This is a genomic window from Bradyrhizobium nitroreducens, assembly GCF_002776695.1.
GTDB lineage: Bacteria > Pseudomonadota > Alphaproteobacteria > Rhizobiales > Xanthobacteraceae > Bradyrhizobium > Bradyrhizobium nitroreducens.
Genome location: NZ_LFJC01000003.1, coordinates 4,102,145 through 4,147,144, shown reverse-complemented (window position 1 = coordinate 4,147,144; position 45,000 = coordinate 4,102,145). Strand labels below are relative to the sequence as shown.

At 65.0% G+C, this 45,000-nt stretch carries 44 protein-coding genes and 1 tRNA gene; 23 read left to right on the top strand and 22 right to left on the bottom strand.

Annotation, left to right across the window (positions count from 1 at the left end; translation table 11 throughout):
- Positions 1–147: 147 nt before the first annotated feature.
- The 6 genes from TSA1_RS19930 to TSA1_RS19905 all read right to left on the bottom strand — a co-directional run bounded on the left by TSA1_RS19930 (position 148) and on the right by TSA1_RS19905 (position 6,348).
- Positions 148–1,236 carry a TRAP transporter substrate-binding protein gene (locus TSA1_RS19930; protein ID WP_100177839.1) on the bottom strand — a complete coding sequence of 363 codons (1,089 nt, stop codon included), beginning with the start codon at positions 1,234–1,236 and terminating at the stop codon, positions 148–150.
- A 180-nt stretch (positions 1,237–1,416) separates the two neighbouring features.
- Positions 1,417–2,730 (bottom strand): NAD(P)H-dependent oxidoreductase, encoded by a 1,314-nt coding sequence (locus TSA1_RS19925; RefSeq protein ID WP_100177838.1) that lies wholly within the window; start codon positions 2,728–2,730, stop codon positions 1,417–1,419.
- Positions 2,731–2,892: 162 nt separating this feature from the next.
- On the bottom strand, positions 2,893–3,693 hold the full coding sequence (locus tag TSA1_RS19920; protein WP_100177837.1) for a phytanoyl-CoA dioxygenase family protein: 801 nt from the start codon (positions 3,691–3,693) through the stop codon (positions 2,893–2,895).
- 139 nt (positions 3,694–3,832) lie between these two features.
- Positions 3,833–4,507: a GntR family transcriptional regulator gene (locus TSA1_RS19915; protein WP_100177836.1), complete on the bottom strand. Its 675-nt coding sequence runs from the start codon at positions 4,505–4,507 to the stop codon at positions 3,833–3,835.
- A gap of 206 nt (positions 4,508–4,713) precedes the next feature.
- Positions 4,714–5,526, bottom strand: a complete 813-nt coding sequence (locus TSA1_RS19910) for an alpha/beta fold hydrolase (RefSeq protein WP_100177835.1) — start codon at positions 5,524–5,526, stop codon at positions 4,714–4,716.
- 3 nt (positions 5,527–5,529) lie between these two features.
- The gene (locus tag TSA1_RS19905; protein WP_100177834.1) at positions 5,530–6,348 is read right to left on the bottom strand and encodes an alpha/beta fold hydrolase; all 819 of its coding nucleotides are present in this window, start codon (positions 6,346–6,348) and stop codon (positions 5,530–5,532) included.
- Positions 6,349–6,488: 140 nt separating this feature from the next.
- On the opposite strand from TSA1_RS19905, the gene TSA1_RS19900 reads away from it, so the two are divergent.
- The gene (locus TSA1_RS19900; RefSeq protein WP_100177833.1) at positions 6,489–7,031 is read left to right on the top strand and encodes a methylated-DNA--[protein]-cysteine S-methyltransferase; all 543 of its coding nucleotides are present in this window, start codon (positions 6,489–6,491) and stop codon (positions 7,029–7,031) included.
- 249 nt (positions 7,032–7,280) lie between these two features.
- Positions 7,281–8,384 (top strand): ISAs1 family transposase, encoded by a 1,104-nt coding sequence (locus tag TSA1_RS19895; protein ID WP_100175217.1) that lies wholly within the window; start codon positions 7,281–7,283, stop codon positions 8,382–8,384.
- 49 nt (positions 8,385–8,433) lie between these two features.
- On the opposite strand, the gene nikR is transcribed toward TSA1_RS19895, so the two are convergent.
- Together nikR and TSA1_RS19885 are read right to left on the bottom strand one after the other, a co-directional pair.
- A complete protein-coding gene (gene nikR, locus TSA1_RS19890; RefSeq protein WP_100181229.1) occupies positions 8,434–8,880 on the bottom strand; it encodes a nickel-responsive transcriptional regulator NikR in 447 nt (148 codons plus the stop codon).
- Positions 8,881–8,935: 55 nt separating this feature from the next.
- Positions 8,936–11,398 (bottom strand): heavy metal translocating P-type ATPase, encoded by a 2,463-nt coding sequence (locus TSA1_RS19885; RefSeq protein WP_100177832.1) that lies wholly within the window; start codon positions 11,396–11,398, stop codon positions 8,936–8,938.
- Positions 11,399–11,461: 63 nt separating this feature from the next.
- Between TSA1_RS19885 and TSA1_RS19880 the strand changes: the two genes are divergently transcribed.
- The gene (locus TSA1_RS19880) at positions 11,462–11,737 is read left to right on the top strand and encodes a metal-sensitive transcriptional regulator (protein WP_100177831.1); all 276 of its coding nucleotides are present in this window, start codon (positions 11,462–11,464) and stop codon (positions 11,735–11,737) included.
- A gap of 197 nt (positions 11,738–11,934) precedes the next feature.
- On the opposite strand, the gene TSA1_RS19875 is transcribed toward TSA1_RS19880, so the two are convergent.
- Complete coding sequence (locus TSA1_RS19875) at positions 11,935–12,909, bottom strand: YiiX/YebB-like N1pC/P60 family cysteine hydrolase (RefSeq protein WP_100177830.1); 975 nt, start codon at positions 12,907–12,909, stop codon at positions 11,935–11,937.
- 192 nt (positions 12,910–13,101) lie between these two features.
- Between TSA1_RS19875 and TSA1_RS19870 the strand changes: the two genes are divergently transcribed.
- Positions 13,102–14,487, top strand: a complete 1,386-nt coding sequence (locus TSA1_RS19870) for a flavin monoamine oxidase family protein (protein WP_100177829.1) — start codon at positions 13,102–13,104, stop codon at positions 14,485–14,487.
- Between the two features lie 62 nt (positions 14,488–14,549).
- Here the strand turns inward: TSA1_RS19870 and TSA1_RS19865 are convergent, their stop codons facing one another.
- The 4 genes from TSA1_RS19865 to pheS all read right to left on the bottom strand — a co-directional run bounded on the left by TSA1_RS19865 (position 14,550) and on the right by pheS (position 19,472).
- Complete coding sequence (locus TSA1_RS19865) at positions 14,550–15,320, bottom strand: sulfite exporter TauE/SafE family protein (RefSeq protein ID WP_100177828.1); 771 nt, start codon at positions 15,318–15,320, stop codon at positions 14,550–14,552.
- Complete coding sequence (gene pheT, locus TSA1_RS19860; RefSeq protein WP_100177827.1) at positions 15,317–17,725, bottom strand: phenylalanine--tRNA ligase subunit beta; 2,409 nt, start codon at positions 17,723–17,725, stop codon at positions 15,317–15,319. The genes TSA1_RS19865 and pheT overlap by 4 nt, the downstream gene beginning before the upstream one ends.
- Positions 17,722–18,168 (bottom strand): endonuclease domain-containing protein, encoded by a 447-nt coding sequence (locus tag TSA1_RS19855; RefSeq protein ID WP_100181228.1) that lies wholly within the window; start codon positions 18,166–18,168, stop codon positions 17,722–17,724. Before TSA1_RS19855 ends, pheT begins: the two co-directional genes overlap by 4 nt.
- Before the next feature lie 221 nt (positions 18,169–18,389).
- Positions 18,390–19,472: a phenylalanine--tRNA ligase subunit alpha gene (gene pheS, locus TSA1_RS19850; protein ID WP_100177826.1), complete on the bottom strand. Its 1,083-nt coding sequence runs from the start codon at positions 19,470–19,472 to the stop codon at positions 18,390–18,392.
- 150 nt (positions 19,473–19,622) lie between these two features.
- Between pheS and TSA1_RS19845 the strand changes: the two genes are divergently transcribed.
- Positions 19,623–20,048, top strand: a complete 426-nt coding sequence (locus TSA1_RS19845; protein WP_100177825.1) for a hypothetical protein — start codon at positions 19,623–19,625, stop codon at positions 20,046–20,048.
- Positions 20,049–20,084: 36 nt separating this feature from the next.
- Here TSA1_RS19845 and rplT read toward each other — a convergent pair whose 3' ends face one another.
- Both rplT and rpmI read right to left on the bottom strand, forming a co-directional pair.
- Complete coding sequence (rplT, locus tag TSA1_RS19840) at positions 20,085–20,444, bottom strand: 50S ribosomal protein L20 (protein WP_097663298.1); 360 nt, start codon at positions 20,442–20,444, stop codon at positions 20,085–20,087.
- A gap of 90 nt (positions 20,445–20,534) precedes the next feature.
- Positions 20,535–20,735: a 50S ribosomal protein L35 gene (gene rpmI / locus TSA1_RS19835; protein ID WP_008143958.1), complete on the bottom strand. Its 201-nt coding sequence runs from the start codon at positions 20,733–20,735 to the stop codon at positions 20,535–20,537.
- Positions 20,736–21,007: 272 nt separating this feature from the next.
- Between rpmI and TSA1_RS19830 the strand changes: the two genes are divergently transcribed.
- Positions 21,008–21,412: a hypothetical protein gene (locus TSA1_RS19830; protein WP_100181227.1), complete on the top strand. Its 405-nt coding sequence runs from the start codon at positions 21,008–21,010 to the stop codon at positions 21,410–21,412.
- A 135-nt stretch (positions 21,413–21,547) separates the two neighbouring features.
- Here the strand turns inward: TSA1_RS19830 and infC are convergent, their stop codons facing one another.
- On the bottom strand, positions 21,548–22,087 hold the full coding sequence (infC, locus tag TSA1_RS19825) for a translation initiation factor IF-3 (protein WP_082884999.1): 540 nt from the start codon (positions 22,085–22,087) through the stop codon (positions 21,548–21,550).
- A 251-nt stretch (positions 22,088–22,338) separates the two neighbouring features.
- Here infC and TSA1_RS19820 point away from each other — a divergent pair, with 251 nt between their 5' ends.
- The gene (locus TSA1_RS19820) at positions 22,339–23,127 is read left to right on the top strand and encodes an alpha/beta hydrolase (protein WP_100177824.1); all 789 of its coding nucleotides are present in this window, start codon (positions 22,339–22,341) and stop codon (positions 23,125–23,127) included.
- Between the two features lie 169 nt (positions 23,128–23,296).
- A complete protein-coding gene (locus tag TSA1_RS19815) occupies positions 23,297–23,764 on the top strand; it encodes a nuclear transport factor 2 family protein (RefSeq protein WP_174718985.1) in 468 nt (155 codons plus the stop codon).
- Between the two features lie 131 nt (positions 23,765–23,895).
- On the opposite strand, the gene TSA1_RS19810 is transcribed toward TSA1_RS19815, so the two are convergent.
- The 3 genes from TSA1_RS19810 to TSA1_RS19800 are packed head-to-tail and all read right to left on the bottom strand — an operon-like array spanning position 23,896 to position 26,549.
- Positions 23,896–24,684 carry an acyl-CoA thioesterase domain-containing protein gene (locus TSA1_RS19810; RefSeq protein WP_174718984.1) on the bottom strand — a complete coding sequence of 263 codons (789 nt, stop codon included), beginning with the start codon at positions 24,682–24,684 and terminating at the stop codon, positions 23,896–23,898.
- A 48-nt stretch (positions 24,685–24,732) separates the two neighbouring features.
- The gene (gene queG, locus TSA1_RS19805; protein ID WP_100177821.1) at positions 24,733–25,908 is read right to left on the bottom strand and encodes a tRNA epoxyqueuosine(34) reductase QueG; all 1,176 of its coding nucleotides are present in this window, start codon (positions 25,906–25,908) and stop codon (positions 24,733–24,735) included.
- Positions 25,857–26,549 carry a glutathione S-transferase family protein gene (locus TSA1_RS19800; RefSeq protein ID WP_097663303.1) on the bottom strand — a complete coding sequence of 231 codons (693 nt, stop codon included), beginning with the start codon at positions 26,547–26,549 and terminating at the stop codon, positions 25,857–25,859. The genes queG and TSA1_RS19800 overlap by 52 nt, the downstream gene beginning before the upstream one ends.
- A gap of 169 nt (positions 26,550–26,718) precedes the next feature.
- Here TSA1_RS19800 and TSA1_RS19795 point away from each other — a divergent pair, with 169 nt between their 5' ends.
- The 3 genes from TSA1_RS19795 to TSA1_RS19785 all read left to right on the top strand — a co-directional run bounded on the left by TSA1_RS19795 (position 26,719) and on the right by TSA1_RS19785 (position 29,785).
- The gene (locus TSA1_RS19795; RefSeq protein ID WP_100177820.1) at positions 26,719–27,525 is read left to right on the top strand and encodes an undecaprenyl-diphosphate phosphatase; all 807 of its coding nucleotides are present in this window, start codon (positions 26,719–26,721) and stop codon (positions 27,523–27,525) included.
- Between the two features lie 190 nt (positions 27,526–27,715).
- Positions 27,716–29,041 carry an FAD-binding oxidoreductase gene (locus TSA1_RS19790; protein WP_100177819.1) on the top strand — a complete coding sequence of 442 codons (1,326 nt, stop codon included), beginning with the start codon at positions 27,716–27,718 and terminating at the stop codon, positions 29,039–29,041.
- A 3-nt stretch (positions 29,042–29,044) separates the two neighbouring features.
- A complete protein-coding gene (locus TSA1_RS19785) occupies positions 29,045–29,785 on the top strand; it encodes an SDR family oxidoreductase (RefSeq protein WP_100177818.1) in 741 nt (246 codons plus the stop codon).
- 150 nt (positions 29,786–29,935) lie between these two features.
- On the opposite strand, the gene TSA1_RS19775 is transcribed toward TSA1_RS19785, so the two are convergent.
- Positions 29,936–30,901, bottom strand: coding sequence for a complex I NDUFA9 subunit family protein (locus TSA1_RS19775; protein WP_100181226.1), 966 nt, complete (start codon positions 30,899–30,901; stop codon positions 29,936–29,938).
- Between the two features lie 152 nt (positions 30,902–31,053).
- On the opposite strand from TSA1_RS19775, the gene TSA1_RS19770 reads away from it, so the two are divergent.
- Positions 31,054–31,140, top strand: a tRNA-Leu gene (locus tag TSA1_RS19770).
- Between the two features lie 64 nt (positions 31,141–31,204).
- Here the strand turns inward: TSA1_RS19770 and TSA1_RS19765 are convergent.
- Positions 31,205–32,395: a GAF domain-containing sensor histidine kinase gene (locus TSA1_RS19765; protein WP_100177817.1), complete on the bottom strand. Its 1,191-nt coding sequence runs from the start codon at positions 32,393–32,395 to the stop codon at positions 31,205–31,207.
- Positions 32,396–32,525: 130 nt separating this feature from the next.
- Between TSA1_RS19765 and TSA1_RS19760 the strand changes: the two genes are divergently transcribed.
- Positions 32,526–32,882, top strand: coding sequence for a response regulator (locus TSA1_RS19760; RefSeq protein WP_283814371.1), 357 nt, complete (start codon positions 32,526–32,528; stop codon positions 32,880–32,882).
- Positions 32,883–32,922: 40 nt separating this feature from the next.
- On the opposite strand, the gene TSA1_RS19755 is transcribed toward TSA1_RS19760, so the two are convergent.
- Positions 32,923–34,194 carry an MFS transporter gene (locus TSA1_RS19755; RefSeq protein ID WP_100177815.1) on the bottom strand — a complete coding sequence of 424 codons (1,272 nt, stop codon included), beginning with the start codon at positions 34,192–34,194 and terminating at the stop codon, positions 32,923–32,925.
- A gap of 747 nt (positions 34,195–34,941) precedes the next feature.
- Here TSA1_RS19755 and TSA1_RS19750 point away from each other — a divergent pair.
- From TSA1_RS19750 to ptsN, 10 genes are all read left to right on the top strand, one after another.
- Positions 34,942–36,105 (top strand): YadA-like family protein, encoded by a 1,164-nt coding sequence (locus tag TSA1_RS19750; protein WP_100181225.1) that lies wholly within the window; start codon positions 34,942–34,944, stop codon positions 36,103–36,105.
- A gap of 19 nt (positions 36,106–36,124) precedes the next feature.
- On the top strand, positions 36,125–36,676 hold the full coding sequence (locus tag TSA1_RS19745) for a hypothetical protein (RefSeq protein ID WP_245448361.1): 552 nt from the start codon (positions 36,125–36,127) through the stop codon (positions 36,674–36,676).
- A gap of 198 nt (positions 36,677–36,874) precedes the next feature.
- Positions 36,875–38,191 (top strand): UbiA family prenyltransferase, encoded by a 1,317-nt coding sequence (locus TSA1_RS19740; RefSeq protein ID WP_100177814.1) that lies wholly within the window; start codon positions 36,875–36,877, stop codon positions 38,189–38,191.
- Between the two features lie 105 nt (positions 38,192–38,296).
- Positions 38,297–38,911 (top strand): ribonuclease D, encoded by a 615-nt coding sequence (locus TSA1_RS19735; RefSeq protein WP_100177813.1) that lies wholly within the window; start codon positions 38,297–38,299, stop codon positions 38,909–38,911.
- Between the two features lie 204 nt (positions 38,912–39,115).
- Positions 39,116–39,841, top strand: coding sequence for an LPS export ABC transporter periplasmic protein LptC (gene lptC / locus TSA1_RS19730; RefSeq protein ID WP_100177812.1), 726 nt, complete (start codon positions 39,116–39,118; stop codon positions 39,839–39,841).
- 5 nt (positions 39,842–39,846) lie between these two features.
- Positions 39,847–40,557 (top strand): LptA/OstA family protein, encoded by a 711-nt coding sequence (locus TSA1_RS19725; RefSeq protein ID WP_174718983.1) that lies wholly within the window; start codon positions 39,847–39,849, stop codon positions 40,555–40,557.
- A gap of 222 nt (positions 40,558–40,779) precedes the next feature.
- Entirely contained in the window at positions 40,780–41,787 is a 1,008-nt protein-coding gene (gene lptB / locus TSA1_RS19720) for an LPS export ABC transporter ATP-binding protein (RefSeq protein WP_100177810.1), read from the top strand.
- Positions 41,788–41,878: 91 nt separating this feature from the next.
- The gene (gene rpoN, locus TSA1_RS19715) at positions 41,879–43,501 is read left to right on the top strand and encodes an RNA polymerase factor sigma-54 (protein WP_100177809.1); all 1,623 of its coding nucleotides are present in this window, start codon (positions 41,879–41,881) and stop codon (positions 43,499–43,501) included.
- Between the two features lie 80 nt (positions 43,502–43,581).
- Complete coding sequence (gene hpf, locus TSA1_RS19710; protein WP_097663318.1) at positions 43,582–44,193, top strand: ribosome hibernation-promoting factor, HPF/YfiA family; 612 nt, start codon at positions 43,582–43,584, stop codon at positions 44,191–44,193.
- A gap of 220 nt (positions 44,194–44,413) precedes the next feature.
- Positions 44,414–44,875 carry a PTS IIA-like nitrogen regulatory protein PtsN gene (ptsN, locus tag TSA1_RS19705; RefSeq protein ID WP_100177808.1) on the top strand — a complete coding sequence of 154 codons (462 nt, stop codon included), beginning with the start codon at positions 44,414–44,416 and terminating at the stop codon, positions 44,873–44,875.
- The last annotated feature ends 125 nt before the right edge of the window (positions 44,876–45,000 follow it).

Below are 45,000 nucleotides of genomic sequence, written 5' to 3'. Positions count from 1 at the left end.
GGATTCGGAGCGGCATGGGCCCCGGCTCTGCAGCGCACCGTCGAAGGGACGCTGCGCTGCGTCCGGGGCACGAGCTTCTGGCTCAAGCAAAAGCCCCGGAGACATCTCCGGGGCTTTCGTCGTTCTGCATTGCGCAGCGCGTTGCAGCTACGTCCTTGTCCGCATCCGCATCATGAAGCTGTCGAAGCTGAGCTCGGCGACCTGCATCCAGGCCAGCGAGTCGGCGCGGTAGGCCGTCAGGCTCGCATACATCTTGCCGAAATGCGGATTGCTCTTGGCGAGATCGGCGTAGATCTCGTTGGCCGCGCCGTAACAGGCCTCGAGCACCTCTTGGGGGAAAGGCTTGAGGATCGCGCCGACCGACAGCAGGCGCTTCAGGGCAGGCGGGTTAACCGAATCGTACTTGCCCGTGACCCAGGTGAAGGTGTCCAGCGACGCCGCGCTGATGGCCGCCTGATAGTGCTTAGGCAGCGCGTTCCACTTGTCGAGGTTCATGATGTTGTGGCCTTGGCCGGTGCCTTCCCACCAGCCGGGATAGTAGTAATACTTTGCCACTTTCACGAAGCCGAGCTTCTCGTCGTCATACGGCCCGACCCATTCGGCCGCGTCGATCGTGCCCTTCTCCAGCGCAGGATAAATGTCGCCGGCGGCGATCTGCTGAGGCACCCCGCCGAGTTTTGCGATGATGGTGCCGGCGAAACCGCCGACGCGGAATTTCAGGCCCTTGAGATCGTCAACGGTCTTGATTTCCTTGCGGAACCAGCCACCCATCTGCGCTCCGGTCGAGCCTGTGGGAACGCCGACGGCATTATACTCCTTCAGGAGGTCGTTGATCATGTCCTGACCGCCGTTCCACAACAGCCAGGAAATGTGCTGGCGCGTGTTGAGACCGAACGGGAGCGAGGTGCCGAACGTGAATGCCGGGTTCTTGCCCCAATAGTAATAGAGCGCGGTGTTGCCCATCTCGACGGTGCCGTTGGCGACGGCGTCGAGCACCTGCAGGCCCGGCACGAGCTCCCCGGCAGCAAAGGGCTGGATCTGGAAACGATTGTCGGTGATCTCGGCAACGCGCTTGCAGAAATATTCGCAGCCGCCATAGAGCGTATCGAGTGATTTCGGCCAGCTTGCAGCCAACCGCCATTTCACCTCGGGCATCGATTGTGCAACGGCCGGGGCGGCAACGGCACTCGCGGCGAGGCCCAGCCCGCCCGCCGTCAGGAATTTACGACGTTCCATGTATTCCCTCCCTGTCATGTCCAGTCCTCGACGAGGGATCGCGATCTTGTCGTCGCTTTGTCTTCGCCGGTGGCCGACTTTTCTTGGCGTCCGAAATTCTGTGTTCCCGGATCGGGGGGAAGGATGGACCAAAGGGAGATGGCAAATCAAGCGCACTTTGGTTGCGCTATCGCCGCTCGTTCAATGCTGCGCTGCGAACGTAGCCTCCATGGCTTTCCGCGTCTTCACCGTCTCATTGCCGGCGTCGAACTCGACGTCGCTCCAGCGCACCACCGCGCCGTGCACGACGTCATGCTTCAGCTTCACGCGGTGAGCGAGGCCAATCGGCAGCGCGCCGGCCTTCAGGCTCGCGGCGGCCGGTACCAGCTTGCCCCACACCGTGTAGCCGCCTTCGCCGTCCAGCATCTCGCCCGCGCGCAGATTGCGCTTGGCGACCGCCGCGACGTCGCCGCGGAAGCCGCCGGCCTGGCCGGTGGGTTCGCCCCGCAGTGCGGCCGACAGCACCGAGATGTTCAGCTCCAGCCCGATCAGATGGTAGGGCTTGTACATCGCAGCATAGCGTCCGCTGCCGTCGGTCTTCAGGCCGTATTGTCTGAAGCAGTCGGCGGCGTAATCGTTCGGCGCCTCCAGCACGACATATACACCCCAGCGCAGGTCGCGGAATACGGGCCGTCCGTCGCGTTCGAGCGAGGACACCACCTCGACCACGCCCGGCCGCTCCAGCACGCCCCCATGCGAACGCGGCCGCATGATGTGCGGCAGATCGTCGACGCCGCAAGGCGGGAACAGCAGGCCGTCCGCGGGCACGTCGAGCGCGCAGGCATTGGCGATCGCGGCCATTTCGATCGCCGATTTGGTGCCGTCGAGAAACGAGTTGAACATCTGCGGATTCATGCCGGCCGACTGGGCTTCGCCCGCGGTCAGGCCGTAATGCTGCCAGACGCCGTCGGGCGTCACGTCGTGATAGGCCGGCAGATATTTCGTGCCCTTGCCGGCCGCGACGACGCGGAATCCCGTTGCGCGCGCCCAGTCGACCATCTCGGCGGTCAGCGCCGGCTGGTCGCCATAGGCCAGCGAATAGACCACGCCGGCTTTGCGCGCTTCCTCGGCGAGCAGCGGTCCTGCCAGCACGTCGGCTTCGACATTCACCATCACGATATGCTTGCCCGCGGCGATTGCGGCGCGCGCGTGCCTGATCCCCACGGCGGGATTCCCGGTCGCCTCCACCACCACGTCCATCGCGCCGCCGGCAATGGCGCGCGCGCCGTCATCGGTGAAGACCGTCGCGGCGATGTGCTCGGCGCTCCAGCCGACCGTGCGGCACGCCTCGCGCGCGCGCTCGCGGTCGATGTCGACGATGATGGGCACCTCCAGCCCCGGCGTGTGCGGCACCTGCGCCAGGAACATCGAGCCGAATTTGCCGGCGCCGATCAATGCGACACGGACCGGTCTGCCGGCGGCCGCACGGGCCTGGAGGAGGCGGAAGAGGTTCATGGTGGAATGTCCTGGTCATGATTGTGTCCCGGACGCGGTGCAGCACGTAGTGCTGCTCCGCAGAGCCGGGACCCAAAGAAAAGCTATCCGTGGGACGTGGGTCCCGGCTCTGCAGCGCATCGTCGAAGAGACGCTGCGCTGCGTCCGGGGCACGAGACCTGTTTACTCCGCCGCCTGCCTTGGCGCACGCGCAAGCCGCAGCAGCGCGTCGTCGTCCACGGTCTTGATCGGCGCAAAGTCGCGGTGGGCGATGTACTCCGGCCGCGTGGGGTTGCGAATGTAGTTCGAGACCGCGTTCAGCGTCAGATATACGATCTTGCGCGGGTAGGGCGTGATGTTACCGCTCGAGCCGTGCACCAGATTGCCGTGGAACATCAGCATGCCGCCGGGCTTGCCGGTCGGCGCGACGAGGCCGCCCTGCGCGACGAGGCGCGTCACGGTGGCCTCGTCCAAGGTCCATAGCGGATAGGATGTGGTGGCGAGGTCGTGCGAGGCTTCGAGATCGCCCGCGTTCTGGCTGCGCGGCACCAGCATCAGGGGGCCGTTGATCGGCATCACCTCGTCGAGGAAGATCGCGATGTTCATCGCCCGCGGCTCCGGCATGCCGTCGTCGCGCTTCCAGGTGCCGTAATCCTGGTGCCACTGCCAGACGTCGCCGGTGAAGGCCGATTTCGCGTTGATCTTGAACTGGTGCATGTAGACCGGCTCGCCGAACACCTGCTCGACCGGGTCGATCATGCGCGGATGTGCGCCGAGGATGCCGAACGCCTCGTTGTAGAGATGCGCGGCAAAGGCCGTGCGCGGCGCGCCGCTCTTCTCGCGCCAGACCTCCGGCCGGTTGGCGTCGTAGATGCCGACCGCCTCGCGCGCGAGCAGGTCGACCTCCTCCAGGGTGAACAGCTCGGGCAGGAACAGCCAGCCCTCGCGGTGGAAGAACTCCAATTGCTCCTGGGACAGTTTCATGGGTCGTCCTCCTGTTTGATTTTTGTTGTCATTCCGGGGCGATGCGCAGCATCGAGCCCGGAATCCATTTCTCCGCAGTCTCTGTCGCACGATGGATTCCGGGCTCGCGCGAAGTGGCGCGCCCCGGAATGACGGCGCGTTACGCCGCCGCCTCCGTCGCCCTCAATCTCTCCTCTGTCATCCGTCCCGCCGTCTGCGCGTGCGCCAATGCAGTGCGTTCGGCGGCCTTCGCGTTGCCAGCAAGAATGTGCGCGGCGATATCGGCATGCTCGGCCCAGGCGCTGCTGCGGTAGTCGAGCTCCGACAGCACCGTCGCCATCGAGCGCCGCATATGCGGCCATTGCGGCGCAATGGTCTCCTCGATCGCGGGATTGCCGGCGAGCTGATAGATCGCGCGGTGGAAATCGACATCGAGCGCGATGAGCTCGGCCAGCGTGGTCGTGCGGTCGATGTGGCCGCCGGCGGTCAGCGCCGCGTCGAGCCGCGCGCGTCCTGCGGCGTCGCTTGCGGCGCGCTCCGCGGCAAGCCGTGCGGCCAGCGCATCGATCGCGCCGCGCACCTCGTAGAGCTGGCGGATGCGTGCGGGATCGAGCTGGGTGACCTCGAAGCCGCGCTTGCCGCTCTCGGCGACGAGACCCTGCCGGTGCAACAGATGCAGCGCGTGCGACACCGGCTGGCGCGAGACGCCGAGCCTGTCGGCGAGTTCGTTCTGCCGGATGCGCTGCCCGGGCTGGAGCGTGCGGTCGGAGATCGCTTCCAGGATTCGCGCATAGACCTGGTCGATCAGATTCGGAAGCGGGTCGAGAGGGATCACGCCGGCAGCTCCGAAGAGATAAATGGGAATACGGAATTCCGTATTCGACGCTACGCTTCGGATGCAGGCCGCGTCAAGCGGTATCCGAGGGTGGAGCGAGAGGCCTTTTCAGGTCCGGTAAGTCAATGATTTCGCTGGGCCTTTCTACTGTGCATGGGGTTGTTTTCGCGAAAATTGGTTCAGCCCCCAGCACCACCAGAGGGTGGCTACTTCGCCAGGAACCTGTGCACCACCTCGCCGAACTCAAGCGGGTCCTGCTCGAACATCCAGTGGCCGGCATTCGGGATCACCGCCGTCTTGGCTCCCGCGATATGCTCGGCGAGCACGCGCCACATCACCGACAGGCTGCCCGTGGTGGCTCCGCCGCCGATCAGCAGCGTCGGCGTCCGGATCGCCTGCGCGTCGCTGAGCGTGTAAGGCCTGCGCTGCTCGTTGATCTGGCCGAGGAAGGTCAGCGCGTTGTCGCGCAGTTGCTGCTTGGCCGCCGCGGGCACGCGCCGCCAGGAGCCGTCGCCCTCGATGCCCTCGTAGAAATTCTGCAGCGCGCCTTCGAGGTCGCCGGCGCGGATCATCTCGACCGAGCGCGCCGTGCGCGCGGCGAGCGGCGGATGCGCGGGGGTGCCTTCGGGCACCGGCAGGGATGCGTCGAGATCGCCGCCGGGTTCGGCCAGCACCAGTTTCCGCAACAGCTCGGGCCGCGCCTGCGCCACGCGAAAGGCGATGTGGCCGCCGCGCGAATGACCCATCAGGTCGACGGGCGCGGGCTGGATCTGTTCGAGAAAGGCGATCACATCCGAGACGTGCTGCGCCATCTTGTAGTCGTCGCCGACGGCGTCCCAATGCTCGGGAAAGAAATGCCGCAGGCTGACCGAGATCACGCGATGGCTCTTCGACAGAGGACCGAGCACCGCATACCAGGTGCGGAAATCGCCGAGCGTGCCGTGCACGCAGACCAGCGGATGGCCCTCTCCGACTTCGAGATAGGCCATGTCGTAACCGTTGACGCGAAAGCTTTGCATTGGTCAGCTCGCCAGAAAATCCAGGACGACTTCGGAGTATTTCTGCGGCGCCTGCTCGAACATCGGATGCGTCGCGTTCGGGATCACAGCGGTCTTCGAGTAGGGCACATGCGCAGCGAGCGCATGCAGCACCTTCGGCAAGAGGCCCTTGGTCCGCGCGCCCAGGATGAACAGCGTCGGCATCTTGATCGCCTCCGCATCCGCCTTCGAGAACGGCGGACGGTTATCGCGGACCTGGCCGATCAGCGTCATGGCGTTGTCGCGCAGGTTCTGCTTCACCATCGCCGGCAGCCGCGGCCAGGTGCCGGCGCCTTCCAGCGTGTCGACGAAGACGGCGAGCCCGCCCTCGACGTCGCCGGCCGCGATCTTCTCGGCCGAGGCGGTGAAGCGCGCCAAGAGCGGCGAGGGGCCGCCGACATAATCGGGATCGAGGCTGGCATCGAGCTCGCCGCCGGGCTCGGCCAGGACCAGCCGGCGCAGCAGATCGGGGCGCGCTTGCGCGACGCGAAAACAGACGTGCCCGCCGCGGGAATGGCCCATCAGGTCGACGGGGCCGAGGTCGAGCTTGTCGATGAAGGCGATGACGTCCTGGACGTGCTGCGCAATCGAATAGGTGTTGCCGACCCCGTCCCATCTCTCCGGAAAGAAGTGCCGAAGGCTGACGGCGACCACCCGATGCCGCTGCGACAGCGGGCCGAGCACGCAGCCCCAGACACGGAAGTCGTTGAGGGAGCCGTGCACGCAGACCAGCGGCGGCCGGCCCCGGTCTTCGCCCACGTCGAGATAGGGCATGTCGTAACCGTTGACGTGGAGGCTTTGCATTCAAGGCTCGCAATAAGGGGGAGGCGGAACTCCTGTGCAAGATTCCCGGAAACCGGGTGGATCGCAACTATTTCCAAGCCTAGATTGCGGCCGAGATCACATTGGGGGCATGCGACAAGGACGCAAGCGGGAAACACGCTATGACCGACCAGCATTTTGCCCTGTTCGACACCAGGATCGGCCTTTGCGGCATCGCCTGGGGGCCGCGCGGCATCAACGGCACGCAATTGCCGATGGGTGGCGAAGAGAAAATCCGCACCCGCATCAGCCAGCGCCACACCGAGGCCACCGAGGCCGAACCCACCCCTGAGGTGCAGCACGCGATTGACCGCATGACAAAGCTGCTCGCGGGCGAGCCTGATGACCTCACCGATATCGAGCTCGATCTCGACGGCGTGCCCGAGTTCAACCGCGGCGTCTACGCGATCGCCCGCGCGATTCCGCCGGGCAAGACCATCACCTACGGCGACATCGCCAAGCAGCTCGGCGGCGTCCAGCTGTCGCGCGATGTCGGCCAGGCGCTCGGCCGCAACCCGTGCCCGATCGTCGTGCCCTGCCACCGCGTGCTCGGGGCCGGCAACAAGCCCGGCGGCTTTTCCGCGAACGGCGGCGTGGTGACCAAGCTGAAGATGCTGGAGATCGAAGGCGCGCTGGTGAACCACACGCCGAGCTTGTTTGATTGAGGCTCTCTTACCCTCCCCTGGAGGGGGAGGGTCGATCGCGCGTAGCGCGAGCGGGGTGGGGTGATCTCTCCACTCGGGCAGTGTTTCGCGTGGAGAGATCACCCCACCCCGCTGCGCATTTCGCTTCGCTGCATGCACAGCGACCCTCCCCCTCCAGGGCAGGGGAATCGCATGTGGTTTTGAGGGTGGTATTGCGCGGTCCAGCGATATGGATTCTGAAGAGGACTCCCGATTCGGCGTGGGGGTCCTATGCGCAAGATTCGCAGTATCTTCAGTACGTTGCCCGATCCGCGTGCACCCAACGCACTGCACGACCTGCTGGATCTCATCGTCATCGCGCTGGCAACGGTGTTGTGCGGAGGACAGGGCGCGACGGATATGGAGGTGTTCGCGTCGTCCAAGGAAAAGCTGTTGCGGCAATTCCTTCGGTTGGAGCACGGAATCCCCAGTCACGATACGTTCAGCCGGGTCTTCAACGCGCTCGATCCGGGGGCTTTCGAACAAGCCTTCCGAAGCTTTATGGCAGCATTCGCAGAGGCCAACGGGATCAAGCTCACCGGCGTGGTGGCAGTCGATGGCAAAGCTGTTCGAGGAGCCTACGAACGCGGTCGCAGCGCCACGCCACTGCACATGGTCAATGTCTTTGCGACCGAAGCCCGCATGGCCCTGGCTGCATGCAAGGCGCCAGGCCGCAACGAGGCCCAAGGTGCCCTGGATGTGCTGCAAATGCTTTCGCTCGAAGGCTGCATCGTCACTGCCGACGCCCTGCATTGCAATCGTCCCTTCGCCAAGAAGGTGCTCGAGCGTGGCGCCCACTACGTGCTGGCTCTCAAGGAAAATCAAAGCAAACTGTTCGCGGAGGTCGAGCGCTGCTTTGCCCGCTCGGGCAAGCGCAGCGTGGCTCAACGACGCGAGCCGAGCACGCACGATCGATGCGAATCCCGGCGCGCCACCGTCATGCGCAACATCAGTCTGGGTACGACAAACCGCTTTCCCGGAGTGGCGGCCGTGGCTCGCATCACTTCGCGCCGACGACTGCATGGCAAACCCGCCGGCAAGCCGTCCGTGCGATATTACTTGTTGTCCAAATACCTGCCCGCAAGACGATTGTTGCAGGTCGTCCGAGGCCATTGGAGCATCGAGAATCAGTTGCACTGGGTGCTCGATGTCGTCTTTGGCGAAGACGCTTGCCGAACCAGAAAAAACAACGGCCCCGAGAACTTCGCGATCTTGCGGCGAGCTGCAATCAATCTCATTCGAGCCCACCCCGCCCGCATCTCCATGCGACAGAAGGTCAAACGAGCAGGCTGGGAAGACGAATTCCTTCTCAGCCTTATCGGTCACATGCGATAGCCCTGCCCTCCAGGGGAGGGTAAGATCCGCTACGCGCGCCTAGAGTAGCCTACCCGTGCCGGTGCCCGTGCTTCCGCGCCTTCGCCGGCTTGCCGTCCCCCGTCGGGATCATCACCACGCGCCCGTAGCGCACGCCGCGCTCTGCGATGATGTGGTCGGCGAAATGCTTGACCTCGTCGGCCGAGCCGCGCAGCGCCGTCATCTCCATGCAATTGTCGTCGTCGAGGTGGACGTGCAGGGTCGCCAGCGCGAGATCGTGGTGGCCGTGGAATTCCTGCACCAGTCGTTTCGACAGATCGCGCGCGGCGTGGTCGTAGACATAGACGAGGCCGGCGACGCATTGCCCGGTCTGCGCGGTGTCCTCGGTGGACTGCTGAAGCCCGGCGCGGGCGAGGTCGCGGATGATCTCGGAGCGGTTCTGGTAGCCGCGTGCTTCCGCCGCCGCGTCGATCTCCGCCAGGAGATCGTCCTCGATCGTGATCGTAATTCGCTGCATCGGGTCCTCTCCGCCCATATCGCCGAATGGCTGTTTTACACGGATTTGGCCTCCCTCACAGCTGCGTCGCCCGCAGCCGCAAGGCATTCCCGACCACGCTCACCGAGGACAGCGCCATCGCCGCCGCCGCGATGATCGGCGAGAGCAGCACGCCGAATGTGGGATAGAGGATGCCGGCCGCGATCGGAATGCCGGCGGCGTTGTAGATGAAGGCGAAGAACAGGTTCTGGCGGATGTTGCTCATGGTCGCCTGCGACAGCTTTCGCGCGCGGACGATGCCGATGAGATCGCCCTTGAGCAAGGTCACGCCGGCGCTCTCCATTGCGACATCGGTGCCGGTGCCCATGGCGATGCCGACTTCGGCGGCGGCCAGCGCCGGCGCATCGTTGACGCCGTCGCCGGCCATCGCGACGATGCGGCCGGCCTTTTGCAGCTTGGTCACCACCGCGCTCTTCTGATCCGGCAGCACCTCGGCCTCGACATCGGCGATGCCGAGCCGGCGCGCCACGGCCTCAGCCGTGGTGCGGTTATCGCCGGTCAGCATGATCACCTTGATGCCTTCGGCAGCTAACGCCTTCAGCGCCTCCGGGGTCGAGGCCTTGACCGGATCGGCGATCGCGAACAGGCCGGCGAGGAGGCCGTCGACGGCCATGTTGATCACAGTGGCGCCGTCGCCACGCAGCCGTTCGGCTTCAGCGTCGAGCGCCGTGGTGTCGATGCCGATCGAGGTCAGATATTTGGCATTGCCGAGCACGATCGTCTTGCCCTCGGCCTTGCCGGTCGCGCCCTTGCCGGTCGGCGAGTCGAAATGCTCGACCTGGCCGAGAGCGAGCTGCTTCTCCTTGGCGGCGCGCACGATGGCGTCGGCCAGGGGATGCTCGCTGGCGCGTTCGACACTGGCCGCAAGCCGGAGGATGTCGTCTTCCGCAAAACCGGATGCGGGCACGATCGCGACCACCTTGGGCTTGCCTTCGGTCAACGTGCCCGTCTTGTCGACCACCAGCGTGTCGATCTTCTCCATCCGCTCCAGCGCCTCGGCGTTCTTGATCAGCACGCCCGCTTGCGCGCCGCGGCCGACGCCGACCATGATCGACATCGGGGTCGCGAGACCCAGCGCGCACGGGCAGGCGATGATCAGCACGCTGACGGCGGCGACGAGACCGAAGGCCAGCCGCGGCTCCGGGCCGAACCAGGCCCAGGCAGCGAAGGCGGCGAGGGCAACGACGATGACGGTCGGCACGAACCAGCCCGCGACCTGATCGGCCAGACGCTGGATCGGCGCGCGCGAGCGCTGCGCATCAGCGACCATTTGCACGATCTGCGACAGCAGCGTCTCGCGTCCGACCTTGTCGGCGCGCATGATGAAGCTGCCCGACTGGTTCAGCGTACCCGCGATGACCTTTGCGCCGGCTTCCTTGGTGACAGGCATGGATTCGCCCGTGACGAGGGATTCGTCGAGCGAGGAACGCCCCTCCAGGATGATGCCGTCGACCGGCACCTTCTCGCCGGGGCGAACGCGCAAGCGATCGCCGGCATGAAGCGTGTCGATCTCGACCTCATGCTCGCTGCCGGTGTCGTCAACGCGGCGCGCGGTCTTCGGGGCCAGCTGCAGCAGCGCCTTGATCGCGCCAGAGGTCGCGTCGCGAGCCCGCAGCTCCAGCACTTGGCCGAGCAGGACCAACACGGTGATGACGGCCGCCGCCTCGAAATAGACCGCGACCGCGCCTTCATGGCCGCGGAACGTATCAGGGAAGGCCTGCGGCATGAGCGTGCCGGCGAGGCTGTAGACATAGGCAACCCCGGTGCCCATCGCGATCAGCGTGAACATGTTGAGATTGCGCGTCAGCAGCGACTGCCAGCCGCGAACGAAGAACGGCCAGCCGGCCCACAGCACCACGGGCGTCGCGAAGACGAGCTGGATCCAGTTCGACAGCGTCGGGTCGATCCAGTTGTGCGGGCCGGCGAGGTGGCCGCCCATCTCCAGCACCACCGCCGGCAGCGCCAGCGCGCCGCCGATCCAGAATCGCCGCGTCATGTCGGCGAGCTCCGGATTGGGCCCGGTCTCCAGGCTCGCCACCTCGGGCTCCAGCGCCATGCCGCAGATCGGGCAGCTGCCGGGTCCGACCTGGCGGATCTCCGGATGCATCGGACAGGTGTAGATCGTGCCCGCCGGCATCTCGGGCTCAGGTGCCTTCTCCTTGGCGAGATATTTGGCGGGATCGGCGGCGAACTTGGTGCGGCAGCCGGCCGAGCAGAAATGGAAAGTCTCGCCCTGATGTTCAAAGCGATGCTTCGAGGTCGCGGGATCGACCGTCATCCCGCAGACCGGGTCCTTGACCTTGGTCAAGGCGTCACCGTGGTCATGGGTGTGATGATGGCCATGGCCGGAATGATCGCCGTGGCCGCCGCAGCACGAGGAGCCCGCAGGCTTCGCCGCCGGCGGTGCAGCTTTCGAGGAACAGCCGCATCCGGACTGCGTTTCCGCGTCGTGACGATGCTCGTGCTCGTTGTTGTTCATTTCCCTGCTCCGGCCCCTGTCCGTGGTCTTGCTACCCGTACCCGGTAGGGGTATATAGACCTCATGCGCAAGGACATCAAGGCATCTGTCGGAAAACGGCTCGGCCGGATCGAAGGTCAGGTTCGCGGCCTCTCGAAAATGGTAGAGGAAGACCGCTACTGCATCGACATCGTGACGCAGATCTCGGCGGTGCGTGCCGCGCTGCGTCGGGTCGAGGAGGAAATCCTGAAGGACCACGTCGCCCATTGCGTCGAGCACGCGATCGCGAGCGGCGACAAGGCCGATCAGCGCGCGAAGATCGCGGAGCTGATGGCGGTGATCGGACGGGCGGAGCGGTAGGGCAATATTCCGCAGCCATTGCGAGAAGGTCGCGACAAGATTGCGTAGCAATTTTGCGCTGATGCGACGAAGCAATCCAGACGGCCTCCGCGGAGGGATTCTGGATTGCTTCGCTGCGCTCGCAAGACGGCTGTGGAGGCGAGATCTCGCCATGCTCACTGCCGTCGTCCCTGCTTTCGCAAGCGACGATAGCGGGGCTACGCCGCTTTCTCGCGCGCGCGACCACGCCGCCTCGGGCGGTACATTGCGAGCTTCTTCAGCAGCGGGACGTGTGCGGGGACGCATCCGCCCACCGCAGGCTGCGCACTCACTTGCTCAGCCGGAATCTCATCCGGCGCTTCTTGGTCAACCGCTTCAGGAACGAGCGGCGGCGCCATGAACGTTTCTGGAAACACACCGAACGAGCCCGCTACCTCCTCGAGCGGCTTCTGCTTGTCGGCCCAGTGCAAGGCTGTGTAGTCGAACCCGTGCACGATGGTGGGTTTGACGACTTCGAAATAGGGCGAGATGTCGAAGTCGCGGGGCATGTAGAGCGAGGAATCGCGGATGTGCAGGATCTCGCGGCGGGCGGCGCGGCTGCCGGCCTTGGTGATCTTCGGCAGGATCGGATAGCGCACCGCATCGAAGGCCTGCGCGATCAGCGCCGAGCAGATGATCTTGGTCGGGTCGCCCGAGCCGATTGCGATCATGCGCCGCCGCCAACGCTGCGGTATCGGCAGTGGGAACAGGTAACGCATGAGGTCGACGATGTTCTTGGTATCGTAGCCGAAGCCGATGCGGTTGATCGCATAGCGGCAGACCGTGGTGCGATCCTCATAGGACAGCCCGACCGGGCGGCAGAGGCGGGTGTGGTACGGGAAATATTTCGACAGCGGCGCCGAGGTGACGCCCTCGCCGATATTGGCCTCGATCAGCACATGCGGCTCGCCGTCGGGCTCCTCGGCGCCCTCGACCGGCCCGACATAGAGCGCGGCATGCGACCAGGTCGACTGCGTCAGATATTTGATGATGCCGGAGATGCGGTTGTTGCCCTCGACCAGCAGCACGTCGCCGGGTTCGATGACGCCGCGCAGATGTTCCGGGTCGCTCGGCGTGAACGGCTCGTAGCCCGGCACCTCCTTGGAGAGGTACGCGGCAATCAGCTTGCCGACTGAATCTAGGACCGTCCCCATTTCAAGCTCCCCCCACGGCCTTTTCCGGCCGTCTTTTTCCCTTCTCTATCATGGTCGAAACGTCTTGCGATTCGGTTCATCAGTCCGTGAGGTCAAGCACGATTGATTCACCATGATGGTTGCCGTGCAACATCAGATACGGCAAGGTTCGCCGAGTGTTCCCGTCAGCCGCAAGTCCTCGGAAACCATGACATGACAATCACGCGCCGCGGTTTCCTTGTCGCGTCGGCGGCTGTTGCCGCGCTGCCGGTCCTGCGCGCAGGCGCCGCGCCCCTGCCGCGCGAGGCTGACATCGTCGTGATCGGTGCGGGGGCTGCCGGTATTGCCGCAGCCCGGCGCATCATGGCAACGGGCCGCAAGGTCATCGTGGTGGAAGCGGGAGCCCAGATCGGCGGCCGCTGTATCACCGACAGCACCACCTTCGAGGTGCCGTTCGAGCGTGGCGCGCGCTGGATGCACAATCCCGACACCAATCCGATGATCCGGCTTGCGCGCAGTGTCGGGCTGGATGTGCTGCCGGCCCCCACGGGCCAGAAGATGCGCATCGGCCGTCGCAACGCGCGCGCGGGCGAGACCGAGCAGTTTTTGGCGGCGCTGGTGCGCGCCAATCGCGCCATCGACGAGGCCTCGCGGGCCAAGCTGGATACCTCCTGCGCCTCCGTGCTGCCCAAGGATCTCGGCGACTGGGCGGGCGCCGCCGAGTTCATGCTCGGCGCGGGCTTTGCCGGCAAGGACTTGAAGGATCTCTCCGCGATCGACAAGGGGCGCGCGCAGGACCGCAACGCGGCCATTGCCTGCCGTCAGGGCCTGGGCACGCTGATCACGAAGCTCGGCGAGCAGGCGCCGGTGGCGCTGTCGACGGCGGCGAGCCGGATCGCCTGGAGCAACCGCGACGTCAGCGTCGAGACGCAAGCCGGCAAGATCGCCGCGCGCGCCGTCATCGTCACGGTCTCCACCAACGTGCTGACATCGGGCATGATCAAGTTCACGCCCGATATTCCCAAACGCACCTTGGACGCGGCGTCGAAACTCGGCCTCGGCAGCTACGACCGCATCGCGCTGCAACTGCCGGGAAATCCGCTCGGCCTGTCGCGCGACGATATCCTCATCGAGCAGAGCAATTCGACCCGCACGGCGCTGATGTTCGCCAATATCGGCGGCTCCTCGCTCTGCTCGATCGACGTCGGCGGTGCGTTCGGCCGCGATCTTTCCGAGCAGGGCGAGAAGGCGATGGCGGCCTTCGCGCAGGAATGGATCACAAAGCTGTTCGGCAGCGAAGCCGCGTCCGCCGTGCAGAAGACCAGCGCGACGCGCTGGAATGCGTCACCTTACGTGATGGGCGCGATGTCGGCGGCTTCTCCCGGCGGCCAGCTTTCACGAAAGATCCTGACCGAACCGATCGGCAATCTGTTCCTCGCCGGCGAAGCAACCCATGAGACGCTGTGGGGCACGGTCGACGGCGCCTGGGAAAGCGGCGAGCGCGCCGCGGACGCGGCCTTGCGCAAGATCGGCGCGCTGAAAGACGAGCCCGACGTGCCGACGCAGTCGATGAAGAAGCGGCGCGTGCCGCGGCAGTAGGCCCAACTAAGCTCGCCACCAACTGTCGTCCCTGCGAACGCAGGGACGACCCGTAGAGAGAGTCACCGCAAAATTCCGTCCAGCACCGGCAGCCCGGCGATCACCGCTATCGCAATCAGCGCATAGCAGATGCCGCGAAACACCTTTTCGCTGGTACGTCCGAACAGCGAGGCGCCGAAGGCGACGCCGATCGCATAGACCGGCCCGACGATCAGCGAGAGCAAGAGTGACTCGCGCGAGATCAGTCCCGTGGACGCGTAACTGATCATCGAGAACAGATCCGACGCGCCGAAGAACAGCAATATATTGGCGCGCGCCACGATCGGCGCGATCGGGCGTCCCAGCCAATAGCCGACGATCGGCGGGCCGCCGGTCTGCGCAAGGCCGCTGCAGAAGCCGGAGAGGCCGCCGATGCCGACCGAGAGCCAGGCGTGATCCTTGCCGCGATAGCGCCAGCCCGACAGCAGCAGAAGCAGCAGCGCGGCGACGAAGCCGGAGATGATCCAGCGCGTGGTGACGGGCTCCAGCACGCTGAGGAAATAGGTGCCGACGGGCACGCCGACCAGCGCGCCCAGCACGATCACGGCGGTCGCCTTGCGGTCAGCCTTCCGCCACGCGTCCGGCAGCAGCGGCGCCGCCGCGACGAAATCGATGACGAGAAGGAGCGCCGCGACCAGCCGTGGCGCGGCAATGCTGCTCGCGAGCGGCATGAAGATCAGCGCCGAGCCGAAGCCGGAGAAGCCGCGGGCGGTGCCCGAAACGAAAGCGACGGCGCAGAGCGCCATCGCAATGGTGAGGCTGACGTCCTTCGGAAGGAAATCCGCGAAGGTCATCCGCGCAGGACGCCGCCGGTCTTCTTCGTGACCTCGGCGACGATCTTCGCCGCGACACCGTCGATTTCCTGGTCGGTCAGCGTCTTCTCGCGCGGCTGGAGCGTGACCGCGACCGCGATCGACTTCTTGCCGTCGTCGATGCCCTTGCCCTCGTAGACGTCGAAGACGTTTACGCCGGCAATCAGCTTCTTGTCGACACCCTGGGCGGCGCGGACGATGTCGGCGGCCTTTACGCCGCGGTCGACGATGAAGGCGAAGTCGCGCGACACGGGCTGGAATGCCGACAGCTCGATCACGGGTTTTGCGCGGGTCGGCTTCTTCTTGGCCTCTGGGATACGGTCGAGGATCACCTCGAACACGACAAGCGGACCGTCGGCGCCGAGAGCCTCCAGCGCGCGCGGATGCACTTCGCCGAAATAGCCGAGCACGTTTTGCGGCCCGATCTGGATCGTGCCGGAGCGGCCGGGATGCAGCCATTTCGGGCCGCCAGCGACGATCTGCAGGGCCTGCATCGGCGCGCCGCTTGCTGCCAGCACCGCCAGCGCATCGGCCTTGGCGTCGAACACATCGGCCTGCGCCGAGCCGGTCCAGTGCCGTCCGAGACCTTCCGACGACGCAAAGCCGCGGCGAACACCGCTCGCCGCCAGGAACTGGTCCTGCGGACGGTCTCCCTTGAAGATCTGACCGACCTCGAACAGCGCGACATCGTTCACGCCGCGATTGGCGTTGGCTTGAGCTGCCCCGATCAGGCCCGCGAGCAACGTCGGACGCATGTCGGAGAGATCAGATGCGATCGGGTTGGCCACTTCTAGCTCGCGCTGGCCGCCTCCGAACAATTCGGCCGCAGCTTTCGTGATGAACGACCAGGTCACGGCCTCGATGATGCCGCGGCTTGCCAGCGCGCGCCGGGCGCGGCGCGTGCGCAGCTGCAGCTGCGTCAGCACCGGCTTACGCGCATCCTCGCCGCGCTCGAACGGCGTCATCGGCACCTTGTCGACGCCGAAGATGCGGACGATCTCCTCGACGATGTCGGCCTTGCCGTGCACGTCGGAGCGCCACGAGGGCACCGCGACCTTCACGACCGGGCCCGGGCCCGCCATCATGAAGCCGAGATGCGTCAGGATGCGCTTCATCTCCGGCTGCGGCACCTCGATGCCGGAGAGGCGCCTGACCTCGGTGATCGGGAATTCGATCACGCGGTCGTCGCCGAAGGACTTGCCGACCACGACATTCTCGGACGGCGTGCCGCCGCACATCTCCATCACGAGTTTCGTCGCCAGTTCCAGACCGGGCACCATGAAGGCTGGATCGACGCCGCGCTCGAAGCGGTAGCGCGCGTCCGAATTGATGCCGAGCTTGCGGCCGGTCTGGGCGATGTTGATCTCGTTCCACAGCGCCGATTCGATCAGCACGTCGGTGGTGTTCTCGTCGCAGCCCGACGCTTCGCCGCCCATGATGCCGGCGAGCGATTCGACGCCGTGCTCGTCCGCGATCACGCAAGTCGCGGGATCGAGATTGTAGGTGCGGCCGTCGAGCGCAAGCAGCGTCTCGCCGTCGCGGGCGCGGCGCACCACGAGATTGCCCTTCACCTTCCTGGCGTCGAACACGTGCAGCGGCCGCGCGCGGTCGTAGGTCATGAAGTTGGTGATGTCGACCAGCGCGTTGATTGGGCGCAGGCCGATCGCGGTCAGCCGCTTCTGGAGCCATTCCGGCGACGGCCCGTTCTTCACACCGCGCACGAGCCGAAGCGCGAAGCCTGGACACAAATTGGCGTCCTCGACCGTGACCTTCACGGGGCAGGGGAATTCGCCCTTGATCGGCTTGATGACGGGGTCCTTGAACTTGCCCATGTCGGCGGCGGCGAGGTCGCGCGCGATGCCGTGCACGCCGGTGCAATCCTGCCGGTTCGGCGTCAGATTGATCTCGACCACGGGATCGCCGAGCCCGGCCCATTCGGCGTAAGCAGCGCCGATCGGCGCATCCGTGGGCAATTCCATGATGCCGTCATGGTCGTTGGAGATCTGCAGCTCGGCCGCCGAACACAGCATGCCGCGGCTCTCGACGCCGCGGATGGTGCCCACACCAAGCGTGATGTCCTTGCCGGGAATGTAGGTGCCGGGCGGCGAGAACACGCTGACGAGACCCGCACGCGCATTCGGTGCGCCGCACACGACCTGCACCGGCGCACCGCCGTCGCCGGTGTCGACCATGCAGACGCGCAGGCGATCCGCATTCGGATGCTGCTCGGCCGAGATCACCTTCGCAATGGTGAACGGCTTCAGCGCCTTCGCCTTGTCCTCGATGTTCTCGACCTCGAGCCCGATCATGGTGAGCTTCTCGGCGAGCTTGTCCAGCGGCTCGTCGGTCTCGAGATGGTCCTTCAGCCAGGAGAGGGTGAATTTCATGGCTGCTTCTTCTCCACGGAGACGGTCTGCTCCCTCTCCCGCTTGCGGGGGAGGGCTGGGGTGGGGGCTCTCTCCGCGACGGTGGTCGCGATTGTCTCGAGAACGCCGCCACGATTGGTCATGACGTCGAGATTGCTGAAGCGAAGCACTTTGAAGCCTCGAGCTTCGATGACAGTGGAGCGATGAGCATCTGCGCGCTCACCTTCGTCAGAGAAGTGCTGGCCGCCATCGAGCTCTATGACGAGCTTCGCCATGTGGCAGACGAAGTCGGCGATATAATTTTCAATTGGCACCTGGCGCCGGAAGGTCGCGCCGTTCAACCGGCCGCCGCGTAGCTCCGACCAGAGAATCCGCTCGGCGTCGGTTGAGTTGCGTCGGAGCACGCGGGCATTTGCACGTAGGCGAGCCGATACTTCCCAGTCCGGATGATCAGGATCGACCATTGGCAGCCCCATCGCGGAGAAACCCTCACCCCAGCCCTCCCCCGCAAGCGGGGGAGGGAGTCCGACCTGTCGCGCGGTCAGAGAATACGTGCCCATGAGGCAAACGCCACGCGCTCGCTCTATCCGTTCCCTCCCCCGCTTGCGGGGGAGGGTCAGGGAGAGGGCTGTCTCCGCAATGGGAACGGAGAGAGCTGTTGCTGGCGTATATCCGAGCAGGCCCATCACGAGCTCAGCCCTCCGGCAAGCGTTGGCACTTCGAGCGGCTTGAAGCCGTAGTGGCTCAGCCAGCGGACGTCGCTGTCGAACAGCTGGCGCAGATCGGCAATGCCGTATTTCAGCATGGCGATGCGGTCGATGCCCATGCCCCAGGCAAAGCCCTGGTACTCGTCGGGATCGATGCCGCAGGCGCGCAGCACGTTTGGATGCACCATGCCGCAGCCGAGAATCTCCAGCCAGTCCTCACCCTCGCCGAAGCGGATCTCGCCCTTGTCGCGGCGGCACTGGATGTCGACTTCCAGCGACGGCTCGGTGAACGGGAAGAACGACGGGCGGAAGCGCATGTTGATGTGGTCGACCTCGAAGAATGCCTTGCAGAACTCGTGCAGGATCCATTTGAGGTGGCCGAGATGCGAGGTCTTGTCGATGACGAGGCCCTCGACCTGGTGGAATTGCGGCGTGTGGGTCGCGTCCGAATCGATGCGGTAGGTCCGGCCCGGGCAGATCACGCGGATCGGCGGCTTCTGGCTCAGCATGGTGCGCACCTGCACCGGCGAGGTGTGGGTTCGCAGCAGCATGCGCGAGCCGTCTTCCTTCGGATGGAAGAAGAACGTGTCGTGCATCTCGCGCGCCGGATGGCCTTCCGGAAAATTCAGCTTGGTGAAGTTGTAATCGTCGGTCTCGATATCCGGGCCTTCGGCGACCGAGAATCCCATGTCGGCGAAGATCGTGGTCAGCTCGTCCCAGACCTGGCTCAGCGGATGGATGCGGCCGGCTTCGGTCGGCGCCTCGCGCAGCGGCAGCGTGACGTCGACGGTCTCGGATGCAAGCCGGGCATCGAGCGCGGCCGATTTCAGCACGTCGCGCCTTGCGGCGAGCGCCTCGGTGACCTTGTCCTTGGCCTGGTTGATCGCCGCACCCTGCGTCTTGCGCTCGTCGGGCGACATCTTGCCGAGCGTGGCGAGCAGCGCCGAGATCGAGCCCTTCTTGCCGAGCGCTGCGACCCGCACGGCTTCGAGCGCGGCTTCGTCGCCGGCGGCGGCGATCTGGTCGAGGATGGATGTTTCGAGCGTTGCGAGGTCGGACACTGTCAAATCCTTGGCTCCAAATTCGGCTGGGTTGTCGCCGCCGGAAGGCGGTAACGTCAAGCGAAAAGCCGGTCATGTTCGGCCTGGAACGGCTGGGTTGAACCTCACGCGGGGGCCCGGGACCAACGACGGTACGAGGAGACTTTCGCGATGCTTTCCAGATCCTGTGCTGCCGTTCTTCTTGCCGTTCTGGCGGGCGTCCTGTCGGTCGCAGGCACCCCTGCGCGCGCCATGGTCTGCATGGAGACATCCATGACGCTGGATGAGGTCGTCGACACCATCACCAAGCAGAAGAGCTGCGAAAGCGCGATGAAGGTGTTTCAGGATTGCCAATTGACGGCGAGCGGGGACGTCCAGCTCGGCGCCGCCGTCGAAAAGAAGTGCGAGGCGGACTTCCTGCCGGGTCTCAACACGGCGCAGCAGCAGGCATACAAACGCGAAATGCGCGCCTGCGATCAGAAGTACCGGAACAAGTCCGGCACCATGTATCTCTCGTTTGCAGCTTTTTGCCGGGCGGAGGTCGCCCAGCGCACCTCGCAACGCGCACTGAAGGCTGCGGGCCAGAGGGCCCGCTAGCGCGAGCCTCGGGCCGCCAGAGCGGCCTTCGCCGTATTACGCCGCAAGGGCGGCTTTGGCCTTCTCGGCGATCGCCTGGAACGCCGCAGGCTCGCTGATCGCGAGATCCGACAGCACCTTGCGGTCCACGGTGATCCCAGACTTGGCCATGCCGTCGATGAATTTGCTGTAGGTCAGTCCGAACGGACGGACGGCAGCGTTGATGCGCTGGATCCAGAGCGCGCGGAACGTCCGCTTCTTACGCTTGCGGTCGCGGAAGGCGTATTGCTGGGCCTTCTCCACGGCCGGCTTGGCGGCGCGGATGGTGTTCTTGCGGCGGCCGTAGAAGCCCTTGGCGGCCTTGTAGACTTTCTTGTGCTTGGCGTGGGCGGTCACACCGCGTTTGACGCGTGCCATGACGAATATCCTTCAGAGATGACTTGTTTTCGGATCGCCGCGACAGACGCGGCGGAGCTGGCAATGATCTTGGACGATCGCTGGACGCGATCAGGCGTTCGGCAAGAAGTACTTCTTGACGTTGTCGCCGTCGGTCTTGAACAGCACGGCGGTGCCGCGCAGCTGACGGATCTGCTTCTTCGTCCGCTTGATCATGCCGTGACGCTTGCCGCGATGGGCGAACATCACTTTGCCGGTGGCAGTCACCTTGAAGCGCTTTTTGGCGCCCGATTTGGTCTTCAGCTTGGGCATTTGGCTCTCCTAATGGCCACAGAACTCCGCCCGCGAAGGCGGCTGGCCGTCAAAAATGCTCGTTAGAGCGTTGATTGTGCTCAGGTTTTTGCGAACAAGCGCAAAGCCCGCACGAAACACCGCCACGGCAGCCCTTAATCAGCCGGGCGATGAAGGCCGGGCTTATGACAGGAAACGGGCGAATTGGCAACGATGAACCGGTGGAACCTGGCCGCCGACTATTCGGAATTGCTACCTTCATGTCCAAGTTTGTCGCCTGGAGCAGGACCAAAATGGCTCATTTCCCCCAATCGCTTTCGTCTCTGACCGATTTTGCTCGCCCGCGCCATCTGGCGCTGCTCGCCGTGCTCGCCACGGCCGTGCTGCCATCGACGGCCGACGCCCGCGGCGCCGGCTATGACGGCATCTGGAACGTCACCTTCGCCACCACACGGGGCAATTGCAGCTCCGGCTACAGCGTCCCCTTCACCGTCACCGGCAGCCGGGTCTCCTCCGCCGGCGGAGGCCGGGTCTCCGGCAGGGTCAATCGCGGCGGCGCCGTCGCCGTCCAGGTCTCGGTCGGCGCCTCCCATGCCAGCGGCGGCGGCCGGCTTGCCGGCGCGAACGGCACCGGCTCCTGGAAGGGCGTCATTTCCGGCGACCAGTGCAGCGGTACCTGGCAGGCGACGCGGACGTAGTCGCCGGGAAGGTGGTGCGCCCCGTCCCCCGCCTGGGAGGGTGCAGCGCCCGCGGTTTGCGCCTCGCCCAAAAAACAAAACGGCCCGCCGGAGATCCGGACGGGCCGTTGAATTCCAAGTCTCAAACGGCTGCCGTCAGCGCGGCGCCAGCACCATGACGACCTGACGGCCCTCGAAGCGCGCGTCCTGCTCGACCTTGGCGAGCTCGGCCACGTCGGTCTTGATCTTGTCCAGCAGCTTGGTGCCGATCTCCTGGTGCGCCATTTCGCGGCCGCGGTATCGCAGCGTGATCTTGACCTTGTCGCCTTCTTCGAAAAACCGCTGCATTGCGCGCATCTTCACGTCGTAATCGTGGTCGTCGATCATCGGGCGGAGCTTGATCTCCTTGATCTCGACGATCTTCTGCCGCTTGCGGGCTTCGGCAGCTTTTTTCTGGGCGGAATACTTATACTTCCCGTAGTCCATGATCTTGCAGACGGGAGGGCTGGTATTCGGCGAAATCTCGACCAGATCCATGCCAGCTTCCTGGGCCATGCGGATGGCGACGACGGTCTCGACCGTGCCTTTGTTGTCACCGGTCTGATCGATCAGCTGGATCTGCGCGTTGCGAATATCATCATTGATGCGCGGCCCGTCTTTGCTGGCAACGGGCGGGGCTTTATTGGGACGGCGAATGGGTGGTTCTCCAAGGTTGTGAAAGAAGCGGCTATCTTGAAGGAAGATGCGGTTGCCGGCAAGCAAGTCGCTCGTGCGGCAAGTGAAAAACCCTCAAATGCGAGGCATTTTGGTCACGCCTGGGCACGCTGATCGACATAGACACCTTGCTTCTGTTCCGCAAGCGTCCCAAAGGGCCAATGACACACGTCCGGTCGCCTCGCTGGAGGCGCCCCTGACAGCTCAAACTGCAAAGCCAGAGTAAACGTTCCATGACCGATGCAATTGCCGATGCCGTGCTCGACTTCATCGAATTGGGCGAGGGCCCGTCCGCACGCAGGATCGCGGTGCGCCACCGTGCCGGGAAGGGGCCCGGCCTGGTCTGGCTGGGCGGATTCAAGTCGGACATGCAGGGCGGCAAGGCCGTGGCGCTGGATGGCTGGGCCCGGGATCATGGCCGCGCCATGGTCCGGTTCGACTATTCCGGCCACGGCGAATCCGGCGGTGATTTCGCTGACGGCACCATCGGCAGCTGGCTCGAGGATAGCGTCGCGGTATTCGAACGCTTCTGCGACGGTCCGCAGGTCCTGATCGGCTCATCCATGGGCGGCTGGATGGCGCTGCTGCTCGCGCGCGAGATCAAGAAGCGATCCAGCAAGGGGTCGCTGGCTGGCCTCGTGCTGATCGCGCCGGCGCCCGACTTCACCGAAGAGCTGATGTGGAAGAAGTTTCCGCCCGCGGTGAAGAAGGAGATCGAGAGCAAAGGCTTCTGGCTGCGGCCGTCGGACTACGGCGACGGTTCGCCCTATCCGATCACGCGGAACCTGATCGAGGAGGGGCGCAATCACCTCGTGCTCGGCAGCGCCATCGATCTCGGTTGCCCGGTCTGCATCCTGCAGGGCGCGCAGGATCCCGACGTGCCCTGGCAGCACGCCTTCGCGCTGACGCATCGCCTGCCGGCTGACGACGTGGTGCTGACCATGATCCAGGATGGCGACCACCGCCTCTCCCGCCCGCAGGACATCGCGCGCATTCTTGCCGCGGTCGCCGAGATCGGGTGACTTCTTCCTTCCCCCCTTGTGGGGGAAGGTGGCGCGCAGCGCCGGATGAGGGGTTCTTTCCACGAGCTCGATTCGCGGAAGCGACCCCTCACCCAAGTGAATGCGCGTCGACCAGCGGAGCTGCCCTCTCCCACAAGGGGAGAGGGCACAACAATTGGGAGCAACGCCAATGACCACGACCGCCATGCTGCGCGCGTTCTGCGATGCCGTCGAGCAGCGCAATGGCCGTGCGTTTGCCGAGCTGTTCACCGAAGACGGCGTCTATCACGACGTCTTCTACGGCGCCTTCGCAGGCCGCGCGAAGATCGCCGAAATGATCGACGACTGGTTCTATCGCACGGCGACCGACTTCCGCTGGGACATGCATGATCCCGTGTCTGACGGCACCACGCTCTACGCGCGCTACACGTTCAGCTACAAATCAACCCTGCCGGAAGCGAACGGGGCGCGGGCGATGTTTGAGGGTGTCGCGATCATGACGCTGAAGGAAGGCAAGATCGCGAGCTATCACGAGGTCGCCAACACCGCGCCGGCATTCGTCGACCTGAAATTCGCGCCGGAACGGATCGCCAAGATCGTCGCCAAGCAGGGCGCCGCGCTGAAGGTGCGACCGGAGATGCAGCGGCATCTGGCGTAGGTCTCTCCTCTCGTCATTCCGGGGCGCGCCACTTGGCGCGAACCCGGGATCCATTCATCAGCAAACTCTGCCGCCCGATGGATTCCTGGCTCGCGACTTCGTCGCGCCCCGGAATGACGAGGGGAGCGCTCCTATCGCTTCGACGGATTGGCCATCGGCTTGCGCTGCGCCAGCGCGGCAACCGTCGCGGTGCCGATCGGGCCCGCTTCGTCGTAGAGCCAGCACTCACCGATCGCGACGCCCTCGGTCGCCTGATGGTTTACCACGTCGAAGCCGATCCACTTCGTCACCGGCAGGCGGTGCAGATAGATCGTCACGTCGCTGTTGATGTAGCCGAGGCCCTTGTCGCCGGCGTTCGCAAACGGGCTGGCGAAATCGGCGCCCACGGCGACATGGACGAACGGTGTCATCGCAACGCCCGCAACGAGCTCGCGGACCTCGCTCATCCAGAGGCGTCGCGGTCCGAGCGAGCCCATATGGCCGACGATTGGCCGCGTCGTCCATTTGCCGTTCATGCCGAGCCTGGGATCGGTCGGCTTTGCAATATCGGCCGGCTTCGGCACCTCCCAGTTCGGCGGCGACCAGACATTGCCATCGGGATTTTGCGTTTTGCGCAGCAATTGGCACGAGGCGCGCGCCATGCTGACGCCGCCGGAGACGAACTCCGCTTCCACCACGCGAATGCGCAGACCGTCGCGCACCAGGCGCGTCGTCACCTCGATCGGCTTGTCGATGGTCGGCAGCCGAAACATGTCGACGGTGAGCCGCGCCGGCACGAATTCGGGGCCGGAATGGCGCTCCTCGATGGCAAAGCCGAGCAGGCCGACGATGACGCGTCCGTGCAGCGATTTCGGGTCCCACGGACCGTTCGCCACTTCCGTCGGATGGAATGTATCGCCCTCGCGGGTGAAGAAAGGCATGTCTGTTGTCATGCGCGCGAGATTGAAGAAACGCGCGGGGAAATCAAGTCAGGAAGCGGCCTGCCACTCCTCGCGCACGTGGTCGTCGTGCTCGCTGCTCGCCGCGGCAGACTTCATCGCCGCAAACTCTTCGCGGGACGTCAACTGCCCCAGCGCCCACACTGCGGCGCCGCGCACCAGCGGGCTCGCATCATCCAGCCGTCGCCGGGCCTCGTCCGCCAGCGCGATCTCACCCGAGTTGCCGATCGCAATCAGCACGTTGCGCAGGAAGCGGTCGCGGCCGATGCGCTTGACCGGGGACTTCGTGAACAGCGCACGAAACGCGCCGTCGTCGAGCCTTGCGAGTGCCGCAAGCTCAGGCGCGCGCAATTCGTCACGCGCGGCAAGCTTCACCTCGCGTCCTTCTTGCGCGAATTTGTTCCAGGGGCAGGCGGCGAGGCAATCGTCGCAGCCATAGATGCGGTTGCCGATGGCCTTGCGGAATTCGCGCGGGATCGGTCCCTTGTTCTCGATGGTCAGATACGAGATGCAGCGCCGCGCATCGAGCTTGTAGGGCGCGGGAAACGCCGATGTCGGGCAGATGTCGAGGCAGGCCTGGCACGAGCCGCAATGGTCGATCTCCGCGTCGTCACGCGGCAGCTCGAGCGTGGTGTAGATCGCACCGAGGAACAGCCACGAGCCGAACTCGCGCGAGACGAGATTGGTGTGCTTGCCCTGCCAGCCGAGGCCCGCGGTCTGCGCCAGCGGCTTCTCCATCACCGCCGCGGTGTCGACGAATACTTTCACGTCCGACGGCGCGGTCGCGACCAGCCAGCGCGCCAGTGCCTTCAGCCGCTTCTTGATCAGGTCGTGATAGTCGTCGCCCTGCGCATAGACCGAGATCGCCGCGCGTGTGCGCTGCTGCAGGACCGCCAGCGGATCCTGGTCGGGACCGTAATTGACGCCGAGCATGATCACCGAGCGCACGTCGGCCCACAGCCCGCGCGGATCGACACGTCGCTCCGGCTGGTTCGCGAGCCAGTCCATGTCGCCATGGCCGCCGGAGGCAATGAACTCGAGGAAGTGCTTTCCGGCCGCCTCGATCGTGCCGGGTGCGGTGACGCCGATGCAGTCGAAGCCGAGCGCGCGCGCCTCGCGTTCGAGCTGCGCTTTCAGTTCAGCCGGATCGGAGCTCAGAAATCCAGGTCCACGTAAGTCCGCGACGCCGGCACGCCGGCCAGCCATTCGCTCAGCAGCGGACGGAACGACGGACGGGATTTCACCCGCGCGTACCACGCCTTTGCCGCGTCGTCCTCGCTCCATGGCACGTCGCCCAGATAGTCGATCGCCGAGAGATGCGCCGCGGCGGCGAGATCCGCGTAAGTGAGCCGGTCGCCGGCGAGGAAGTTACGCGTCTGCGCCAGCCAGCCGATATAGGCCAGATGATAGCGCACATTGGCCTTGGCCGCGCGCATCACGTCGGCCGAAGGCGGTCCGCCGCCATTCTCCTCGCTCATGAAGCGCTTGTAGATGCGCTCGGTGACGAGTGGGTGCGAGACCTCCTCGAAGAATTTCTCGTTGAACCAGGCCATCAGCCGGCGCACCTCGACGCGCTCGGCGACCGTCTCCGGCATCAGGCGCTTGGGTCCCATCTCGGCGCCATAGGCCTCGTCGACATATTCGGCGATGATCGCCGCGCCCGGGATCGGCGGCTGCTCGTCGTCCAGCAACACCGGCGTCGTGCCGGCTGCGTTGAGCAGCAGAAATGCCTCGCGCCGTTCCCAGCTGCGTTCTTCGACCAGCTTGAGGTCGAGCCCGTATTCGCCCGCGATCAGGCGGATGAATCGCGAATGCGGACAGAACGGATGATGAAACAGCGTAAACATGAAGCCTTTGACTATTTGATGGTGCTTAAGAATCCATCAATGTTTGTGCGGCGCCACACTAGTCCTTCAAAACCGCGAAGCAAGTGCGTGATTTCGCATTTTACGATTGCGGCATGGGGGCGAATAGGCGAGAAGAGCCCCGCTTTTCCAGCCGAAATGGACCGTAAATATGTCAGACGCAATACGGGCAGTGATCCTCGGCATCATCGAGGGTGTGACCGAGTTCCTTCCCGTATCCTCGACCGGCCATTTGCTGCTCGCGGAGCGCTTCTTCCACCTCGGCGAAGGCGCCTTCTGGGATTCGTTTACGGTTCTGATCCAGCTGGGTGCGATCCTTGCGATCGTCGGGCTGTATTTCAGGAAGCTCTGGGATGTCGTCATCGGCTTCTTCACGGGCGATGCCTATGCGCGGCGCTTCGTCATCGGCGTGCTGGTGGCTTTCTTGCCTGCGGTCATCGTCGGCCTCGTCGCCGGCAAGTACATCAAGACCCTGCTGTTCAATCCCTGGGTCGTCTGCTTCACGCTGATCGTCGGCGGCGCCATCCTGCTCTGGGTCGACAAGCTCGATCTCAAGCCGCGCGAGCACGATGCCACCAGGTTCCCGCTGCTGATGTATCTCTATATCGGCATCGCGCAATGCGTGGCGATGATCCCGGGCGTGTCGCGTTCAGGGGCCAGCATCGTCGCCGCGATGTTCCTCGGCGCCGACAAGCGCGCGGCGGCGGAGTTTTCCTTCTTCCTCGCCATCCCCACCATGATCGGCGCGTTCGCCTACGATTTCTACAAGAACCGCGCCGAGATGACGATGGATCACATGAACATCGTCGCCATCGGCTTCGTGGTGTCGTTCATCACGGCGATCATCGTGGTCAAGACGTTCCTGGAATACGTCACCCGGCACGGTTTCGTGGTGTTCGCGTGGTGGCGTGTCATCGTCGGCACGCTCGGCCTGATCGCGCTGGCGCTCGGGCATTGAGATTTAAGGTCTGTAGCCAGTAGCCCGGATGGAGCGCAGCGCAATCCGGGGCCGACATTGTTTGTGGCACGATTCCCGGATTACGCTGCGCTCCATCCGGGCTACGTTCCGCCGCGTCTTCAACCTAATATCAGCTTTTGACCGGTAGGCAGTGTCCGGAGCGGGGTGGCCCGCGGGCGGAGCCGAAACCATGACCCTCGTCAGCGGCTGGGGGCGTTTCCCGGTCGTCGATAGCGATGTGCTGCGGCCGCGCTCGTTCGCGGCGGTCGGCGACGCCGTCTCGGCCGGCACCGTCGCGCGCGGCAGCGGCCGCGCCTATGGCGATGCCGCGATCGGCGCCGTCAGGACCGTCGCGATGACCGGCTTCGACCGGGTCCGGTCGTTCGATCCGGCCACCGGCCGCGTCCGCCTCGAGGCCGGTGTTCTCCTGTCGGACCTGATCGACACCTTTGGGCCGCGCGGCTTCCTGCCTTTCGTCGTGCCCGGCACGCGGTTCGTCTCGGTCGGCGGCGCCATCGCGGCCGACGTCCACGGCAAGAACCATCATTGCGAGGGCGGCTTCGGCCGCTACGTCGACAGCCTCCTGCTGCGCACCGGGCAGGGCGATGTCATCGAGGCCTCGCGCGAGCAGAATTCCGACGCCTTCTTTGCGACCGTCGGCGGCATGGGCCTGACCGGCATCATCCTCGAAGCGACGATGCGGCTGCGGCGGGTCGAGACGGGGTGGATCCGCGAGCGGGTGATCTCCGCGTCCGATCTCGATGCCGCGATGCGCGCACTCGAGGCGAGCAACGACGCGACCTATTCGGTGGCCTGGATCGACTGCGTGGCACGAGGGCGCGATCTCGGTCGTTCGCTGATCTATCTGGGCGAGCACGCGGGCAGGGACGAGCTGGCGGAAGGCGTCGACGCATTTCCGGTCGGCAGGAGTTCCGGCCTCAGCGTGCCGGTCGACCTGCCCTCGATGGCGCTGAACCGCACCAGCGTCCGTGCCTTCAACGAGCTCTACTACCGCATGGGCGCGCGGCGCGCCGGCGGCAGCCACGTGGTCTCGCTCTATCCGTATTTCTTTCCGCTCGACAGCATCGGTGACTGGAATCGCATCTACGGCAAGCGCGGCTTCCTGCAGCATCAATGCGTGATTCCGGAAGCGAACGCCCGTGCCGTGCTCGGCGATATCCTCGATCGCGTGGCGCGGCGCGGCGATGCCTCCTTCCTCGCCGTGCTCAAGAAGCTCGGCCAGGGCGACGGCATCCTGTCGTTCCCGCTGCCCGGCTACACGCTGGCGTTGGATTTCCCCGTCAAGGGCGACATCCTGAATTTTCTCGACGAGATCGATCGTCTGGTCGTTGCCGCCGGTGGACGGCTGTATCTGGCGAAAGATGCACGCCAGTCGCGCGCGACCTTCGCGGCGGGCTATCCTGCCTTGCAGCGCTTCAACGCGATCCGCAAATCGCTCGATCCCGCCGGCAACATACGTTCGAAACTTTCACAGCGTCTGCTTGATGAGGTCTAGGCCGTGACGTCACGCAAATCCGTCCTGGTGCTCGGTGGCTCCTCCGATATCGGTCGCGCCGCCGCGCGCGCCTTTGCCAAGCGTGGATACGATGTCGGGCTCGCAGGCCGCGACGTCGCGGCGCTGCAGCTTGACGCCGCCGATCTTCGCGCGCGCTACGATGTCGAGGTCGGCCTCCATCAATTCGATGTGCTCGACACCGCCGCGTTCGATCGGTTCGTCGCCGGCCTTCCCGTGCTGCCCGATGTCGTCATCTCGATCGTCGGCCTGCTGGGCACACAGGAGAACGCCGAGAACGATCTCGCTCACGCCACCACGATCATGCGCTCCAACTACGAAGGTCCGTCATTGATCCTCGGTCTGTTTGCGGAGAAGTTCTTGACCCGCGGCAGCGGCACGATCGTCGGCGTGTCCTCCGTCGCCGGCGATCGCGGCCGCGCCTCGAACTATGTCTACGGCTCGGCGAAAGCCGGCTTCTCCGCCTTCCTGTCGGGCCTGCGCGCCCGTGCCAGTCGCGGTGGCGTCCATGTCGTCACCGTGAAGCCCGGTTTCGTCCGCACCAAGATGACCGAAGGCATGAAGCTGATCGGCCCGCTCACGGTCGAAGCGCCGGTGGTCGGCGATGCCATCCTTGCCGCCGTCGAGAACAAGACGGACGTCGTCTATGTCAGCGGCAAATGGCGCCTCGTGATGCTGATCATCAAGGCGCTGCCGGAAGCGGTGTTCAAGAAGCTGAAGTTCTGAGGCTGCCGCCGCGGCGGTCTGCTGTCTGGCCCGGCTTGTCCCAAACTCGTCATGCCCGGGCTTGACCCGGGCATCCACGTCCTGCTGAAAATGCGGATGTGCGTGGATGGCCGGGTCAAGCCCGGCCATGACGGTGGAGAGAGCGGTGCTTCACACGCCCATGCGCTGGAATTGACCGGCGGCGCGGAAACGCCAGAGATATTGCGGGGCGATCGCTTCCAGCGAATCGGCTGATATGCCGAGCCCTTCCAGCGTCAGCCCGGCCGCCTTGGCCGTATCAGACACGACATTGTCGCGCTCGAGCAGCGTGACCTGGTCCGGCGTCAGCTTGAACGCGCCCGGTGCGAATTGCAGGAAGGCGGCCTTGAAGCGGGCGAGGCCGAACGACAGCGGGATCAGCATGCGCTCGCGGTCGGTGATGGCGAGGATAGCCTCGATGATCTCGCGCATGGTCAGCACTTCCGGCCCGCCGAGCTCGTAAGCGGCGCCCGCCTTGGTCTTGCCGTCGACGGCATCCGCGATCGCGGTGGCGACGTCGCCGACATAGACCGGCTGCATCTTGGTCTCGCCGCCGATCAGCGGCAGCACCGGCGACATCCGGGCCAGCGCGGCAAAGCGGTTGGTGAACTGGTCCTCGGGGCCGAACACCACGGAGGGGCGGAAGATCGTGGCCGAGGGCACCGCGGCCAAGACCGCGGCCTCGCCGGCCGCCTTGGCCCTGGCATAGCGGGAGGGTGATTCGGCATCGGCGCCGATCGCCGAGACATGCACCAGGCGGCTACCTGCCGCGGCGGCGGCCTTGGCGACGGTCTCGGCCCCTCTGGCCTGGACGGCGTCGAAGGTCTGCTCGCCGCCCTCGGCGAGGATCCCGACCAGATTGATCACGACATGCGAATCACGCAGCGCCGCCTCGACCGAGGCCGGATAGCGCAGATTCGCCTGCACGGTGTGGACCTGGCCGACCCGGCCGGAGGGCTGGAGGTATCCGGCGAGTTCCGGCCGCCGCACCGCAACCCGGACCCGGTAATCGCGCTTGCACAGAGCCCGGACGACATTCCGGCCCAAAAACCCCGATCCGCCGAAAACCGTGACGAGAGTTTCCAGATTCGATGCCATGGGAGCCATATCCTGCGGAAAAGAGTGCGTCTTGTCAGGCTTGTATCGGGCCGGTTTGCGATGCGCAATCGGCATCCCGAACCGGGCTCGAAGCATGAATTGACAACGGCGTCACCGAACCGTAGTAACCGCGTCCGTGCCCCAAACGGCATGCCCAGGTGGTGGAATTGGTAGACGCGCTGGCTTCAGGTGCCAGTGGCTTAACGGCCGTGAAGGTTCGAGTCCTTTCCTGGGCACCATTTGTTTCTGGATACCAAGCAATTCCAGATAGATGAGCCCTATCAAATTGTTGCGGCGGCCCGCCTAGACCGGCATCTCGAAAGAGAATGTCGTTTCGTTCGGCGTCGACACTGCACTCAATTTGCCGCCATGGGCCTGGGCGATCTGCGATGCGATGTAGAGACCAAGGCCTAGTCCCTGCTGGCTCGGCCGGTCGCCGCGCGTGTATGGTTTGAAGAGATTCGCGAGCGCCTTTTCTGATATGGGCGGCCCTTCGTTGGACACCGTCAGATCGAACGTTCCGTCCAAGGTCTTGGCAGAAACCCGGATCGGCCTTCCCCGGTCACCATACGCGACCGCATTCCCGAGCAGGTTCGAGAACAGCTGCCCCATCTTGCCGCGATCGCAGTTGATGGGCTCGGCGATCCGGATCGTTGAATTGATGCTTACGCTTGGCCAGGCAGTCCTGAACTCGGCGATGATCTGCTCCAGCACCGGCGTCAACGGCTGCTTCGCGTCCCGCCTGATCGTCAGGCCTCCACCGAGGCGGCCTCGCGCGAAGTCCATGATGTTTTCGACGATGCCGGCCATGCGATGAACGGCGTTCTGAACGCCGAGCGCGATTTCGGGTGCGCGCCCGGTATCGAGATTCTTCAGCAGGATGCGCATGCCCGCATCGACGGCGGCCAGTGGGTTGCGCAGATCGTGTCCCAAGACGCCGATGAACTGTTCGCGAAGCTCGGCTGTCTTGCGTTCGTCGACAAGATCGGCCTGGCTGGCGTGAAGATCGGTCTGGCTTCGTTCCAGACGCTGATTGAGTTCGAGCTGTGCGGCGATCAGCTCGGCCAGCAGCTGAAACGTGGTGAGTATTTCAGGCTTGCGAAGTTGCCGGGGAGTAGGGTCGATGGCGCACAGCGTTCCCCACACAGACCCGTCGATCAGGATGATGGGAGCGGAGATATAACTGCGAAATCCATACATCGCCGGGGTCGGGTGATCGCGGAAGGCGCCGTCGGTCTGCACGTCGTTGATGACCACGGTGTTGCCGTGCTGCCGGATCTCGTTGCAGATGGTCGTCTCGACACGCAGCTCTCCGCCTGGCTCGAGGCCGAAGGCAATGCTGTCCCGCACGGCGCAGCAAACCCAGTGATCCGACGTCACGCGAGCGATGGCAACGAAGCCCATGCCAGTGATGCGTGCCGCCAGATCCAGGATCTTGGGAACTGCCCCAATCTGCTGGACGGCATCCACGTCCGCCTTGATGTCAATTGCCATGGTCAACCCTGAAGCCCTGTTCCGACCAACGCAATTCTTCGCAAGATGTTCGGCGGAACGAAGCGCCCATTCAAAACTTGTGCTCGGTTATGCTGGAGCATATGTGTCCAATCTCAGTAAGCATAGGGACGTGATCCTGATCGTCGAAGACGACCTCCTCATCCGCATGAACGCGACTGACATGGTGCGGCAGATGGGCTTCGACGTGCTGGAGGCTGCGGACGCGGACGAGGCCGTCAAGCTCCTGGAGTCCGTGCCTGAAATCACCGTCGTCTTCACCGATATTCAGATGCCCGGATCGATGGATGGTCTTCGGCTTGCGGAGGTGATCAGACACCGGTGGCCACCCGTGCTGCTTCTGATTACGTCAGGACAGGTCAGCCCGGCCGCCGCCGACATCCCGCCCGGAGCGCAGTTCATCCCCAAGCCGTATTTCCCTGCCCAGCTTCACGAGCAGCTTGAAATGCTGGCCGGTGGGCGCGCGTAGCAGGCGGTGCTTCCGTCGCGCCGAACCGGACGCTCGTGCCTCACACCACGCTCTTCCCCGCCCGGTCCGCCACCTCCTTCTGCACGAAATACATCGCGATCAGCGTGACGAGCGTCGTGGTGACCACGACGTAGCCGATCTGCTCGAAATGGAGCAGCGAGCCGTCCGGTCCCTGCGCGACGATCGCAGCCGCCAGCACCGAGCCGAGCCCGCCGGAGAGCTGCTGCAGCGAGGCGCTGACTGCGCTGAACGAGCCGCGCTGACTGGGGTCGGGGATCGCCGATATCAGCGCCTGCGACGGGATCATGCGCGAGAAGATGCCGACGAACATCAGCACGTTGACGGTGATCGCGGTCGCGAGCGTGACGTGGCCGAGATGGGTGTAGATCAGCACCATGATCACGGTCATCACGCAGCCGAACACGAAGGTCGGGTATTTGCCGAAGGCATCGCTGGCCCGGCCGACCAGGGGCCCCGTGACGATGCTGAACAGGCCGGAGACGAGATAGATCGTCGGCAGATGCGCCATGTCGATGCCGAGATTGTTCACGGTGAAGGCGCTGGAGAACGGCATCAGCATGTATCCGCCCGTCGCCAGCAGCGTCGTGACGGCGAACGCCAGGGTGTAGCGCGGCTGTGCAACGGTCGCGATCAGATGGTGGAACGGGTTTCTGTCCTGCTTCAGCTTCAGATGCGCATCGACCGGCTCCATGGCGAAGGCGATGACGGCGATCGCGACGATCGACACGATGACGATCGCGATGAAGCAGATATGCCAGCTCCAGTGATTGGCGAGAAACAGTCCGGCGGGAATGCCGAGCACCTGACTCGCCGCGAACGCGGTCTGGATGAATCCCATCACGCGGCCGCGCATGTTGAGCGGGAACAGATCGGTGACGATGGCGAGCACGACCGAGCCGATCACGCCGCCGAACAAGCCGGTCACGATCCGGCCCATCAGCAGCACATGGTAGTTCGGCGCGGCGGCGCACAGCATCGTGCCGAGCGTGAAGCCGACATAGAAGAACAGCAGGAGCCGCTTGCGATCGAAGCGGTCGGCGAAGCCGGCGGCGAGGATGCCCGACAATCCGGCGCTAAACGCGTAGGCCGACACGGCGACGCCGAATTGCGCAGCCGTGATGTTGAGCGCGGGCATCAGGATGGCGCCGAGCGGCGACATGATGATGAAGTCGAGGATGATCGTGAACTGCGTGAACGCGAGCAGCGCGATGAGGAGCACCTGGTAGCGCGAGAAGCCGCGCTGGCGTTCCGATGGGTCGTCGATCGGCGCGGCGAGCGTCTGTTCGGTCATGGGCACCTGATTCAGGGTGAGGGGAGGGAAACTGGCAGATAGGGTGGACCAGCATGAATTCCACGGGGCGCGCGCCGTTGGCTCGGCCGAATCGGGCAGTTCGAGCGCCGCTGTGGGTTCCATGCAACATCCGGGCCCTCCGCCGACGGTCCCCTCCTCGCGAAAAGGAGTGCGCTGACTGAGAAGCCGGCATCGGGCGGGCCCCCATGAACATGGGAGGACGCGATGCCGCGCAGGCCTTTGCGCATCATGCGTCTTCCCAAAACCCTGGGCCGCGTGCTTTGTCGCGAAGGCGTCAAATGCATTGGCGTGGTGACGGGCTGGGACTGGAAGTGACGGCGGTCTTCATTCTTCTTCTTGCCGGTTGCGGGTTTGGGAGACGGGGGAACCGACATGATGATTTCACCGCGGAAGCGAGTCACCGCTTGTCTGGCAACAACGCTCATTGCCGTGATCACGGCCTGCGCCGGCGGTCCGGACGCCCGGGCTCAGTTCGTGTGCGTGGATGGTGCCGCGTCTGAGCAAGGCGCCACGGCTGCCGGCTCAGGGGGCAATTTTGCCTGCGGGCCCTCCGCTTCCGCGGTGGGTACGGGCAGCAATAACTCCGCGATCGGGGCCGGCGCTAACGCCAGCGGCGATAGCAGCTCCAATGGAGCGACGGGAAACAATGCCAACGCCAGCGGCAACAACAGCTTCAACAGCGCGACCGGGGTGGGAGCCATCGCCAGCGGTGATGGCAGCAAGAACATGGCGTCCGGAAACAACGCGCAAGCCAGCGGTGACAACAGCAACAATATCGCGGCTGGCGCTGGAGCCAATGCCAGCGGCAACAACAGCGGTAATCTTGCGTCGGGGCTGACGGCCCTCGCCAACGGAGACAACAGCAGGAACGTCGCGACCGGGCGCAGTTCCAATGCCTCCGGCAACAACAGCAGAAATCTTGCGAGCGGGTTCACCGCCAAGGCTTACGGCGACGCCAGCGCCAACACCGCGACGGGGAGCAACGCCAACGCCTTCGGCAACGGCAGCGGCAACATCGCGACCGGCCCCAACTCCAACGCGACCGGCGACAACAGCTTCAATATCGCGACCGGCCTGAATACCAACGCGAGCGGATCCGGAAGCAACAACGTCGCCACCGGCAACGCCGCCATCGCATTTGGCGCCAACAGCTCCAACGCGGCGACCGGCTATCTCGCGAATGCCAACGGCGCCAATTCGAGGAATATCGCGAACGGGGCGCAATCCAATGCCAGCGGCACCGGCAGCTTCAACATTGCGGTCGGAAACGGCGCCAATGCGAGCGGAAACGGTGTCGCGAACACCGCGGTGGGCAACGGCTCCAACGCCACCGGCGCGAATTCCTCGGCCTTCGGCAACGGTGCCTCGGCGACCTTCGCGAACGCGACCGCGATCGGCAATGGCGCCACCGCGACGCGCGCGAACCAGCAAGTGTTCGGCACCGCGAGCAACACCTACACGATGACGGGCCTCACCTCGGCCGCGAGCACGGCTGCGCAATCCGGACCGGTGCAGCTGGTCACGACGGATGCGGCCGGCAATCTCGCCGCGACCTCGCTCAGTGCGCTCGGGCTTGCTGGCTCCGGCGACATCGCAAACATCAACAGCCAGCTCGCCGGCATCAATGCCCGCCTCAACGAAATCGACGGCAGGACCGGCAAGGCCATCAACGGCGTCGCCATGGCCTTTGCGATGTCCGGCTCGCCCTGGCTGATGCCGTCCGAGAAGATCGCGATGAGCATGAACTGGGGTACCTTCCAGAACACCAATGCGCTCTCCATGAGCGCGGCGCTACGCGTCAGCGAGAACGTGCAGGCAAGCGGCGGCCTGACCTACGGCACCAATGGCGGCGGATTAGGGGGCCGCGTCGGAATGCGCGTCGGCTGGTGATGCGGGCTTTGGCAATCCCATGCAACTGATCGTGCGCGCCGCGTTGGCACTGGCGCTGCTGCTGAGCGGAAGCGACGGCACCTGGGCTCAACAGAAGACGCAAGCGCCGGCCGCGGCTCCCGCGCCGCCGTCGCTGCCCGTCTCGCTGGAGCAGGCGCTCTATTTGATCCGCTCGACACTGCTCACGCTCAACGATGCCAACCGCACCGGCAATTATACCGTGCTGCGCGACCTCGCCGCGCCCGATTTCCAGGCGCGCAACACCGCCGCCGATCTCGGGCTCAATTTTCTCGATTTGCGGCGTCGCAATTTCGACCTCTACGGCGTTGCATTGCTGGCACCGCAATTCACCGACGCGCCCGCGCTCGACCCGCAGGGCATGCTGCGGCTTGCGGGCTATTTTCCGACCCAGCCGCAGCAGATCAAATTCGATCTCACCTTTCAGATCGTCGCCGGGCAATGGCGCCTGTTCGCGATCGCCATCGCCACGCCCGACGCCGCATCGGCGCAACCGCAGCCCCAGGCGGCGCCCGCCAGGCCGGCCGCGCCGGCGCAGAAGAAGTCGCCGTGAGAGCAGGGCCGTACCTCTTTTATCACTCTGATAAGAATGGAGTTCTTGCTAAAATCCAGCGCGCTTGACCGCGCGGGCTTGCGCGGCCCTCCGCCCGATTAAGCCGCCCTTAGCGAATGCCCCCTAGGCTCGCGGCCATCCATGTCCCTGCTCCCCGGCCGGATGCCGGTCATTTGCGTCAGTTAAGAGCGTTTTCGGATGGAGCAGCCTGCCCGACAGTACGAGCCTAGCGCCCCCGCACCGACGGGGGCGTCGGCGCGGACGCTTCTCGTCGATCTCGAAGGCGGCCTGCTGCGATCCGAATTGCTGATGGAGGCGCTGTTCTCCAGCCCCGGCCGGATGCTGGCGCGCTTTGGCGCGGGTGGACGAGCGGGCATGGCGGCGCTCACCAGCATCCTGGCGAAGGCCGAGATCGACTACGCCCATCTGCCCTACGATTCCGAGGTGCTGAACCAAGCACTGGCGGCGCGGGCGCGGGGCGAGAAGATCTATCTGGTCGCCGACCGCCTCGCCCGTCATGCCGCAGGCATCGCCGCGCATCTCGGCTTCGACGGCGTGGTTGCGCCGGCCGATCTCGCCGAGGGCGACCTTCCCTTCGATCGCGCCTTCATCGCGCGTATCGGCACGCGCGGCAGCAAGCGTGCGAGCTTCAGGACCTGGGCCAAGGCGCTGCGCGTCTATCAATACGCCAAGAACACGCTGGTGTTCGTGCCCGTGATCACCGCGCATCAGCTCAACTTTGCCTCGCTCGGCTCCGCGCTGCTGGCGTTCCTGGCGTTTTCGGCCTGTGCGTCGGGCGCCTATCTGATGAACGATCTGCTCGATCTCGCCGCCGACCGGCAGCATCCGACCAAGCGCCATCGCGCGCTCGCGGCCGGCGACTTGCCGATCTCCTCGGCGCTGTCGGCGATCCCCGCGCTGTGGCTGTTCGCGGTCATCGCCGGCCTTTGCATCTCGCCGCTGTTCCTCGGCGTGCTCGGCGCCTATCTCGCCACCACGATCGCCTATTCGCTCGTGCTCAAGCGCAAGATGCTGGTCGACATCGTCACCCTCGCCGGCCTCTACACGCTCCGTATCGTCGCCGGTGCGGTCGGCGTCGGCGTGGTGCTGTCGGAATGGCTGCTGATCTTCTCGCTGTTCGTGTTCACCTCGCTGGCACTGATCAAGCGCTTCAGCGAGCTCAGCATGCGCGAGAGCGCAGGGCTCGCCGATCCCTCCAACCGCGACTACAGGATCACCGATCTGCAAATCATCGCCGCGATGGCGGCCGCGAGCGCGATGAACGCGGTGACCGTGTTCTCGCTCTACGTCTCCTCGACCGCGGTGATGCCGCTGTACAGCCGGCCCTGGATGCTGTGGCTGCTCACCCCGCTGCTGCTCTACTGGTTCGGCCGCGCCCTGATGATGGCGCATCGCCGCGAGATGCCCGACGATCCGATTCTCTACGCTTTCCGCGACGGCCCGAGCCGCATCACGGTCGCGGCGATGATCTGCATCATGCTGGCGGCGATCTGACCGAACCCCGTGCTTGCGCGGCCCGCCGGCAATGGCTACATCGCGGGCAATCCGAATTAGTTATCGTGCCGACGCAACCGATTCGACCCGAGGTTTTGAAGCGCCATGACCGTACGCCTGCACCGCGGCGACCTGCCCGACCTGTCCCGCTACACCGGAGCGGTGGCGATCGACACCGAGACCATGGGGCTGAACCCGCACCGCGACCGGCTCTGCGTGGTGCAGCTCTCGCCCGGCGACGGCAGCGCCGACGTGGTGCAGATCCCCAAGGGCCACACCGACGCGCCGAACCTGAAGGCGCTGCTGGCCAATCCCGCCATCACCAAGATCTTCCACTTCGCGCGGTTCGACGTCGCGGTGCTGTACCAGACCTTCGGCGTCATGACCGGGCCGATTTATTGCACCAAGATTGCCTCCCGCCTGACCCGCACCTACACCGACCGCCATGGCCTGAAAGACCTCGTGCGCGAGGTGCTCAATGTCGACCTGTCCAAGCAGCAGCAATCCAGCGACTGGGGTTCCGACAGCCTGACCGAGCCACAGCTCGCTTATGCCGCATCCGACGTGCTGCATCTGCATGCCTTGCGCGAACGGTTGGATGCCATGCTGGTCCGGGAGGGCCGCACCCAGCTGGCAAAAGCCTGTTTCGACTTCCTGCCGACCCGGGCCCTGCTCGACCTCCAGGGCTGGGAGGAAGAGGACATTTTCGCGCATTCCTGAGCCCTGGCCCGCCGGTTAGACTTTGGGCTGCGCCCCGTTTCGGACACTTTCGTGCGGCCTGTCCAGGCCCGGTATGCCCAAGGCTTATTTGTCCAAGGCTTGTTTGTCCGAGGCTTGTTTGTCCGAGGCTGCAAATCGGGGGCATGACGGGTACAATGGATCGCCCCTCAACCCGGCCTGGCGAGCGACACCTCAGGAGCCCTGGTGAATTCGGCCCACAGTCCCACCTACGACGCCGCGCTTGCGGCGAAGTTTGCCAGCGCGGCGCGCCACAGCCGCCTGGTGCGGATTCTGCGGGTCTCGGTTCCGGCGACGGTGGTCGTGGCCATGGCCGTGATCATCTACATCGCGTTCTTCAACAAGTTCAGGATGCCGGAGCTGCCGCTCACCGTCGAGAACATGGTGGTGTCGGGCACCAAGATCACGATGGAATCGCCGCATCTGTCCGGCTTCACGCCGGATCAGCGGCCCTACGAGCTCTGGGCCAAGACCGCGACGCAGGACATCACCGATCCCGATCATGTCGATCTCAATGATTTGCGCGCCAAGGTGCTCATGGAGGATCAATCGACCCTGTTCCTCGATGCCCGCACTGGCCGCTTCGACAACAAGCAGCAGCAGCTCGATCTGCACAAGGACATCTTCCTGCGCACCTCCACCGGTTATGAGGCGCGGCTGAACTCCGCCTTCGTCGACATGAACAAGGGCACGGTGTCCTCGGACGAGCGTGTCGACGTCAAGCTGACCAACGGCACGCTGACCGCGGACCGCCTGCGCATCACCGAAGGCGGCAACGTCATCCGTTTCGAAGGCAATGTTGTGATGCATCTGGACAAGCTGGACGAGCCGGCCGCACAGCCTGCGCCGGTCGAGCCTGCGCCGCCCGTGAAGACGCGTACGCCTCAGAACAAGTCTGCCAATTCAAAGTGATTTTCATGATGAAGTCTTTTCCGCGGGACACTGTCGTCGGCAAGCTCGCGCTCGTCGCCGGCCTTGTGCTGCTTGCATCCGGCGCAGCGCGCGCACAGAGCTCGGCAAGCGTTCCCAACGCGATGCAGGGCTTCTCGCAGAACCGCGACCAGCCGATCCAGATCGAGGCCGCCGCGCTCGAGATGCACGACAAGAAGAAGGAGGCGACCTTCTCCGGCAATGTGAAGGTCATCCAGGGCGACACCACCATGACCTCGAAGACGCTGGTGGTGTTCTACGAATCGGGTGGCGGTGACAAGCCGGCCACGCCCCAGCCTGCGGCCAAGGGGACAAAGGAGGCGACCAAGGGCGCGCCGATGCAGTCGGCGCAGCCGGGCCCCGGCGGCAGCTCCTCGATCAAGCGGCTGGAGGCGCACGGCAACGTCGTGGTCACCCAGAAGGACCAGGTTGTGACCGGCGAGACCGCCGTGTTCGACACCAAGACCAATCTCATCACCATGCTCGGCGGCTCGGGCCCGGTGGTCCTGACGCAATGCAAGAACGTGATGCGGGGCGACCGGCTGAAGGTCGACATGACGACCGGTGTGTCGCGCGTGGAATCGGACAGCGGCCGGGTTCAGGTCCTGCTGCCGCAGGGTGCCGGCAATGATTGCGGTTCGGGCAAGCCTGGCGGCGCGCCGCCTCTGCAGCTGCCCGGCGCAAGTAAACCGAAGTAAAATCAAAAGCTTGGATAAAGAGCTCCCGAACCGAGGTTGAAGCTTGGCCGGCGAGACTGTATCTAGCGCGCAGGGCTTTCGAAGCGGGGACCGCCGCTTTTCGGGCGTGTTTCACTGGGCATGAGACATCCCTTCACTCATGCTGCGTCGGCTCATCGAAAGGCCGGTGCGGCAGACCGCGCGAATTCGCGCGGGATCGTCGCGAAAGGCTAGAAGGCGGGGATGGTCGATCTTTTCAGCATGTTCCGTCGGCGCCCCGCCAAGCGCGGCCGGCCAGGATTTGCGCGTCAGGACATCACCGCGCTCGGTGACAGCGTCGGTGGGCTGGTGGCCAGCCCGATCAGGGACGCGACGCCGATGGCGCGCGACCAGGCGATGCCGGCGTCCGGCCAGTTCCAGGGTGACTATCAAGGCGACTATCAGACCGAGCCGCGTCCGCAGGCCGTCCACCCTTTGAGGAACGCCGCCAGGTCGAATGGCGACGGCGGGCCTCAGCTCCTGAAGCGGCCGGGCTTCCTGGCTGTGCATAGCGTGGAAAAGGCCTATGGCAGCCGCCAGGTGGTGCGCGGTGTCAGCATCTATGTGCGCCGCGGCGAAGCGGTCGGCCTGCTCGGCCCGAACGGCGCCGGCAAGACCACCGTGTTCTACATGATCACCGGCCTGATCAAGGCCGACCGCGGCGCGATCGAGCTCGACGGCCACGACGTCACCAAGCTGCCGATGTACCAGCGCGCGCGGCTCGGCATCGGCTATCTGCCGCAGGAGGCCTCGATCTTCCGCGGCCTCACTGTCGAGCAGAACATCCGCGCCGTGCTCGAAGTGGTGGAGCCCTCGCGCAAGAAGCGCGAGGAGCAGCTCGATTCCCTGCTCGACGAGTTCAACATCACCCGCCTGCGCAAATCGCCGTCGATCGCGCTGTCAGGCGGCGAGCGTCGCCGCGTCGAGATCGCACGTGCGCTGGCGACCCGGCCGAACTACATGCTGCTGGACGAGCCCTTCGCCGGCATCGACCCGATCGCGGTCGGCGACATCCAGGACCTCGTCCGCCATCTCACCAATCGCGGCATCGGCGTGCTCATCACCGACCACAATGTGCGCGAGACGCTCGGTCTCACCGATCGCGCCTATATCGTCTATGCCGGGGAGATCCTGACCGAGGGGAGTCCGGATGAGATCGTCGCCGATCCGGACGTGCGCCGCCTTTACCTTGGCGAGGAATTCCGCCTCTAGCCCGTTTTTGCGTTTCGTCAAGACGTGTACATCGGGCCCGGACTAGGATAAGCAAAAATCGGACCAAATTTTTGGGAACGGTTCTTGCTTCATGGCGCTTACGCAGAGATTAGAGTTCCGGCAATCGCAGTCGCTGGTCATGACGCCGCAGCTGATGCAGGCGATCAAGCTGCTGCAATTGTCCAATCTCGATCTCACGACCTTCGTGGAGGAGGAGCTCGAGCGGAACCCGCTGCTGGAGCGGGCCAACGACGAGGCCCCCGCGGGCGAGGCCCCGGCCGAGGCTGGCCAGTACAGCGATAGCGACGATTTCGGCGGCGGCCACAGCGACGAGCCGGGCGGCGGTCCGGGCGAGGCGTTCGAGCCGGGCCAGGAAGAATGGATGAGCAAGGATCTCGGCACCCGCGCCGAGATCGAGCAGACCCTGGATACGGGCCTGGACAACGTCTTCTCCGAGGAGCCCGCCGAGGCGGCGGCGCGCAATGCCCAGGACGCCGCGCCGACCACCTATACGGAATGGGGCGGCGGCGCATCGGGTGACGAAGACTACAATCTCGAAGCTTTTGTCGCGGCCGAGACAACATTGTCGGACCATCTCGCCGAGCAGCTGTCCGTCGCTTTCACGGGTGCGGCGGAGCGCATGATCGGCCAGTACCTGATCGACCTCGTCGACGAGGCCGGCTATCTGCCGGCCGACCTCGGCCAGGCCGCCGAGCGTCTTGGCGCATCGCAAGCCGACGTCGAGGGCGTCCTTGCCGTGCTGCAAAAATTCGATCCGCCCGGCGTCTGCGCGCGCAATTTGAGCGAGTGCCTCGCGATCCAGCTCCGCGAGCTCGACCGCTACGATCCCGCGATGCAGGCCCTGGTCGAGCATCTCGATCTCCTCGCCAAGCGCGACATCGTGGCACTTCGAAAGCTCTGCGGTGTCGACGACGAGGACATCGCCGACATGATCGGCGAGATCCGCCGCCTCAATCCCAAGCCCGGCATGAAGTTCGGCTCGGCGCGTCTGCAGACCATGGTGCCGGACGTCTATGTCCGCCCGGGTCCGGACGGCGGATGGCATGTCGAGCTCAACAGCGACACCTTGCCGCGCGTGCTGGTCAACCAGACCTATTATTCCGAGCTGTCGAAGAAGATCGGCAAGGACGGCGACAAGTCCTACTTCACCGACGCGCTGCAGAACGCGACCTGGCTGGTGCGCGCGCTCGACCAGCGCGCCCGCACCATCCTGAAGGTCGCGACCGAGATCGTGCGCCAGCAGGACGGCTTCTTCACCCATGGCGTGGCGCATCTGCGGCCGCTCAATCTGAAGGCCGTGGCCGACGCCATCCAGATGCACGAATCCACGGTGTCGCGCGTCACCGCCAACAAATACATGGCGACCAATCGCGGCACGTTCGAATTGAAATATTTCTTCACGGCCTCGATCGCCTCGGCCGACGGCGGCGAGGCACATTCCGCGGAAGCCGTGCGTCACCACATCAAGCAGCTGATCGATTCGGAGGAGCCCGCGGCGATCCTGTCCGACGACACCATCGTGGAACGCTTGCGCGCCTCGGGCATTGATATTGCCCGCCGCACGGTCGCGAAGTACCGCGAAGCCATGCGCATTCCGTCCTCGGTGCAACGCCGCCGCGACAAGCAGAGCGCTCTTGGTAACGTCCTCTCCACCGCTTTGTCCGATCGTTCCCGCAACACCGAACCGGCCTGATTGCGCTGGCGCGAAATCGCGCTACTCTCCTCCATTCGCGACCGATCCAATCTTGGCAAGCAAACCAAGCGAGGCATCACATGACTCTTCGGATTTCGGGCAAGAGCGTCAGTGTCGGCGAGGCCCTGCGCGGCCGCGTGACCGACCGGACTGAAGAGGTCCTGCGCAAATATTTCGACGGTAATTATTCCGGCCACATCACGCTCAGCAAGGACGGCTTCGGCTTCCGCACCGACTGCGCGCTGCATCTGGATTCCGGCATCACGCTGGAAGCCGATTCGAACGCGCCGGACGCCTATGCCAGCGCCGACCAGGCTCTCGTGATGATCGAGAAGCGCCTCAAGCGCTACAAGAGCCGCCTCAAGGACCGGTCGGCCCGCAAGGCCCATGTCGCCTCCGCCGCGCTCGCCGCCCTGGACGCCACGGCTTACGTGCTGGAGGCGCCGGGTGAGGGCGAGGACGAGGAGGAGGTCACCGGCTACAGCCCCGTCATCATCGCCGAATCGACCACCTCCCTGAAGCCGCTGTCGGTCAGCGAGGCCGTCATGGAACTCGACCTCAGCGGGGCACCCTGCCTGGTATTCCAGCATGGCTCCAGCGGCCGGGTGAACATCATTTACCGCCGGGCTGATGGCAATGTCGGCTGGATCGACCCGCCTGGTGCGAAACCGGACGGCAAGGCGGGCGGTTGAGGCAGAAACCGGAGCCCCGTATGATCCCCAGGGCTTAACAATGACCGGGCAAAGCCGCACGCGGCAGTTGGCACCGGGATTGCGTTGGAGTAGAAGCGCCCCACATCAGGATCGGGGCTAAGTCCCCCTCCTGCTTCACCTTCTCGCGCCGGCCCGGCGTGGTTTCTCTCCAAGCCGGCCATTTCGGAACCTGACGGTCTAATTCACCTCGGAAAGCTCCATGCCGATTACCGATCTGGTCGCGCCCGAGGCGATTCTCCCGGCATTGAAGGTCAACAGCAAGAAGCAGGCCTTGCAGGAGCTCGCGGCCAAGGCCGCCGAGCTGACTGGGCAGAACGAGCGTTCCGTGTTCGAAGTGCTGCTGCAGCGTGAGAAGCTCGGCACCACCGCGGTCGGCTATGGCGTTGCCATTCCGCACGGCAAGCTGCCCAAGCTGGAAAAGATCTTCGGCCTGTTCGCACGCCTCGATCGTCCGATCGATTTCGAGGCCATGGACGGCCAGCCCGTCGATCTGGTCTTCCTGCTGCTCGCCCCCGAAGGTGCCGGCGCCGATCATCTCAAGGCGCTCGCCCGCATCGCCCGCCTCCTGCGCGATCAGGACATCGCGAAAAAACTCCGCGCCTCGCGCGATGCCCATGCGATCTATTCCGTGCTGGCCCTGCCGCCGGCGACCGCGGCTTAACGTAGCCTTTCTTCTTGCCTGCCGGACCGGATCGATTCCGGTCGTTTGGCGTGCGCGGCGTTGGCCGTGTCGGGCCGACCCCGATCGATCTCCGGCAACCGCCGCCTGCAGACCATCGTGTTCCC

Bases quoted from the DNA above. Each gene is read 5' to 3' on its own strand.
- TSA1_RS19930 (WP_100177839.1), bottom strand. From the start codon at position 1,236: ATGGAACGTCGTAAATTCCTGACGGCGGGCGGGCTGGGCCTCGCCGCG.
- TSA1_RS19925 (WP_100177838.1), bottom strand. From the start codon at position 2,730: ATGAACCTCTTCCGCCTCCTCCAGGCCCGTGCGGCCGCCGGCAGACCG.
- TSA1_RS19920 (WP_100177837.1), bottom strand. From the start codon at position 3,693: ATGAAACTGTCCCAGGAGCAATTGGAGTTCTTCCACCGCGAGGGCTGG.
- TSA1_RS19910 (WP_100177835.1), bottom strand. From the start codon at position 5,526: ATGCAAAGCTTTCGCGTCAACGGTTACGACATGGCCTATCTCGAAGTC.
- TSA1_RS19905 (WP_100177834.1), bottom strand. From the start codon at position 6,348: ATGCAAAGCCTCCACGTCAACGGTTACGACATGCCCTATCTCGACGTG.
- TSA1_RS19900 (WP_100177833.1), top strand. From the start codon at position 6,489: ATGACCGACCAGCATTTTGCCCTGTTCGACACCAGGATCGGCCTTTGC.
- TSA1_RS19895 (WP_100175217.1), top strand. From the start codon at position 7,281: ATGCGCAAGATTCGCAGTATCTTCAGTACGTTGCCCGATCCGCGTGCA.
- nikR (WP_100181229.1), bottom strand. From the start codon at position 8,880: ATGCAGCGAATTACGATCACGATCGAGGACGATCTCCTGGCGGAGATC.
- TSA1_RS19885 (WP_100177832.1), bottom strand. From the start codon at position 11,398: ATGAACAACAACGAGCACGAGCATCGTCACGACGCGGAAACGCAGTCC.
- TSA1_RS19880 (WP_100177831.1), top strand. From the start codon at position 11,462: ATGCGCAAGGACATCAAGGCATCTGTCGGAAAACGGCTCGGCCGGATC.
- TSA1_RS19875 (WP_100177830.1), bottom strand. From the start codon at position 12,909: ATGGGGACGGTCCTAGATTCAGTCGGCAAGCTGATTGCCGCGTACCTC.
- TSA1_RS19870 (WP_100177829.1), top strand. From the start codon at position 13,102: ATGACAATCACGCGCCGCGGTTTCCTTGTCGCGTCGGCGGCTGTTGCC.
- TSA1_RS19865 (WP_100177828.1), bottom strand. From the start codon at position 15,320: ATGACCTTCGCGGATTTCCTTCCGAAGGACGTCAGCCTCACCATTGCG.
- pheT (WP_100177827.1), bottom strand. From the start codon at position 17,725: ATGAAATTCACCCTCTCCTGGCTGAAGGACCATCTCGAGACCGACGAG.
- TSA1_RS19855 (WP_100181228.1), bottom strand. From the start codon at position 18,168: ATGGTCGATCCTGATCATCCGGACTGGGAAGTATCGGCTCGCCTACGT.
- TSA1_RS19845 (WP_100177825.1), top strand. From the start codon at position 19,623: ATGCTTTCCAGATCCTGTGCTGCCGTTCTTCTTGCCGTTCTGGCGGGC.
- rplT (WP_097663298.1), bottom strand. From the start codon at position 20,444: ATGGCACGCGTCAAACGCGGTGTGACCGCCCACGCCAAGCACAAGAAA.
- rpmI (WP_008143958.1), bottom strand. From the start codon at position 20,735: ATGCCCAAGCTGAAGACCAAATCGGGCGCCAAAAAGCGCTTCAAGGTG.
- TSA1_RS19830 (WP_100181227.1), top strand. From the start codon at position 21,008: ATGGCTCATTTCCCCCAATCGCTTTCGTCTCTGACCGATTTTGCTCGC.
- TSA1_RS19820 (WP_100177824.1), top strand. From the start codon at position 22,339: ATGACCGATGCAATTGCCGATGCCGTGCTCGACTTCATCGAATTGGGC.
- TSA1_RS19815 (WP_174718985.1), top strand. From the start codon at position 23,297: ATGACCACGACCGCCATGCTGCGCGCGTTCTGCGATGCCGTCGAGCAG.
- TSA1_RS19810 (WP_174718984.1), bottom strand. From the start codon at position 24,684: ATGCCTTTCTTCACCCGCGAGGGCGATACATTCCATCCGACGGAAGTG.
- queG (WP_100177821.1), bottom strand. From the start codon at position 25,908: ATGGCTGGCCGGCGTGCCGGCGTCGCGGACTTACGTGGACCTGGATTT.
- TSA1_RS19800 (WP_097663303.1), bottom strand. From the start codon at position 26,549: ATGTTTACGCTGTTTCATCATCCGTTCTGTCCGCATTCGCGATTCATC.
- TSA1_RS19795 (WP_100177820.1), top strand. From the start codon at position 26,719: ATGTCAGACGCAATACGGGCAGTGATCCTCGGCATCATCGAGGGTGTG.
- TSA1_RS19790 (WP_100177819.1), top strand. From the start codon at position 27,716: ATGACCCTCGTCAGCGGCTGGGGGCGTTTCCCGGTCGTCGATAGCGAT.
- TSA1_RS19775 (WP_100181226.1), bottom strand. From the start codon at position 30,901: ATGGCATCGAATCTGGAAACTCTCGTCACGGTTTTCGGCGGATCGGGG.
- TSA1_RS19765 (WP_100177817.1), bottom strand. From the start codon at position 32,395: ATGGCAATTGACATCAAGGCGGACGTGGATGCCGTCCAGCAGATTGGG.
- TSA1_RS19755 (WP_100177815.1), bottom strand. From the start codon at position 34,194: ATGACCGAACAGACGCTCGCCGCGCCGATCGACGACCCATCGGAACGC.
- TSA1_RS19750 (WP_100181225.1), top strand. From the start codon at position 34,942: ATGGCGTCCGGAAACAACGCGCAAGCCAGCGGTGACAACAGCAACAAT.
- TSA1_RS19745 (WP_245448361.1), top strand. From the start codon at position 36,125: ATGCAACTGATCGTGCGCGCCGCGTTGGCACTGGCGCTGCTGCTGAGC.
- TSA1_RS19740 (WP_100177814.1), top strand. From the start codon at position 36,875: ATGGAGCAGCCTGCCCGACAGTACGAGCCTAGCGCCCCCGCACCGACG.
- TSA1_RS19735 (WP_100177813.1), top strand. From the start codon at position 38,297: ATGACCGTACGCCTGCACCGCGGCGACCTGCCCGACCTGTCCCGCTAC.
- TSA1_RS19725 (WP_174718983.1), top strand. From the start codon at position 39,847: ATGATGAAGTCTTTTCCGCGGGACACTGTCGTCGGCAAGCTCGCGCTC.
- lptB (WP_100177810.1), top strand. From the start codon at position 40,780: ATGGTCGATCTTTTCAGCATGTTCCGTCGGCGCCCCGCCAAGCGCGGC.
- rpoN (WP_100177809.1), top strand. From the start codon at position 41,879: ATGGCGCTTACGCAGAGATTAGAGTTCCGGCAATCGCAGTCGCTGGTC.
- hpf (WP_097663318.1), top strand. From the start codon at position 43,582: ATGACTCTTCGGATTTCGGGCAAGAGCGTCAGTGTCGGCGAGGCCCTG.
- ptsN (WP_100177808.1), top strand. From the start codon at position 44,414: ATGCCGATTACCGATCTGGTCGCGCCCGAGGCGATTCTCCCGGCATTG.